The 56,078-nt window shown below is 66.3% G+C and carries 58 protein-coding genes and 1 pseudogene (2 of these 59 running past the window's edge); 38 read left to right on the top strand and 21 right to left on the bottom strand.

Annotation, left to right across the window (positions count from 1 at the left end; translation table 11 throughout):
• On the bottom strand, window positions 1-141 hold the start of the coding sequence (locus ACZ60G_RS13950) for a hypothetical protein (RefSeq protein WP_465810345.1). It extends 216 nt beyond the left edge of the window; the window shows 141 of its 357 coding nt (coding positions 1-141); its start codon is at window positions 139-141; its stop codon lies off the left edge, out of view.
• Window positions 142-299: 158 nt separating this feature from the next.
• Here ACZ60G_RS13950 and ACZ60G_RS13955 point away from each other — a divergent pair, with 158 nt between their 5' ends.
• The 3 genes from ACZ60G_RS13955 to ACZ60G_RS13965 all read left to right on the top strand — a co-directional run bounded on the left by ACZ60G_RS13955 (window position 300) and on the right by ACZ60G_RS13965 (window position 4,405).
• Window positions 300-1,673, top strand: coding sequence for a sensor histidine kinase (locus tag ACZ60G_RS13955; protein WP_465810347.1), 1,374 nt, complete (start codon window positions 300-302; stop codon window positions 1,671-1,673).
• 38 nt (window positions 1,674-1,711) lie between these two features.
• A complete protein-coding gene (locus ACZ60G_RS13960) occupies window positions 1,712-2,365 on the top strand; it encodes a response regulator (RefSeq protein WP_465810561.1) in 654 nt (217 codons plus the stop codon).
• Window positions 2,366-2,437: 72 nt separating this feature from the next.
• Complete coding sequence (locus ACZ60G_RS13965; RefSeq protein ID WP_465810349.1) at window positions 2,438-4,405, top strand: serine/threonine-protein kinase; 1,968 nt, start codon at window positions 2,438-2,440, stop codon at window positions 4,403-4,405.
• A gap of 166 nt (window positions 4,406-4,571) precedes the next feature.
• On the opposite strand, the gene ACZ60G_RS13970 is transcribed toward ACZ60G_RS13965, so the two are convergent.
• Both ACZ60G_RS13970 and ACZ60G_RS13975 read right to left on the bottom strand, forming a co-directional pair.
• Window positions 4,572-5,774 (bottom strand): lipid-transfer protein, encoded by a 1,203-nt coding sequence (locus ACZ60G_RS13970; protein WP_465810351.1) that lies wholly within the window; start codon window positions 5,772-5,774, stop codon window positions 4,572-4,574.
• Entirely contained in the window at window positions 5,767-6,189 is a 423-nt protein-coding gene (locus ACZ60G_RS13975) for a Zn-ribbon domain-containing OB-fold protein (protein ID WP_465810562.1), read from the bottom strand. Before ACZ60G_RS13975 ends, ACZ60G_RS13970 begins: the two co-directional genes overlap by 8 nt.
• A gap of 97 nt (window positions 6,190-6,286) precedes the next feature.
• Between ACZ60G_RS13975 and ACZ60G_RS13980 the strand changes: the two genes are divergently transcribed.
• The 3 genes from ACZ60G_RS13980 (at window position 6,287) to ACZ60G_RS13990 (ending at window position 7,913) form a co-directional block, all read left to right on the top strand.
• Window positions 6,287-7,138, top strand: a complete 852-nt coding sequence (locus ACZ60G_RS13980) for a GTP-binding protein (RefSeq protein WP_465810353.1) — start codon at window positions 6,287-6,289, stop codon at window positions 7,136-7,138.
• A 199-nt stretch (window positions 7,139-7,337) separates the two neighbouring features.
• A complete protein-coding gene (locus tag ACZ60G_RS13985; RefSeq protein WP_465810355.1) occupies window positions 7,338-7,463 on the top strand; it encodes a hypothetical protein in 126 nt (41 codons plus the stop codon).
• A 93-nt stretch (window positions 7,464-7,556) separates the two neighbouring features.
• Window positions 7,557-7,913, top strand: a complete 357-nt coding sequence (locus tag ACZ60G_RS13990; protein WP_465810357.1) for a nitroreductase/quinone reductase family protein — start codon at window positions 7,557-7,559, stop codon at window positions 7,911-7,913.
• 47 nt (window positions 7,914-7,960) lie between these two features.
• Here ACZ60G_RS13990 and ACZ60G_RS13995 read toward each other — a convergent pair whose 3' ends face one another.
• Window positions 7,961-8,407: a nitroreductase family deazaflavin-dependent oxidoreductase gene (locus tag ACZ60G_RS13995; protein WP_465810359.1), complete on the bottom strand. Its 447-nt coding sequence runs from the start codon at window positions 8,405-8,407 to the stop codon at window positions 7,961-7,963.
• 52 nt (window positions 8,408-8,459) lie between these two features.
• A complete protein-coding gene (locus tag ACZ60G_RS14000) occupies window positions 8,460-8,894 on the bottom strand; it encodes a VOC family protein (RefSeq protein WP_465810361.1) in 435 nt (144 codons plus the stop codon).
• Window positions 8,895-9,121: 227 nt separating this feature from the next.
• Here ACZ60G_RS14000 and ACZ60G_RS14005 point away from each other — a divergent pair, with 227 nt between their 5' ends.
• A complete protein-coding gene (locus ACZ60G_RS14005; protein ID WP_465810362.1) occupies window positions 9,122-9,568 on the top strand; it encodes a hypothetical protein in 447 nt (148 codons plus the stop codon).
• Here ACZ60G_RS14005 and ACZ60G_RS14010 read toward each other — a convergent pair.
• Window positions 9,456-10,343: an ADP-ribosylglycohydrolase family protein gene (locus tag ACZ60G_RS14010; protein ID WP_465810564.1), complete on the bottom strand. Its 888-nt coding sequence runs from the start codon at window positions 10,341-10,343 to the stop codon at window positions 9,456-9,458. The two genes, ACZ60G_RS14005 and ACZ60G_RS14010, sit on opposite strands and share 113 nt — an antisense overlap.
• Window positions 10,339-11,253 carry an aminoglycoside phosphotransferase family protein gene (locus ACZ60G_RS14015; RefSeq protein ID WP_465810364.1) on the bottom strand — a complete coding sequence of 305 codons (915 nt, stop codon included), beginning with the start codon at window positions 11,251-11,253 and terminating at the stop codon, window positions 10,339-10,341. The genes ACZ60G_RS14010 and ACZ60G_RS14015 overlap by 5 nt, the downstream gene beginning before the upstream one ends.
• Before the next feature lie 640 nt (window positions 11,254-11,893).
• Between ACZ60G_RS14015 and ACZ60G_RS14020 the strand changes: the two genes are divergently transcribed.
• The 9 genes from ACZ60G_RS14020 (at window position 11,894) to ACZ60G_RS14060 (ending at window position 20,085) form a co-directional block, all read left to right on the top strand.
• The gene (locus ACZ60G_RS14020) at window positions 11,894-12,244 is read left to right on the top strand and encodes a hypothetical protein (RefSeq protein WP_465810366.1); all 351 of its coding nucleotides are present in this window, start codon (window positions 11,894-11,896) and stop codon (window positions 12,242-12,244) included.
• Window positions 12,241-13,509 carry a WXG100 family type VII secretion target gene (locus tag ACZ60G_RS14025; RefSeq protein WP_465810368.1) on the top strand — a complete coding sequence of 423 codons (1,269 nt, stop codon included), beginning with the start codon at window positions 12,241-12,243 and terminating at the stop codon, window positions 13,507-13,509. Before ACZ60G_RS14020 ends, ACZ60G_RS14025 begins: the two co-directional genes overlap by 4 nt.
• The gene (locus ACZ60G_RS14030; protein ID WP_465810370.1) at window positions 13,502-14,143 is read left to right on the top strand and encodes a hypothetical protein; all 642 of its coding nucleotides are present in this window, start codon (window positions 13,502-13,504) and stop codon (window positions 14,141-14,143) included. The genes ACZ60G_RS14025 and ACZ60G_RS14030 overlap by 8 nt, the downstream gene beginning before the upstream one ends.
• An 11-nt stretch (window positions 14,144-14,154) precedes the next feature.
• Window positions 14,155-15,153 carry a hypothetical protein gene (locus ACZ60G_RS14035; protein ID WP_465810372.1) on the top strand — a complete coding sequence of 333 codons (999 nt, stop codon included), beginning with the start codon at window positions 14,155-14,157 and terminating at the stop codon, window positions 15,151-15,153.
• 54 nt (window positions 15,154-15,207) lie between these two features.
• Entirely contained in the window at window positions 15,208-15,525 is a 318-nt protein-coding gene (locus ACZ60G_RS14040) for a hypothetical protein (protein ID WP_465810373.1), read from the top strand.
• Between the two features lie 150 nt (window positions 15,526-15,675).
• Window positions 15,676-16,086, top strand: a complete 411-nt coding sequence (locus ACZ60G_RS14045) for a hypothetical protein (protein WP_465810375.1) — start codon at window positions 15,676-15,678, stop codon at window positions 16,084-16,086.
• On the top strand, window positions 16,086-17,450 hold the full coding sequence (locus ACZ60G_RS14050) for a hypothetical protein (protein ID WP_465810376.1): 1,365 nt from the start codon (window positions 16,086-16,088) through the stop codon (window positions 17,448-17,450). Before ACZ60G_RS14045 ends, ACZ60G_RS14050 begins: the two co-directional genes overlap by 1 nt.
• 158 nt (window positions 17,451-17,608) lie before the next feature.
• Window positions 17,609-18,853, top strand: a complete 1,245-nt coding sequence (locus tag ACZ60G_RS14055; RefSeq protein ID WP_465810378.1) for an AAA family ATPase — start codon at window positions 17,609-17,611, stop codon at window positions 18,851-18,853.
• The gene (locus ACZ60G_RS14060; protein ID WP_465810380.1) at window positions 18,850-20,085 is read left to right on the top strand and encodes a vWA domain-containing protein; all 1,236 of its coding nucleotides are present in this window, start codon (window positions 18,850-18,852) and stop codon (window positions 20,083-20,085) included. Before ACZ60G_RS14055 ends, ACZ60G_RS14060 begins: the two co-directional genes overlap by 4 nt.
• A 60-nt stretch (window positions 20,086-20,145) precedes the next feature.
• Here the strand turns inward: ACZ60G_RS14060 and ACZ60G_RS14065 are convergent, their stop codons facing one another.
• Window positions 20,146-21,063 carry a LysR family transcriptional regulator gene (locus tag ACZ60G_RS14065; protein ID WP_465810382.1) on the bottom strand — a complete coding sequence of 306 codons (918 nt, stop codon included), beginning with the start codon at window positions 21,061-21,063 and terminating at the stop codon, window positions 20,146-20,148.
• 104 nt (window positions 21,064-21,167) lie between these two features.
• Between ACZ60G_RS14065 and ACZ60G_RS14070 the strand changes: the two genes are divergently transcribed.
• The 4 genes from ACZ60G_RS14070 to ACZ60G_RS14085 all read left to right on the top strand — a co-directional run bounded on the left by ACZ60G_RS14070 (window position 21,168) and on the right by ACZ60G_RS14085 (window position 25,178).
• On the top strand, window positions 21,168-21,992 hold the full coding sequence (locus tag ACZ60G_RS14070) for an inositol monophosphatase family protein (protein ID WP_465810384.1): 825 nt from the start codon (window positions 21,168-21,170) through the stop codon (window positions 21,990-21,992).
• Between the two features lie 31 nt (window positions 21,993-22,023).
• Complete coding sequence (locus ACZ60G_RS14075) at window positions 22,024-22,644, top strand: NAD(P)-dependent oxidoreductase (protein ID WP_465810386.1); 621 nt, start codon at window positions 22,024-22,026, stop codon at window positions 22,642-22,644.
• A gap of 333 nt (window positions 22,645-22,977) precedes the next feature.
• A complete protein-coding gene (locus tag ACZ60G_RS14080; RefSeq protein WP_465810388.1) occupies window positions 22,978-23,703 on the top strand; it encodes a DUF2334 domain-containing protein in 726 nt (241 codons plus the stop codon).
• Complete coding sequence (locus ACZ60G_RS14085; RefSeq protein WP_465810390.1) at window positions 23,703-25,178, top strand: glycosyltransferase; 1,476 nt, start codon at window positions 23,703-23,705, stop codon at window positions 25,176-25,178. The genes ACZ60G_RS14080 and ACZ60G_RS14085 overlap by 1 nt, the downstream gene beginning before the upstream one ends.
• A 39-nt stretch (window positions 25,179-25,217) precedes the next feature.
• Here ACZ60G_RS14085 and ACZ60G_RS14090 read toward each other — a convergent pair whose 3' ends face one another.
• Both ACZ60G_RS14090 and ACZ60G_RS14095 read right to left on the bottom strand, forming a co-directional pair.
• Window positions 25,218-26,276: a DMT family transporter gene (locus ACZ60G_RS14090; RefSeq protein ID WP_465810392.1), complete on the bottom strand. Its 1,059-nt coding sequence runs from the start codon at window positions 26,274-26,276 to the stop codon at window positions 25,218-25,220.
• A 243-nt stretch (window positions 26,277-26,519) separates the two neighbouring features.
• Complete coding sequence (locus ACZ60G_RS14095; protein ID WP_465810394.1) at window positions 26,520-27,269, bottom strand: nuclear transport factor 2 family protein; 750 nt, start codon at window positions 27,267-27,269, stop codon at window positions 26,520-26,522.
• Window positions 27,270-27,332: 63 nt separating this feature from the next.
• Between ACZ60G_RS14095 and ACZ60G_RS14100 the strand changes: the two genes are divergently transcribed.
• From ACZ60G_RS14100 to ACZ60G_RS14110, 3 genes are all read left to right on the top strand, one after another.
• Window positions 27,333-27,929, top strand: coding sequence for a TetR/AcrR family transcriptional regulator (locus ACZ60G_RS14100; protein ID WP_387289368.1), 597 nt, complete (start codon window positions 27,333-27,335; stop codon window positions 27,927-27,929).
• Window positions 27,930-27,965: 36 nt separating this feature from the next.
• Window positions 27,966-28,259 (top strand): hypothetical protein, encoded by a 294-nt coding sequence (locus ACZ60G_RS14105; RefSeq protein ID WP_465810396.1) that lies wholly within the window; start codon window positions 27,966-27,968, stop codon window positions 28,257-28,259.
• A gap of 119 nt (window positions 28,260-28,378) precedes the next feature.
• A complete protein-coding gene (locus ACZ60G_RS14110; protein ID WP_465810398.1) occupies window positions 28,379-30,106 on the top strand; it encodes an ABC transporter ATP-binding protein in 1,728 nt (575 codons plus the stop codon).
• Between the two features lie 57 nt (window positions 30,107-30,163).
• Here the strand turns inward: ACZ60G_RS14110 and ACZ60G_RS14115 are convergent, their stop codons facing one another.
• Window positions 30,164-30,385 carry a hypothetical protein gene (locus ACZ60G_RS14115; RefSeq protein WP_465810400.1) on the bottom strand — a complete coding sequence of 74 codons (222 nt, stop codon included), beginning with the start codon at window positions 30,383-30,385 and terminating at the stop codon, window positions 30,164-30,166.
• A 511-nt stretch (window positions 30,386-30,896) separates the two neighbouring features.
• Here ACZ60G_RS14115 and ACZ60G_RS14120 point away from each other — a divergent pair.
• A pseudogene (locus ACZ60G_RS14120) lies at window positions 30,897-31,235 on the top strand (transglycosylase family protein); the annotation flags it as partial.
• 57 nt (window positions 31,236-31,292) lie between these two features.
• Here the strand turns inward: ACZ60G_RS14120 and ACZ60G_RS14125 are convergent.
• A complete protein-coding gene (locus tag ACZ60G_RS14125) occupies window positions 31,293-31,598 on the bottom strand; it encodes a hypothetical protein (RefSeq protein ID WP_465810402.1) in 306 nt (101 codons plus the stop codon).
• A gap of 117 nt (window positions 31,599-31,715) precedes the next feature.
• Between ACZ60G_RS14125 and ACZ60G_RS14130 the strand changes: the two genes are divergently transcribed.
• Together ACZ60G_RS14130 and ACZ60G_RS14135 are read left to right on the top strand one after the other, a co-directional pair.
• Window positions 31,716-32,363, top strand: coding sequence for a HEAT repeat domain-containing protein (locus tag ACZ60G_RS14130; RefSeq protein ID WP_465810404.1), 648 nt, complete (start codon window positions 31,716-31,718; stop codon window positions 32,361-32,363).
• On the top strand, window positions 32,357-33,379 hold the full coding sequence (locus ACZ60G_RS14135) for a MerR family transcriptional regulator (protein WP_465810406.1): 1,023 nt from the start codon (window positions 32,357-32,359) through the stop codon (window positions 33,377-33,379). The genes ACZ60G_RS14130 and ACZ60G_RS14135 overlap by 7 nt, the downstream gene beginning before the upstream one ends.
• Window positions 33,380-33,447: 68 nt before the next feature.
• On the opposite strand, the gene ACZ60G_RS14140 is transcribed toward ACZ60G_RS14135, so the two are convergent.
• Complete coding sequence (locus ACZ60G_RS14140; RefSeq protein ID WP_465810408.1) at window positions 33,448-33,810, bottom strand: DoxX family protein; 363 nt, start codon at window positions 33,808-33,810, stop codon at window positions 33,448-33,450.
• Between the two features lie 121 nt (window positions 33,811-33,931).
• On the opposite strand from ACZ60G_RS14140, the gene ACZ60G_RS14145 reads away from it, so the two are divergent.
• Window positions 33,932-34,522: a LysR family transcriptional regulator gene (locus tag ACZ60G_RS14145; RefSeq protein ID WP_465810410.1), complete on the top strand. Its 591-nt coding sequence runs from the start codon at window positions 33,932-33,934 to the stop codon at window positions 34,520-34,522.
• Between the two features lie 100 nt (window positions 34,523-34,622).
• On the opposite strand, the gene ACZ60G_RS14150 is transcribed toward ACZ60G_RS14145, so the two are convergent.
• Entirely contained in the window at window positions 34,623-35,384 is a 762-nt protein-coding gene (locus tag ACZ60G_RS14150) for a Mut7-C RNAse domain-containing protein (protein ID WP_465810412.1), read from the bottom strand.
• Entirely contained in the window at window positions 35,381-36,535 is a 1,155-nt protein-coding gene (locus ACZ60G_RS14155; protein WP_465810414.1) for an FIST signal transduction protein, read from the bottom strand. Before ACZ60G_RS14155 ends, ACZ60G_RS14150 begins: the two co-directional genes overlap by 4 nt.
• Before the next feature lie 324 nt (window positions 36,536-36,859).
• Between ACZ60G_RS14155 and hrpB the strand changes: the two genes are divergently transcribed.
• On the top strand, window positions 36,860-39,277 hold the full coding sequence (hrpB, locus tag ACZ60G_RS14160; RefSeq protein WP_465810416.1) for an ATP-dependent helicase HrpB: 2,418 nt from the start codon (window positions 36,860-36,862) through the stop codon (window positions 39,275-39,277).
• Between the two features lie 11 nt (window positions 39,278-39,288).
• Here the strand turns inward: hrpB and ACZ60G_RS14165 are convergent, their stop codons facing one another.
• Window positions 39,289-39,666, bottom strand: coding sequence for a DUF488 domain-containing protein (locus ACZ60G_RS14165; protein ID WP_465810418.1), 378 nt, complete (start codon window positions 39,664-39,666; stop codon window positions 39,289-39,291).
• A gap of 134 nt (window positions 39,667-39,800) precedes the next feature.
• On the opposite strand from ACZ60G_RS14165, the gene ACZ60G_RS14170 reads away from it, so the two are divergent.
• Both ACZ60G_RS14170 and ACZ60G_RS14175 read left to right on the top strand, forming a co-directional pair.
• Window positions 39,801-40,376, top strand: a complete 576-nt coding sequence (locus ACZ60G_RS14170; RefSeq protein ID WP_465810420.1) for a TetR family transcriptional regulator — start codon at window positions 39,801-39,803, stop codon at window positions 40,374-40,376.
• Complete coding sequence (locus ACZ60G_RS14175) at window positions 40,376-41,539, top strand: NADH:flavin oxidoreductase (RefSeq protein WP_465810566.1); 1,164 nt, start codon at window positions 40,376-40,378, stop codon at window positions 41,537-41,539. Before ACZ60G_RS14170 ends, ACZ60G_RS14175 begins: the two co-directional genes overlap by 1 nt.
• A 131-nt stretch (window positions 41,540-41,670) precedes the next feature.
• On the opposite strand, the gene ACZ60G_RS14180 is transcribed toward ACZ60G_RS14175, so the two are convergent.
• Window positions 41,671-42,153, bottom strand: coding sequence for an adenosine-specific kinase (locus tag ACZ60G_RS14180; RefSeq protein WP_465810422.1), 483 nt, complete (start codon window positions 42,151-42,153; stop codon window positions 41,671-41,673).
• Window positions 42,154-42,519: 366 nt separating this feature from the next.
• On the opposite strand from ACZ60G_RS14180, the gene ACZ60G_RS14185 reads away from it, so the two are divergent.
• From ACZ60G_RS14185 to gatB, 6 genes are all read left to right on the top strand, one after another.
• A complete protein-coding gene (locus ACZ60G_RS14185; RefSeq protein WP_465810424.1) occupies window positions 42,520-43,401 on the top strand; it encodes a serine hydrolase in 882 nt (293 codons plus the stop codon).
• A gap of 150 nt (window positions 43,402-43,551) precedes the next feature.
• Window positions 43,552-45,438: a serine/threonine-protein kinase gene (locus ACZ60G_RS14190; protein ID WP_465810426.1), complete on the top strand. Its 1,887-nt coding sequence runs from the start codon at window positions 43,552-43,554 to the stop codon at window positions 45,436-45,438.
• 71 nt (window positions 45,439-45,509) lie between these two features.
• Window positions 45,510-46,544, top strand: coding sequence for an ATP-dependent 6-phosphofructokinase (locus ACZ60G_RS14195; protein WP_465810428.1), 1,035 nt, complete (start codon window positions 45,510-45,512; stop codon window positions 46,542-46,544).
• Window positions 46,545-46,608: 64 nt separating this feature from the next.
• Window positions 46,609-47,052 (top strand): hypothetical protein, encoded by a 444-nt coding sequence (locus tag ACZ60G_RS14200; protein ID WP_465810430.1) that lies wholly within the window; start codon window positions 46,609-46,611, stop codon window positions 47,050-47,052.
• Between the two features lie 223 nt (window positions 47,053-47,275).
• On the top strand, window positions 47,276-48,658 hold the full coding sequence (locus ACZ60G_RS14205; protein ID WP_465810432.1) for an alpha/beta hydrolase family protein: 1,383 nt from the start codon (window positions 47,276-47,278) through the stop codon (window positions 48,656-48,658).
• Window positions 48,659-48,799: 141 nt separating this feature from the next.
• The gene (gatB, locus tag ACZ60G_RS14210) at window positions 48,800-50,305 is read left to right on the top strand and encodes an Asp-tRNA(Asn)/Glu-tRNA(Gln) amidotransferase subunit GatB (RefSeq protein ID WP_465810434.1); all 1,506 of its coding nucleotides are present in this window, start codon (window positions 48,800-48,802) and stop codon (window positions 50,303-50,305) included.
• 82 nt (window positions 50,306-50,387) lie between these two features.
• On the opposite strand, the gene ACZ60G_RS14215 is transcribed toward gatB, so the two are convergent.
• A complete protein-coding gene (locus ACZ60G_RS14215) occupies window positions 50,388-51,494 on the bottom strand; it encodes a PQQ-dependent sugar dehydrogenase (RefSeq protein ID WP_465810436.1) in 1,107 nt (368 codons plus the stop codon).
• Between the two features lie 111 nt (window positions 51,495-51,605).
• On the opposite strand from ACZ60G_RS14215, the gene ACZ60G_RS14220 reads away from it, so the two are divergent.
• A complete protein-coding gene (locus tag ACZ60G_RS14220) occupies window positions 51,606-52,496 on the top strand; it encodes a DoxX family protein (RefSeq protein WP_465810438.1) in 891 nt (296 codons plus the stop codon).
• A 95-nt stretch (window positions 52,497-52,591) separates the two neighbouring features.
• On the opposite strand, the gene ilvD is transcribed toward ACZ60G_RS14220, so the two are convergent.
• From ilvD to ACZ60G_RS14235, 3 genes are all read right to left on the bottom strand, one after another.
• Window positions 52,592-54,433: a dihydroxy-acid dehydratase gene (ilvD, locus tag ACZ60G_RS14225; protein WP_465810440.1), complete on the bottom strand. Its 1,842-nt coding sequence runs from the start codon at window positions 54,431-54,433 to the stop codon at window positions 52,592-52,594.
• Between the two features lie 64 nt (window positions 54,434-54,497).
• The gene (locus ACZ60G_RS14230; RefSeq protein WP_465810442.1) at window positions 54,498-54,716 is read right to left on the bottom strand and encodes a hypothetical protein; all 219 of its coding nucleotides are present in this window, start codon (window positions 54,714-54,716) and stop codon (window positions 54,498-54,500) included.
• 80 nt (window positions 54,717-54,796) lie between these two features.
• Window positions 54,797-55,504 carry a PH domain-containing protein gene (locus ACZ60G_RS14235; RefSeq protein WP_465810444.1) on the bottom strand — a complete coding sequence of 236 codons (708 nt, stop codon included), beginning with the start codon at window positions 55,502-55,504 and terminating at the stop codon, window positions 54,797-54,799.
• 332 nt (window positions 55,505-55,836) lie between these two features.
• Between ACZ60G_RS14235 and ACZ60G_RS14240 the strand changes: the two genes are divergently transcribed.
• Window positions 55,837-56,078, top strand: partial view of an acetolactate synthase large subunit gene (locus tag ACZ60G_RS14240; protein ID WP_465810446.1) — the start only. The gene runs 1,687 nt beyond the window's last position; the window shows 242 of its 1,929 coding nt (coding positions 1-242); the start codon lies at window positions 55,837-55,839; the stop codon falls past the right edge of the window.

The raw sequence follows: 56,078 nt of genomic DNA on the forward strand, positions 1-56,078 counted from the left end.
TTCCGGGATCTCCGCGAACAAGTCGGGGCTGGCCGGATCGATGGCCGTGCGGGTGAGCACGGTGTGCACGATCTCGGTTCGGCGGTGGTGATCTTCCCATCCGTTGCGATTGCTTGCAGGTCGCTCGAAATGATCGGACATCGCATATGCCCTTCCGTGATTTGGTAGATCTCACGCTACGGACGACGAAATACGGTGTCTTCGTGCCAGGGACGCGAATCGATCTCCTACCGCGGTAGGAGCAGCGGCCCGCTCCGAGCACGATGCACCGGCCCCGACCAGGCGGTTAGCCTTACAGGATGGATGTGACCCACGCCATCGCATCGTCGGCGGGCGCCCAACCGGCGATACCGTTCCGGGAGAGTGGGCGCGTCCGGGATCGGTTCGTTGCCTTCGTACGCAACCCGGTCGCGGTCCTGCGCCGCAATCTCGAAGAGCTGCCGTTCGACTACCCGCCCTCGGTGATGATCAGCGCCGACGCGGCTCTGCTGGTGGTCGGTGTCGGGGCCGTCATTCAGCGCCACGAATATTTCCCGACCGCGCTGCCGATTCTGGCGCTCGTCCTGGTCTTCGTCTCGGTGCCGCTGTTCTGCTTCTTCGGTGTGACGCCGAGCCCGATCCTGCTCGCGGTCTCCGGCCTGGTCGCGACAGCGATCATGCTCACCCAGCCGGTGTCGTCCGACCTTTCCCCGTTCATCCTGGTGGTGATGGTCGGCGAGGTCGCGGCCATCGTGCGAAAACGCTTCAGCGCATTGTTCGCGGCGGTCGCGGTACTCGAGTTGATGGCCTTCGACGCGGCCGGTCATCTGATGTGGAGCGTGTCGGGTCAGCGGTTGGCCGGCCTGCAGATGTACATCGTCGGGATCGCACTCGGCTGGCTGGTCGGCGTGATGCTGCAGTACCAACGCAAATTCCTCTATCAGGAACGCCAGAGTCAGCAGATCCGAGCCGAACGCGCCGCCGACGCGGAGCGCAGCCGGATCGCGCGCGAGGTGCACGATGTCATCGCGCATTCGCTGAGCATCACCCTGCTGCATCTGACCGCCGCCCGGCACGCCTTGCAGACCGACCGTGACGTGGACGAAGCGGTGGACGCACTGGTCGACGCCGAGCGACTCGGCAGGCAGGCCATGGCCGATATCCGCCGCACTATCGGCCTGCTCGACGCCCGGCCGTCCAAACTCGTTCCGGAGCCCGGCATCCGCGATATCGATGATCTGGTCGGTGATTTCGCGGGGGCCGGATTGGATATTCGCTACACCCGTACCGAGGATCTGTCCGCGGTGTCCGCGGCGGTCGGGCTCGCGCTCTATCGGATCGGCCAGGAGTCCCTGGCCAACGTGATCAAACATGCGCCCGGCGCGACCGCGACCGTGCTGTTGGAGGTGGACTCGTCGGTGGCCCGGCTCATCGTGAACAATTCGCTGCCCAAGGGATTGCCGCCGGATCTCGGCGGCGGGATGGGACTGTCCGGTATGCGCCAGCGCGCCGAACTGCTCGGTGGCCGCATCAAGACCGGTCCATACGACGACGGCTGGACGGTGCGAGCCGAATTCCCGCTGAGCGGCGCGCGGGCCTGGTCGATGTCGTGCGGACTGCCCGACGTGATCCATGGGGCCGCGAGTGCGGTGCGTGACATGCGGCGCGACGGCGCGGTAGGGGAGGGCGCGTGACGACAGGGGCTGCGGCCGGCGGCGAGGAGACCGTCACCGTGCTGGTCGTCGACGATCAGGAACTCGTCCGCGGTGGGCTGCGGCGCATCCTGCGTCGGCGCTACGGTTTCGTGGTCATCGAATGCGCCGACGGCGACGAGGTACCCGCCGCGATAGCGGCCAATCGGCCCGATGTCGTGCTGATGGATCTGCGTATGAAGCGTGTCGGCGGCATCGACGCGACCCGCATGCTGCGTGCGCGCGACGGTGCGCCGCCGGTGCTGGTGCTCACCACCTTCGACGACGACCAGCTGCTTTCCGGCGCATTGCGGGCCGGAGCGGCCGGATTCATCCTGAAGGATTCGCCCGCCGAAGATCTCATCCGGGCCGTCCGCACAGTCGCCGCCGGCGGGGCCTGGTTGGACCCGTCGGTCACCGGTCGGGTGCTCTCGGCATATCGGACGGTTCGCCCTGCCGTCACCCGCGACGACAGCCGACTCTCCGAACTCACGGCACGCGAGTACGAAGTGCTCCAATTGATCGGGCGCGGGCGCGTCAATGCCGAGATCGCACGCGACCTCGGCATCTCCGAAGTCACCGTCAAGAGCCATGTCGGACATATATTCGGCAAACTGGAGCTGCGGGATCGGGCTGCCGCGATCGTGTTTGCGTTTGACCACGGGGTGGTCGCACCAGGACAATCCACGGGTTGACGGGCAGCCGGATCGCGCATACCCGGAGCTGGTGATGGGCGATCTTTGCCCGGGATGTGGAGGAATGACGGGGTGGACGGACCTGGATGGAGAGTCGGCAGTCGGTTCGGGCCGTATGAGCTCAGAGCGCTGCTCGGCAAAGGGGGTATGGGCGAGGTCTACGAGGCGTACGACACGGTGAAGGACCGCGTGGTCGCGGTCAAGCTGCTGTCCGACGAACTCGCCAGGGACCCGGTCTACCAGGTGCGCTTCCGTCGCGAATCGCAGGCGGCGGCCCGGCTGGCCGAACCGCACATCATCCCGATCCACGACTGGGGCGTGATCGACGGTGTGCTGTTCATCGATATGCGGCTGGTGCCCGGCACCGATCTGCGCGAGATCCTGCGCAAACAGGGGCCGATGAGCGCCGAGCGCGCGATCGGCATCATCGAGCAGATCGCGGCCGGTTTGGACGCCGCGCATGCCGACGGTCTCGTGCACCGCGATGTGAAACCGGCCAACATCCTGATCACCGAGGCGGATTTCGCCTACCTGGTCGACTTCGGCATCGCCCATATCGAGGGCGACAGCGCGGTCACCCAGGCGGGCACGGCCATCGGCTCCTACACCTACATGGCCCCGGAGCGATTCGATTCCGGACCGGTGACCGGCCGCGCGGATATCTACTCACTCGCCTGTGTACTGCACGAATGCCTCACCGGAGCAACACCGTTCTCGGCCGGGAGCATGAGTGGGCTGATCCGGTCGCACCTCACCGAGGCGCCGCCGCGACCGAGCGTGCAGCGACCGGGCGTGCCCGCGGCGATGGACGAGGTGATCGCCCGCGGCATGGCCAAGGAGGCCGCCGATCGCTTCCCGACCGCGACCGATCTGGCGCGCGCGGCCAGGGCCGCACTCGGCACCGCGCCGGCCGCGAATACGCCGACCCTGATCGTGCGGCCGCCCGATCCGTCGCGCGGACCGTCGGATCAGGCTGTGGTGCACCGCAGTACGGCCTCGCCCGCGGAGTCGACGGGAACGATTCCGGCGGTGATCCATCCGACCGCGCCGACGGTGATCTCGCCCGCCGATCTGCAGTTCACGCCGTTGCCGCCGCAGCAGCCCGCCGGTCCGCCGTTGGGGCCGCCCGTGGGCGGTAGGCAGGTGCGGCCGTTTCCGGATGCGCATTTGTACGAGGAGGCGCCGCCGGAGTTTCCGCAGCACTTGCCGTCACCGCGGTACCCGGCGGCTCCGCCGACTCAGCGGTATCCGGAGTCGCATTACCCCGAAGCGGGGTACCCGGAGGCTCGATACCCGGCGCGGCGGTATCCGGAACAGTATGGTGCGCAACAGGATTCGTCTGCTCCGGAGACGCGCCGGGTCCCGTTGCCGGAACCCTTCTCCGGCACACCGCCATTCGAGCCGCCGCGCGGTCCCGCCCATGCGGCGCCCAACCCGTACCGGCCGTCGCCGCAACCGGCCGAATACCCGCCGCAGGGCTATGCCGAACCCGACTACGCAGACGATTACTACGCGCAGGATCCCGCCGCGGATCCGTATCGGCGCGAACGATCGGTCATGCTGCCGATCATGGTCACCGTCTTCGTCATCGTGGTGCTTGCGGTCGGCGGCGCCATCGGCTGGCAGGTGCTGGGCTCCAGCAAATCCGAGGATTCGAATGTGCAGGCAGGTTCGCAGGTGACCACGACGGCCGCCATCGGCACCACGGGCGGTTCGACCACATCGCCGTCGACCTCGACCACCAAGGCCGCACCCACCTCGGTCACCCTGCCCGCGGGCGCGACGAACTGCACGAACGGCCAACCCGTCGCAGGCAGCTTCACCCAGTCGGCCACCGGATCCGCGGTCACCAGCTGTGGTTTCGCGGAAGCAGTCCGCAAGGCCTATGCCGAATCCGCCGCCACGAACGTCTCGCGCTCATCGCGCTCGGTAGTGGCAGCCAGTCCGGTTACCGGCCGGACCTACACCATGAACTGCGTCGCGGAGGGGCAACTGGTGACCTGCACCGGCGGTGAAAACGCGGTGGTCTACGTCTACTGAGTAGCGGCGCCGGCTCGGCGACAGGCGGTTTCGATGTGCAGTCGGATGACGGGTGCGTCCAGATTGGCGGGCGGCCGATCCAGCAACCAGCGACCACGGCTTCATCGCGATCGATATACGAAAACCCGGGCATGGCCCGGGTTTCGCAGCGTGGATCGGCCTCGCTTCAGCGGGTGGCGATGATTGCCGAGCCGTGGCCGAAGAGGCCCTGATTCACCGCGATGCCTGCACGGGCGTTCTCCACTTGGCGGCTGTCGGCCTGGCCGCGCAATTGCCACGTGAGCTCGCAGATCTGAGCGATCGCCTGCGCGGGGATCGCCTCACCGAAGCAGCCCAGCCCACCACTGGGGTTCACCGGTATACGTCCACCCAAAGTCGTTGCGCCGCTGCGCAGTAGTTCCTCGGCGCCGCCCGTGTCGCAGAGCCCGATGTCCTCGTACCAGTCCAACTCCAGAGCGGTCGAGAGGTCGTAGACCTCCGCGAAGGACAGGTCGGACGGCCCGAGCCCGGCCTCCTCGTACGCGGCGTGTGCGATGGCGGAACGGAACGCGTGCGGCGGTGGCTCGGCGGCCACGGCGGAGTCCGTCGCGAAATCCGGCAGGTCGAGTACGGTTTTCGGGAACGTCGGCGTGACCGTCGACAGCGCCCGGATCCGGACCGGGTCGGTGACGCCGTGGCGGCGGGCATACTCCATCGAGGTCAGCACCAGTGCCGCACCGCCGTCACTGGTCGCGCAGATGTCGAGCAGCCGCAGCGGGTCCGAGACGATCGCCGAGGCCGCGACCTCCTCGGCCGAAACCTCCTTGCGGTAGCGGGCGTACGGGTTGTTCAGGCCGTGCTTGGCGTTCTTCACCTTGACCGCGGCGAAATCGTCGAGCGTGGCGCCGTGCAGCGCCATCCGGCGGCGGGCATAGAGCGCGAAATAGATGGGGTTGGTGGCACCGAGCAGGTGGAAGCGCAACCAGTCCGGATCGTCGCGGCGTTCACCGCCGACCGGCTGGAAGAAGCCCTTCGGGGCGGCATCCGCGCCGACCACCAGCGCTACATCGGTCAACCCGGCCAGGATCTGAGCACGCGCATTGGCGATGGCTTGCGCACCGGAGGCGCAGGCCGCGTAGCTGCTCGAGATCCGCGCACCCGACCAGCCCAACGCCTGGGCGAATGTCGCACCGGAGACGAAACCGGGGTATCCGTTGCGGATCGTGTCGGCACCGGCGATGTAGCCGACGTCGAGGTGGTCCACCCCGGCATCGGCCAGCGCCGCGCGCGCCGCGACCAGCCCGTATTCGACGAAATTGCGCCCCCACTTGCCCCACTGGTGCATGCCCGCACCGAGGACGGCAATGTCGCGATCATTCGTGTCAGGCATCGACCGGCCTCCACATCCACACCGTGTGCTCCGCTTCCTCGTCCTCGTACAGCACGCCGAGGGTCAGTTCGACCGGCATGCCGACGGCCAGGTCGTCCACCGTGAGGCCGCGCACGACCTGCCCGAGAATCACCATCTGCTCGACCTCGAGCTCCACCGCCGCGACGACATACGGCTCGAACGGATCGGGCGAGACATAGGGCGGGGGCGGCTTGTACCGGGCATCCGCGTATGACCAGATCCGGCCACGCGTGGAGAACAGGTACTCGACCAGCTCGGAGCCGTCCTTCGGACTCGCACACTGCGGGTTGCGACAGGCCAGTGTGTTCCGTGGGAAATACGGTGTGCCGCACACATTGCAGCGAGTTCCCACGAGACGTACCGCGCCGTCGTCCGCAGTGAACCAATCTGCCACCGCGGGCCGTTGTTCTTTCTGCACAAACCCGACGTTATAGGAACACGTTCTATTTTGGGGCGGAAATCCGCTCCGGCGATGTACGCGCGGAGGTACGGTGAGTGCGGATGGAGGACGCGACGAGACCCTCGAGTCGACCTGGAGTACCACAACGCCGATGGGCACCAAAGCCATTGACCCGCAGTCGATCCGCAACGTCACGATCATCGGGGACCCCGACGAGACGACACGGGTCGTCCACCGCCTGTTCCGTCATTTCGCCAGGACCGGGTCCGGCGCGACGGCCACGGTCCATTGGGTGACGGGCCGCGTCGATCACACTATCCATATCGCCGAGCTGTCGAGCCACGCGCCCATCGCGGACCTGGAGCGGTCCATCCGGGTAGCCGACGGGGTGATCGCGGTCGTGAACGCTGCCGTGAAGAGCACCCCGCGACTCGGGACGATACTGCGGCTTGCCGACGACCATCAGGTCGCACGGCTGTGTCTGGTGACCGGACTCGATCATCTCGCCGCCGACTTCGACGGGTGCGTCCGCACGATCACGGAGACGCGCGGGGCGGTGCCGTTGACGCTGCAGATTCCTATCGGCATCGGCACCGAGTTCGAAGGCGTCATCGATCTGGTCCCGATGCGGGCGCTCGAACCGATGGCCGTCGAATTCTACGGCAGCCATTGGAAAGTCGCCGAGCAGTGGTACCGCAACCTCGTGGCCGCGGTGATGGAACAGGACGCGTCAGATTCGGACACCGTCCTCGGGCTGCGAGAGATCCCATCCGAACAGTTGCACGAGCGCATCCGCTGCCTCACGCGCCTCGGCGATGCCGTGCCCATCCTGTGTGATGCGGCGCCATGGAGTGACGACATCGCCCCGCTCCTGGACGCCGTCGTCCGGTATCTGCCGTCTCCCCTGCACGTCTGTCAACCGGAACATGCCCTCGACTATTGACCGACGTTGCCTCAGGGCGACGACTTCCGGAGATCAGCAACCACACGGCAATATTCGGGCCGCTGCGTACGTGCCCTCCACCTCGAGCGAATCGTCGTCGATGACTATCAGTGGCTCGCCGACCAGATCGCGACCGGAACACCCGAACGCATGGCCCCACATACTGCTGCGGTTCCTCCAAGCCGCGCGAAGTCACCCAGTGGTTCCGGCCAACATGCTCTACGCCACCGCGTACAACTTCGGCGGCGGAATCGAGGACGACGCGCGTTCCCACTACGCTGATTTCATCAGTGCCGCAGTGGGATTCAGCGTTGCGCATTTCTAGTCTCGGGTGTTCGTGCCGCCATCGCTGCCCTGCCGAACGCGCGGCGGTCCGCTAGTTTGGTGGTCGATACCCGTTCGGCGATCAGGAGATGCGATGGAGCTAAAAGCGGTGCTGGGGCCTGTTGCGCGCGGATTCAACGCGGGCGTCATGGCGTTGACGAAGGCACCATGGATCGGGCCTCGGGTGAGCCGGGCGATCACCGAGATCACTTATGTCGGCCGACGTTCCGGACGCACCGTCAGTACGCCGGTGGGCTTTCGACGTTCTGGCGACGAGGTCACTATCGCGGTCGGTATGCCGGACCAGAAGAGGTGGTGGCGCAACTTTCTCGGCGCGGGTGGCCCCATCTCGCTGAAGCTGGACGGCGTCGAAAGGTCCGGGCATGCTGTTGCCCGACGCGATGACAAGGGCGGCGTCAGCGTCATTGTGCACTTGAACGAGGTCGATTAGCCCATAGTGCTGTTGCTTTCGGTCGTGACCGCAGACACCCTGCCAGGTCAGTCCTGCGGAGTGAGCAGGACGATCGGGATTTCGCGGTCGGTCTTCTGTGCGTACTCGTCGTACAGCGGGAAGATGCGCGCCATCTGGAGCCAGAGGTGCTCACGTTCGGCCGGGGACGCGACCCGGGCGCGAGCGGTGAACCGACGGCCGCCGACCTGCACCCCGACGCGCGGGTCCGCTTGGAGGTTCTTCAACCACGCCGGATCCTCGTCGGCACCAGCTTTGGAGGCGACGACGACGAAGTCCTCGCCTGCGGTGCCGTAGATCAGGCACGTGCGGCGCGGAACGCCGGTCCTGCGTCCGGTCGTGGCGAGCACGAGTGTGTAGACGCCGTTCGACTCGTGTCCCTCGGTGCCACCCGAGGCCAGATACGTACGAGTCTGCTCAGCGACCCAGTCCCATTGCGAGTCGGTGGCGTGGTCAAGGTCGTCGGCGACAGCCATGACGGATGGTCCCTTCTGAAACGGAAGTCTGGTACGGAACGTGCTGTCTACTTCAGTTGAGCTCCTCGACCAGCCCGATGATGATGCCCTCGGGGCCGCGAACGTAGCAGTACCGGTAGATGTCCCCGTACCGCGCCACCTCGCCCACGAGTTCGGCGCCGTGGGCGCGCAGGCGGTCGAGGGTGTCGTCGACGGCGTCGACGACGAAAGTGAGGCGAGGGATGCCTGGGGTGTTCACTGGTGCCTTCGGCGCGCTGCTGGTGGCCACCGGCGTATGGAACGTCGACAGTTCGACCCGGCCGTGGCCGTCCGGGGTCCGCACGACGGCGATATCCGCTCTGACGCCGTCCAGCCCGACAAGCTGATCCACCCACTCACCCTCGACTGCTGCCTCGCCCTCCAGTTCCAGGCCCAATTCGACGAAGAACGCGATAGCGGCCGCGAGATCTTCGACCACAACGCCGACGTGATCCATCCGGTAGATCATCGTTCCTCCTGTGTTACGCGGCCCGTCGTGGCCGCTCGTGCCCCTGAGACGGAGCTGGCGCAATGTTCTCGACACCATGACATCTGTGATGGCCGTCACAATCCCTGGCCCGCACGCCCGAGCGTTCGCGCTCGTCCCTCGACTCCTGTCATCTACCGCCTGGGTCACCGATGAGATCGAGCATCGCGCGGCGTCGATATCAGTGATCCACCCGAGAGGAGAGCGTTATGAACCAGTCCACCAACGAATCGGCGCGCAGGCGCCTGGAGGTCTTCGCCGGGGAATGGACGATGCAGGCAGGACCTCCTGGCGGGCCACCATGGCCGGGTGCGGGCCGGGTCACCTTCGAATGGCTCACGGGCACACCGCTGTTGGTTCAGCGCTGGCATATCGACCTGCCCGAGGCTCCCGACGGTGTCGCAGTCATCGGTTGCGATGGAATGAGCGACACCTACTACCAGCTCTACACTGACGACCGGGACGTTCAGCGAATCTACGAGATGACCCTGACCGACGGCATCTGGACGTTGCAGCGCGACGGCGCGCCCTTCGCACAGCGATTCACCGGCAGGTTTTCCGACGACGGGACGACGATCCTGGGTCGCTGGGAGCTGGCCGAGGACCGAAAGACCTGGAAGACGGACTTCGACCTGACCTACACGAAGGTCGCGTAGCGTCGCAGCTGCGGCAGGGAGGGGAGGCGATGTCGAAAGAGGTTGGCGGGAAGCGGTTTCGGCCGCCGGAGGATCCGCAGAAGCCGAGCAGGGAGTCTGTCGCCCATGCAGGCAGTGGTTCACGTGCCGACAACCATTGTTCCGGTATTCCGCGTATCGTTCCTCGGTTTCCGATCCCTGTGTGCTGCCACGATTCCGCCGACGATCGCGGCTGTGGTGTCCACGTCCTCGCTTCGGCTACCGATCGGCCGAGCAGCTTACGGGCTCGCCGGACACCGTCCGCGGTCCTACCGTCAACCAGATATGGCTCTGTCACGTGCAGCAATTCACTTGGTGTACAGCCTTTTCCGCGATTCGCGGCAGCGTGGCTCGCCGCGGCGGCCACCGCCATGGCACCTACGATCGCTTCCGGGTGCCGGTGGGTGACCTCGGCGGACAGCGCGGCCTGCGCTGCCGCTCGGCGCAGGTCTCCAGCGAAGTACGCCCCGAGCGGCGCGACTCGGATCGCGGCGCCGTTCCCCCATGATCCGCGTCCGCCGAAAGCAGCTGCGGCCGCTTCCTTCCAGGGGCGTCCGTCGCGAATCTCGTGCAGCACAACGACTGTGCCGCCGCCATAACCACGATAGGGTTCGCAGCGATCGGCGAAGGCGCCGGCGAGCGCGTCCCGGTCGATACAGCCGCGTCCGCGGACTTGCGTGTATACCGAACAGGCCATCTCGGTGTCGTCGGTCCACTGCGACGGCGCCGCTGGCGTTCGTCCGGCGAGCAGATCAATGAGTCGTTGCGATGAGGCGTCGGAGTGCGGCGCGGGCGGGTGGGCCCCATGTGGGCTTGCCGCCGGGGCGGCCGTTGACGCCGGCGTCTGCGATGAAGATGCCGCTCAGGGCGCGCAACACCGCGCATCCGCGGGCGCGGCGCAGGGTCGCTGCGTCCGGGGTCGGCTGGTAGGAGGTATGGAAGCGGTCGGCGGCGCCGTCCGGCAAAAGAAGCCAAGCGGCTGCGAGGTCGCAAGCCGGATCGCCCGCGAAGAGGTCGCCGAAGTCGATTACGCCGCAGATCGTGCCGTCTGCGGTGAAGATGTTTGCTGGATGCAGGTCGCCGTGGAGCCATAGTGGCGGACCGGGCCAGCCGGGCGCGGCGGCGGCGTCTTCGAAGACCGCGCGGATGGCGTCTGGGTCGGGGATCAGTCCCAGCTCGGTGGCCGAGGCGAGCTGCTCGGCGAACCCTTCGCGATAGTCGGCCAGCGGCGCTCGGCGGTTCCGGCCGGTGGGCGCCCCATCGGGGGCGGGTTGGTGAAGTGCGGTCAGGAAGGAGGCCAGGGTGGTGGCCGCCTCCGTAGCGCGCGTGACGGGGGCGCGGTCGGCAGGCGTGCCCGGCACCCAGGTGGTGACGATCCAGGGCCGCGGAAACCGCTCGGAGGGCTCACCGAGCCGCTGTGGAACGGGAACCGGCAGTGGAAGGCGCGGGGCGAGGGCGGGCAGCCAGGTGTGCTCGTTGTGTAGCAGCGCGTCGGCGGACTCCGTCGCCCAGGGCAATCGGACGGCGAGGTCGTCGCCGAGCCGCCATAGCTGGTTGTCCCAGCCACGCGCGCCGAGCCGCACAGGGTAATCGGCCAGGTCGGGGTGCTGCTCACGCAGCAGATCCCGCACCAACTCCGCCGTGATATCGATCCCGGTGTGCGACATGCGGATCAACAGTAGCGAGGTGGCATCCGACCCGATCCAACTGCTGCAGGGGACCGGGTCATGAAGGCGCAGGAGTCTGCCCTCCTGCACCTTCCAGCGGACGGTACACAGTCGGCTATGACAGGACGGCTCGAGCTGCAATCGATCTCGCGGACGGACAGCGCGACCAGCGGCATGTCAGTGCACTCCGGACGGTCGGACGGTGGCTGCGAATCCGACACACGCTACGGGCGGCCCGCGGGTGTACCGAGTCGTCGGTGCACGTGCCGATCATCATGCGATGTCGTTGGCGCAGGCCACTTTCGATGACGTTCCCGCTGCCGTCTGTTCCCAGACGACCATCTCCCCGCACAGTTGGAGTTCGCTGCCGCGATGCGAGCACGCACCCAACTGCCGGCCACCTTCCACCAAGATGACCCGTCCGGCCGCCCCAACGGCTACCTCGAAAGCGTCACCCGCAACAGCCCCCGCGAGCGTCACGAACGCCTTGGAAAATGTTCATTCGATGGAACCGTTTCGAAAGACGGTGCGTCCATTACTGATACAAGTGCCATAGCGTGACGGGACTCAGTTCCCAACCTGCGAACCGCCCGCACGGACCGGAGACCGAGATCTCGGGCCGGCATGTACATGACTTTGTGTGAAGGAGAGTGTTGACTTGGCCGGGTTTCTGCAGGTGGACATCGATGTGTTGAGCAAGACGGTTCAGTCGCTACGCGGCGCCGAGCAGGTTCTCAACGATGCGATGAACGTGATGAAGGACGGCGGCCACGGCGATATCGGGACCAAGACTCTCAACGACGCCGCCGACAGCTTCCAACGACGATGGAAATTCGGCATCGAGCGGATCGGGGAGTCCGCCAAGACAACCGCGGACGGTGTCGCGCAGTGTCTTGATGCGTATCAGCAGACCGACCAGGCATTCGCCAAGGTGGTCGAGCAAGCCAGGAGCGTCGTTGACGGACAGCCGAGCACCTCGGTCACAGCATGAGCCAGAACCCGTACCCCTACCTCGGTTTCAACCCGGTTCCGGGCGCGCCTGACGACGTCGCAGGGCTGCGCGGGCAGATCAGCACAGCCGCGGACGCAGTCAAAGAAACCAACCAGCTGTTGAATAGTCTGCGCAACAGCAATGAGAACGTCTGGCAGGGTGCGGGCGGCGATGCATTCCGCGCCAACTTCGATGCCACGCTCGCCCAAGACCTCGGCTACGCACAGAACTCGCTCGAAAAGGCCGTCGGCCTGCTCGCCGAATGGCACACGGACCTGGTGGGCTTTCAGGACACCGCCAAGGGCTTGGAAGCCGAAACAGCCGAGGCAAAAGGGCAGTACAACAGTGCGCTTCAAACATTGCAACAAGCTCGGTCGAACACAGACCTGGGTCTGGGCAGTATGACCTTCACCGATCCGGTCGAGCTGCAGGCCGCGCAGACCCGCCTCAACGCCGCCACCGCGCAGGTCAATGCTGCCGTCGCAGCAGTCAACACCTGGGAAGGAAACGTCGATTCGATCATCCGTCGCGCGCGCGAGCTCGAAAGCACACATGACAGCACCGCCCGGCGGATCGCCAGTGAACTGGATGCAGCCGCAAAGGATTTCGCGCCCAGCCCGCCGGACAGGAGCATCTGGGATCGCATCTCCGATGCGATAAAAGGTGTTGGCCAGTGGATCAGCGATCACCGAGAGCAGATCCATGATGTCTTGGCAGGAATAACCGCGGTTACGGGCCTTCTCGCGCTGGTGACACCACCGCCCGCAGACGCGATCTTCGCAGGTATCGCGCTCGTCGCCGGTGTAGGTGTCCTCGCAATGGATGCTCTTGATCCCGAAGTCCGTGACGCGTTCAAGGATGTCTTTTCTGGGGATTTCAATGGTGATGCACTGAAGAAGATAGGGATGACAGTGGGTCTTGACAGCCTGGGTGTCATACCTGGCGTTGGAGGCGCGGTAAAGGGTCTGAAAGCATTTACGGAACTCGGAGAATTTGCACCGGCCATAAGGTCGTTCACTGAGGGAGCGCAAGCGCCGGGGATAGCAACGAAACTTATTGATGGTGTTCCTGATGTTGTCAATAGGATTCCGCTGACGCCGTCGGCTGTGACCCGATCTATGGGCGACTTCACCAGCTTCTTCGAAGACTTCGGTCAGGTGAGCAAGTTCGAGGCGGGAACCTCGGCGGCTGGTATTGAACTGTTCTCACGCGCCGGGAAGGCTGGCCTCGGCCTCTTCAATATTGGGAACAGCGGAAATGGCTGAGACAACGGTAGATATCTGGATCCCGCACGGCTTCATGGAAATGCCTCTGACCGATATTGAGCGTCGGATGGATGTTGCCCAAGAGATCGTTGGAGAAATGCAACCGTCGACCATGAAATCCATGGCTCAGGCCATCTTACCCACTGCGGCAACGCTCTTTGCCGAACTGGCACACCGGGATGCTAGGTACTGTGGCGTAGGTCGGCACCTGACATCAGACGGAAACCTGATCACGTCGTGCGTCACGGTTTGCGTTTACGAAACCGGCGGGGAGAAGATCAACCCACGATTGGCTTTGATGCATCTGGTCGAGTCCAGGGCCGAATCCGGCGAAACATATGATATCGAAATGGTAGATGTGGGCGGTCGGCCAATGATGTTCGCTGAACGAGTGATAGAGCTCCCAACGCCCGAACTTCCCGGGAGACCGTACACGAGTAACGCAACAGGCACGTACCAACTCGAAGCGGTAGTGCCATCAAATGACGGGTCAGCCCTTGCAGCTATCGAGTTATCGACCGCAGCAGTCGACTATGGTCGGGAGTTTCGAAAGATGATGGTAGATATGGCGCAGTCGATCGAATTCCGGGCACACAGTCCGTTGACGCCTCGCCCCTCGTCGCTGGACTTGTGAGGGCTTTCGTCGTGGAGACATCATCAACGGCCGCATCCTGGCCAGCGACACGCGCCGCGTTGCGAAAGGGCGCGCTGTTGCCGTGGATTGCACTGGCCGCCGGGATTGCCGGCATTCCAGCATCGGTAATCTTCATAAATATGGGCGATCCTGGCCACAGCCATTTGGCCCACCGCATGTCCGCTCCCGGGTGTATATTTTCGGTAATCCTGTTCTGCACAGGGATTATCGGCGCATGCATGGTATGGATCCGGAGACGGACAAGGCAGATATTACTGCGGAATCCCTGGCGGGAGTATCGCGTCGGCCATGTCACCAACGGCCGGTACGAGTGGGTTGAGCTGAAAGATGCAAACAACGCTCGGATCTCCCAATTGATTGTCGGCAGTTGGGTCCATCAAATAGGAGAAGTAGTCGATAACAGCTCTTCGATAGTGTGGTTCGCAGGCGACCCGCGCAAACGCGGGGTCATCTCGACGCCGGGTGGAGCAAATCTGCGATACGCTTATTATAGAGGAGATGCACCAGTAGAACCCACGCGTGCGGATATTAGAGAAACCGGCCTGTCACGACACGGCGGTAAAGCTGATCCTCATTACCCATCGCCTCGTATGTTGCGTCGAGTCTGCGCATTTGTGTTCGACTGGTCATTGCATTTCGGAGCAGCCGCCGCAGTCGTCACATTTGGTAAAGATGCGATCCCGCTCCCCGGAGTCGTTGCGCTCGGCGTCTGGTTGACAACTTCCTTTGCTGATCGAGTCATACTGCAGGGCGCGTTTCATACGACCGTCGGGAAGGCGCTGTTCGGGCTGTGCGTGATACAGCCCGGCGACGGCTCGTTTCCATCATATGGGAGACTGACAAAGGTTTGGCTTATGAATTTGTATTTTTCAGTCGTGCTGCCCCTGGCATTATTCGGAGGGGACGGCCCGGCCCCCGACAAGCTCAGCGACTACTTCCTGCCCGCAGTGCGTCGTCGTGACCTCAGCGCGCAGACAGAATTCCAGTAAGTTCGCTGGATTACACCGATTCAGCCGCGGGCGCTCACCGAGCTCGAGTCCGGCGTGGTCACCAAGCTGCTGTCGTCTGGTGCCGCCGGCGCGGGCGAGTTCCTGTCGCAGATCCCGTTCGCGCAGGTCGTCGCGACCTGGGGTGTCGGTTCGCCCAGCGTTGACCTGGCGGTGCTGCCCAGTGCAGTGCCGGCGTCCGGATCGACGGACGGGATCTTTGCCAGCGGAGCGGTCACGGACCAGAACGGGGCACCTGTCGGTGAGGTCATCCTGTGGGTCGAGAACGGCAGGCTCAGCGGAATCGAGTACGCCTGGTATGCGGATGAGCGCCCACGGGCGCTGCCCGAGCCTGCGCATATCGAAGTTCTGTAGAGCTGCCCTCGACTCGGGCTCCTGGATGAGGCACTAGCTGGTCCAGCCTGCCGATTCATGTGCTCGAAGTAGGCGTCGTCGGCGGCTTGTATCTCGGTTTCGGATCTCGGCCCAAACTGTTCGTGGAGGCTTCTGTTCACCATCCAGACGTTGGAGCTGGTCGCGGATCCGGGGGGCGGATTTATTGATCAGATGTTTGACTTTGGCTTTTGCATCAGCTCGCACTTTGCGGTGGCAATATCGCAGCACTGCGGCGAGTTGGCTGCTGGGCGAGCGCATAGCGCCTGGCGCGATCTGGAGATCGGTGATCTCGCCGTGGGCGTCGACCTCGACGAGTACTCCTCGTACTTCGCTGTGCACGCGCACCCCAGCGATCGCCGCGGCGAGCTGCTGGCTGTTGCTGTGGATCTCGGCGAGTTCTCGCTGAAGTTGCCGCTCCCATTCCTGGATGTTTCCCCGGCCCGTGTTTGGCGAGGTTCGGCGACACGCTTTATGATCGACGCGATGATGATTCCTTCTGATCGCAGATTGGGGGTCCCGTTCGTCCAAGGTGAGTGCTGATGCTCACTGCGAAGACGAATGCGGACGATTCCCGCCTTTCCTTCTGGCCGCGTGTGCGTGAGTTCGCCGTGCCGCCCTCCATGATCGAGACCGCTACTGCTCGGCGTCGCGCCGGGGATTGGGCCGGGGCCTGTGCGGCCGCAGGTTTCGATGTCGATGTCGATTTACGTTCTGTGGCAAGGGCTTACGGCCGGGAGTTGGTGGCCGAGGTTCGGTCCGATCTCCGGCATTTGGCCCCGGATCTGCTGCGCTGGCACCTGCCGAGGGTTGCTCCGGATGGTTTGCTCCGGCCGGGATTGACGATCACCCTTGCTCGTTACCCTCGTGGCAGAGCCGGTTTCGTGCATCTAGTGGTTCGTACCGCGCCGGCTTGGGCGGATGCCGGGCAGCGGGTCGGCCTGGCGCTGTGGGATGGGCCCGGCACCGCAACCGGCTTGCATCCGCATCCCCGGCCGGACCGGCGTTTCCGGATGGACCTGCACCGTCACCTCTGGGATGCACGCAGGGCCGATCAGCTGGGGGTACGGTGTGGAGCCGAATCGGGCGCCGACCGGTCGGCGCTGGACCCGGCTCTGCTGGAGATTGTGCCGCGGGATCGCGGCTACGCCGTTGATCGCTGGGGCGCCGAGGCGCGAATCCTGCTCGATTCCGAAGGGCGGCAGGAGAATACGTTCCTGGTGCGATTGGGTGCCCGGCAACGGGTGATTGCCGAACTGGGGCCTGCCGACTTGCGGATCGCGGCGGCATATCCGGCCGGAGCTGTCTCCGCGCTTGCGGTGCTGCCCGACGCCGCGACCTGGCAACCACCCGACCTGGAACTGCTTCGCACCGGTGTGATCTCGCTCGATCGACTGCATCCGCTGGTCGCCGCGGCGCTGGTGCCGGACTATTCGCCGAGCGAATCCGTCTGGGGGCCAATCCAAGTGGAGCGAACACACCTGGTGGCATGCGGCGGCGAGCAACATCGAATCGGCTTGGTCGACGGTGCGCTGTCCGCGTTGGACCACGACCCGGCCGAGATCCGGCGCGAGGAACTCCTGGCCGCCTTGACCGGCACCCCGCTGCCCTGCCTGCAGGCCATCGATCAGGCACATCGCCAACCGGACTGCCTCACAGGCGTTCGCGAACGTCTCGCACATGGCGACGTCGCCGGCGCACTCTGCGTCGTCGAAGGCCTGCTCGGTCCCGAAGCGATCCTGCGCGACGGAGCTCTCCGGGACGAACTGACAGCCACCGCGCAACAGCGAATCACATACGGGCTCTACCGATCCGGGCTATCCGAATCGCAACTCGCCCCCAACTACCCTGGCGCTCGCCGTCCACGAGATCGCCGTGCGCGCCCGCGCAACGCGACGAGCTACTAACCCCTGCCAGAGCAGTGCGCTCCGGCGCGAGGCGACTGCTTCCCGATCTTGCGACTACCGCGCACAGCCGCGCGGCACGACCGCCTAACGGTCCGCGGCGGCGCGACTGCTTCCCACCGTCGTGTCCGTTTATCCTCCTACAACACAAGGTGATTCATATGTCTGCTGCTATCACGGCCTCCGCTGCTCACACCTGCGCGGATCACGCTTCCCAGCTCGATATCGCCGCTGATCTGCTCACACTGCTCGGCGAGGCCACCACCGAACCGCGCCCCAACACCCAACTCGAGGCCCTCACCCTGGCGGTGGCCGCTGACCTGCCGGTGCTGCTGTGGGGCGAGCCGGGAATCGGCAAGACCGCGGCACTGACGCAGCTCGCCGAAACCCTGGATCTACCGCTGACCACCGTGATCGCGAGCGTGCATGAGCCATCGGACTTTTCGGGTCTGCCGATCGTCGGCGACGACCCGTCCGAGCACGGTGTTCCGATGGCGCCACCGGACTGGGCGGTGCGATTGGTCCGGGCAGGTCGAGGGCTGCTGTTCCTCGACGAGCTGTCCACCGCGCCGCCCGCCGTGCAGGCAGCCCTGCTGCGGCTCGTGCTGGAGCGGCGGATCGGTTCACTGAAGCTGCCGCCCGGCGTCCGGATCGTGGCGGCAGCCAATCCGCGCTCGTCGGCGGCCGATGGCTGGGAGCTGAGCCCGCCGCTGGCCAACCGGTTCGTGCACCTGCAATGGGTGCACGATCACGATGTGGTCGTGCGGGGTCTCGGCGGCACCTGGCCGCGCGCGACACTGCCGCAGCTCGACCCGGAAAAGCTCACGGAGGCAGTGGCGTTCGCGCGTCGCGCGGTGTGCGTGCTGCTCGCGGCGCGCCCGAAGCTCGTGCACCAGATGCCGAGCAGTGAAGCGCGCCGGGGTGGCGCCTGGGCTTCGCCTCGCAGTTGGGAGATGACGCTGCGGCTGATCGCGTTCGCCACCGCCGCGGGGTCTTCCAGGGATGTGCTGTCGCTGTTGGTCCGGGGCGCGGTCGGGGATGGCCCGGGTTTCGAGCTGCTGACCAGCCTGGACCGGATGGACCTCCCGGACCCCGAGACGCTGCTGGCCGATCCGGCCGGCGCTGAGCTGCCCGAGCGCGGGGATCTGCGCCAAGCCGCGCTCGACGGTGTGGTCGCGGCGGTGCGTAAGCGCCCGGAGCGATCCCGCTGGGATGCGGCGTGGGTGCTACTGGTCAGGGCGATCGAAACCGGGGCGCCGGATCTGGTGGTCGTCCCCGCGACCACGCTCGCCACACTGCGCCAGGGAAATTGGGAGGTGCCGGCGGCGATCGAGAAGCTGGCGGGCGTGGTGTCGGTGTCGCAGCGCGCGGATCGCGCCGCCGATCTCGTGCGGGCGGGCCGATGACAGTGCCGGCAGCGGATCAGAAACTGGATCTGGAAAAGCTCTTCGCCGCCCGGCTATACGCCCTCCGAGTCCGGCCTTACCTGGCGACCGCTCTTTTCGCTCTGCACATCATCGAATCGCGCCGCGTCCCGACGATGGGTGTGGACCGCTACTGGCGCTGCTACGTTTCGCCCGCGTTCGTGGACAGCATGCCCGTCGAGGAATTGGCCGGGGTCTTGGTGCACGAGGTCTCGCACTTGCTGCGCGACCATCACGGCCGGGGTGACCGCTTCGCCCGCGAGCACGAGCTGAGCGGGCCCGGGGAGCGGCTGCGCATGAATATCGCCGCAGATTTCGAGATCAACGACGACACCTTCGGCGACGGATTGGTCCGCCCGGAGGGTGCGGTCCTGCCCGCCGACATCGACTTGCCCGCAGGCAAACTCATGGAGGAGTACCTGCGGGAGTTCCGGTTCGGAACGTACACGCCGGGCATGGCGTGGCTCGATTGCGGCAGCGGCGCCGACGGCCTGCAACGCGAATGGGAGCTCGGGCCGCTCGGCGCGGACGGCCTCAGCGAACAGGAACGCGACGGCGTGCGCTTCCGGGTGGCGCAGGGCATCATCGGCCGCCCGGGCAACGTGCCTGAAGGATGGCGGCGCTGGGCGCAGGAAGCATTCCATCCACCGCAGCCGTGGCGCGACCTGCTCGGCGCGGCACTTCGCGCGGCCGTCTCCGCGCCCGGGGTCGGCGAGGACTACACCTATGGCCGGCCCGCGCGACGCTCGGCCGGTGTGCCCGGTGTCATCCTGCCGAGTCTGCGGCGCACGCCACCTCGCGTCAGCGTGATCATCGATACCTCCGGTTCGGTCAGCGACGCCGAACTCGGCAGCGCCCTACTCGAAGTGACCGCCATCTGCCGCGCGGCAGGCGGTCGCCGCGACCTGGTCACCGTGTTGTCCTGCGACGCGGCCGCCCGGATCGCGCACCCGCTGTGCGCGGCCGAGGGCATACCGCTGGTGGGCGGTGGCGGAACCGACCTACGCACAGGCTTCGCCAAAGCCCTTCGCGCCCAACCCCGCCCGGACGTCGTCGTGGTCCTCACCGACGGTCAGACGCCCTGGCCCGAGACCAAGCCGTGTTGCCGCACCGTCGTGGGCCTATTCAGCCGGGCCGCTTCGTGGAGCGAAAGCGAACCCGATTACGTTCCGGACAGACCACCGGCGTGGGCGCGAGTCGTCGAAATCGGCTAGCTGATCACACGGTCAAGAAGTGCATATCCCTGCCCGCTGGTGGCATCCATGTGGATTTGATCATTCGGCAGGCAGTGGTGCGCCCGCGGTCAGCGCGCGGTGCAAGGCGTCCTCGACCAAGGTGCGCAGCCAGGTGTGGGCGGGGTCGGAGGCGAAGCGTTGATGCCAGGTCATGATCACCGGCACCGGGGGGAGTGCGAAGGGGATGTCGCGGCTGCGCAGATGTCGGTGGGCACTTCGAGCGTGGCATAGCCGTTCGGGCACGACGGTCACGAGGTCGGTGGTCGCGACGAGGTCGAGTGCGCTGGAACTGGTGGACAGCGTGGCGATGATCTCGCGCCGTAAACCGAACGTTGCCAGCACATCGTCGATCGGGCCGTGGGATCTTCCTCTGCGGGAGATGGCAATGTGGATGGCTGCGGCGAAGCGCTCGATCGTGAGTTCTTCGGTGTCGAGCGGATGACCGATGCGGTGGACCACCACTATCCGGTCGGCACCGACCCGCTGATGGCTGATGGCCGGGCTCGACGGGATCGTCGCACCGATTTCCAGATCGATGTGCCCGCGGGCGAGGTCGGGGTTGTCCTGGGAGGGTTCGGCCAGGAATCGGACCTTCGCGTGGGGTGCTTGTTTCGCGATGGCGAGCACGACAGCCGGGGCGATCGTATCGAGTAACGCGTCGTGCCCGCGGATGCTGAATACGCGGTCGAGGCGGTCCAGTGCCAGTTCGGTGGGCGGGGTCAGGACCGCGCGAGCCCGGGTGACGAGTTCGCGGGTTTCCGCGCGCAATGCCAGTGCGTGCGGGGTGGGGATCATGGCACGACCATCGCGGACCAGGATGTCGTCGCCGGTCGCACGCCGAATACGGGCCAGTGTCCGGCTCATCGCCGGTGCGGACAGGTGTAGGCGGTCGGCGGCAGCTTGGACGCTGTTCTCTTCCAGCAGGGCGTCCAGGGCGATCAACAGGTTCAAATCCACCTGCATCAGAGTAATTCAATACCTAACAAGGATGCATTGGACATCATGTGTATGGGTTCCTAGCGTTGTGGTCACCCCTGACACGATCAGAAAGCAGGCCCGCCGTGGACACCGTTACCAGCACCACCCCCTCGACGACCGATGACGATCTCGCACTTCTCGCGGTGGTGCGCGACATCACGCACGCGGCCGGTCAGCGGGTCCTGCTCCGGTACTCGCCGCATACACGCCCCGCCGGTCGTCAGGACATGTTCGCTGCCGGATCCCGTAACGAAGAGGCCGCCCTCGACGGACTGCGCTCAGCGCTCGAGGCGGCCCGGCCCGAGGCGCGCTGGGTCGAGGAGGAACTCGAGACCGCGGCCTTGCCCGATGGTGAGTGGTGGACCGTGGATGCGGTGGAGGGCAACGTCAATCACGTGCACGGCCTGCCCGAATGGTGTGTCACCGTGACCCTGATCCGGGATCGGATCCCGGTGCTCGCGGTCGTATATCAGCCCGTCCCCGAGTTGGTTTACACCGCCGCCCGCGGGCAGGGAGCCTGGGTCAACGACGTTGCGTTGCGGGTCTCGGCGAAGACGCGTTTGGACGCGGCAATCGTCGCGACCGGGCAGGCGGAGGCCGGTCAGTCCGACACCTTCCGCCGCATCGGTGAGTCGATCACCGCCATGTTGCACCGTGCGCTGCTGGTTCGTGCCACGGTGCCGTCCACGTTCCCCATGCTGCTGGTCGCCTCCGGGCAGAACGACGTCTTCTGGCAGTACGAACCCGTCCTGCCCGGCATCGCCGCAGGCGTCCTGCTGATCACCGAGGCAGGCGGAAGTGTCTCGCGCACAGACGGATCCGCGTGGTTGCCCGGCAGCCCGGACATCCTCGTCGCGGCTCCAGCGCTGCATCGCGCGGCGATCGAAGTGCTCGCGACCATCCGCTGAACGCTTTCCCTTCCCCAAGTGAGGACCTTCGATGCATCTGACCATTCTCGGCGCTACCGGCGCCACCGGACGTGAACTGACTCGCCGAGCACTGGACCGCGGCCATACAGTGGTCGCGCTCGCCCGAGAACCCGAGCGGATCACCGGACCGGATTCCGAAGGTCTCATCCGCGCGGCGGTGGATGTCCAGGATCGCGATTCGGTCATCCGAGCCGTCCGCTCCGATACGACGGTTCTATCCGGGCTCGGCGTCTCCGCGGGCGGCGCACCGGGAGTTCTCACTCTCGGTGCCCGTGCGGTGATCGCCGCTGCGCCGCAACGGATTCTGTGGCTCGGCGCCTTCGGTACCGGCGCGTCCGGCGGCGCGGCGGGCTGGGCGACGCGCTCCCTGCTGAGGGCCTTCATGCGCGCCGAACTCACGGACAAGGTCACCGCCGACACTGCGGTCCTGGAGGCCGGTGGCACCGTTTTCCACGCGGGTCCGATGTCGGACGGACCGCTTCGACCCACCCGCCGGACCGTGGGCCTCGAGGACGCGCCGAAACGATTCTTTCCCGCCCGCATCAGCCGCGCTACGGTCGCGGCGGCCATGCTCGACGAAGCCGAACACCCCCGGTTCCCCGGCGCGACCGCGGTTCCACTCGACACATGATCCTGGCGCACTACTGGAGATCCCGTCAGGACAACCAGTGGTGACCGTTTCGTCCGGCACGCGGGCCTCTCGGTGAATACCCTGCGAAGCGGTCATCAACTGACTCCTGAAACCGATAATCGGACGCCGATCGGCTGGCGGGCGCGTGCACGTACCAGGGGCGCGGATTTCGGCCACTCTCCGGCCGTTGCGGTCGACGTTGCAGATATTGAATTCGTATCCGGTACAGGTGCAGAGCAGCCCGCACCCGATGATCATCACAGGTCCCGATTCGCCTGGCAACGCATCCCTGCTGTTCAGTTGGCCGCAACTGTTCGTTGCTAACCTGCGCCCGTGCCTGCACGACTGGTGGTGAGTGTCCATGATGTTGCTCCGGCATCCGAGCGGGAAACCGCGCGCTGGTGCGCCGACGCCGACGCCTTCGGCATCCCGGTGTCGATCCTGGTTATCCCGGGTCCATGGCGGGGTGCGAGCCTGGCCGACGCGCCCGACTACGGGAAGTTCCTGCGCGAGCGCCGCGCTCACGGCGACGAGATCATGCTGCACGGCTGGGAACACCGGGCCCCGAAGGAGGGTTCGTTCGCCCGCCGCGCGGTCGCCCGGATGGTGGCACGCGGCGCCGCCGAATTCGCCGCGCTCGATGTCGCCGCGGCCGACGCCCGGCTCCGGCAGGCCATCACGGTCATGAACGAGATGGGCCTGACCACAACGGGTTTCACCCCGCCGGGCTGGCTGTCCTCGCCGGCCTCGGACCGGGCGCTGCGCCGGGCGGGCTTCTCGCACACCACCGATCACTTCGGCGTGCGGGATCTGCGGACCGGCCTTCGGGTGCGCGGGTTCGCGCTGTCGCAGCGCCCCGGCGGATGGGGTGAACGCACCGCGGCCGGGCTATTACCCCGGCTGGCCGATCGTGCCGCGAAGCGCGACGGCCTGGTCCGAATCGCCCTGCACCCCGACGATCTGCACTACCCCGGGCTGCGCGACGCCGCGCTGCGGGGAATCGATGCCGCGCTCTCCGCGGGTGCGCGCCCGGCCACCTATGCCGAGGTGATCGGCTGATGCGGATCGTGCAGGTCGCCAACTTCTACACCCCGGCGTCCGGAGGTTTGCGGACCTGCGTCGACGAGATCGGCCGCGGTTATCTCGCTGCGGGACACGATCGGGTTCTGGTGGTACCGGGCCTGTCCGACGCCGACGTGCTCACCTCATCCGGGCGCCGGATCACGGTGCGCGGCCGCCGATTCGGTGCGGCGGGCTACCATGTCCTCACCTCCGCGCGCACCCTCCCGATACTGGAGAGAGTGCGCCCCGAGGTGCTCGAATGCAGCGACAAACTGAGCATGCGCTGGCTCGCACCGTGGGCTCGCCGTAACGGGATACCAGTGGTGCTGTTCTCACACGAACGCATCGACGCCATCCTGCGCACCCGGGTACCACCCGGGTTTCCGCTCGTCACGGCCGCGGATCTGGCCAACCGTCAGCTGGCCGCACGCGCCGAACATATCGTCGTCACCTCGGGTTTCGCGGCTGCGGAGTTCACCCGCATCGGCGCCGCGAATGTGCGCCGGATCCCGCTCGGGGTGGATCTGCACACCTTCCGCCCGATCGATCCCGGCGTGGTCGGTGCGGTGGGCGGGCGAGGGCACACGACGATCGCCACGGTCTCTCGTTCCACGCCGGTGGTCCAGCCGTCGGCGCTGCCGCGAAAGGGCAGCAGCACAACGCATTCCGCCTGCCGCCGCTCGGAGCGCATACGATGGTTGCCGCGCATATTAGGTCCGTCACGAACGTCGAACACGGCATCGCGCCCGGCATCGGGCCCCGGCGAGAACCATCTTCCGAATCGCTCCAGGCGAACCCCGGTGGACCCCGCCGGTCACTCTCCGGCAGACCCCGCCGCGAGCGCACTACACCTCGGCCGGTCCGCACCGTGGAATTCCGGCCCGAATGCTCTGCCGCACTGGCAGTTCCACTCGGCGCAGCACTATCCGAACAGCACGGTCCAGCTCGTGATGGTGAGCAGGCTGTCCCGCGAGAAGTGTCCCGACCGGGCGATCGATGCGGTCCGGCTGTTGTGTGACAGCGGTATTCGGGTCAGCTTGACCGTGATCGGCGACGGACCGCTACGGGAATGCCTGCAGCGCCAGTCGGCCGACCTGCCGGTGACCTTCCTCGGCTATGTCGCGGATCGCAACCTGGTGGCGGCGACACTCGCCCACGCCGACATCGCCCTGTGCCCTTCCCCTGCCGAGACTTTCGGCCTGGCCGTCCTCGAGGCGCTCGCATGCGGCACGCCCGTGGTGGTCCCGCGCGACGGTGCCGCCCGCGAACTGCTCGGTCCCGCGGGTTCCGGCGTCGACTGCGACGGCACCCCCGCCGGTCTCGCCGACGGTGTGCGCATCCTGCTCACCCATCCCGCCGATCGGCGCCGCCAGGCCGCCCGCCGCAGCGCCGAACGTTTTCCCTGGTCGATCACCGTCACCGGAATGCTCGCGCTCTACGCCGACCTCAAACCCGGCGCGATCTCCGCCTGATCCGCGAGAAACGAATCCAAGCACCTAGAACGGATTTCACTACACCTGGTCGATAGCCAAGGTATCGCCATCGCGTCGGTCCCGGATGCCGCCGTCACGTTGTCCGCGAACGTCGCCGCCATGCCCGTCTTCGGCATCGCCAGCGCGTCCACCGCGAAGGTCACCATCGGGTGCGTGGTGGATGTCGCCGTCGTGTCGGCCGGGAATGGCGCTGTCACGGTGGTCGTGAATGTTGCTGTCACGCTCGTCGTGGAGGGTGGGTGAATTCGCGAGCAGTGCAACGCCTCCGAGGATCAGGGTGGCGGCACCTGCCAGGGGGACCGGGTGTGGTTCGGTGGCCGCGGCGAAGAGGGTGAGGCCGGCGACGTAGCTGAGCACCGGATCGGTGATGGTCACAGTGGTCAGCGCGGTCGGCAGGGAGCCGTGCGCGAACGCCTCCTGGATGAGGATGCCGCCGATGATGGTGGTCACTGGAACGCCGAGCAGTATCCAACCGTACCGATGCGGCTCCGACGTGCCGACGGACACCAGCACCGCGGTGCTGGTGACGCAGAAGCCTGCCGCCATGGCGGTCAGCGAGGCGCGCAGCTGGGTCGGCCGGGTCGCCCGGGAAAGCAGGAACAACACGACCACCGCTATCACCACCACCGTGCCCGCCCGCGGCAGCGTCTCCGGTCGCGGCACCCCGTGCGGGACACCCTGAGCGATCAGCAGGACCAGCCCGGTACACACGATGGCGGCGCCCACCCAATCCCGGCGCAGCAGTGGGCGGTTCCGCTGTCGCGCGGCCAGCGGCAACGCGAACAACAGTTGCACCACCAGCAATGCCTGCACCATCGGCAACGGACCCAGCCGCAGCGCCACCGCATGGCATCCGAACCCTGCGACGCTCGCGCCCTGGCCGACCAGCCAGCGCCGGCTGGTCAGCATCCGGCGCGCAAGCGGACCCACCGCCAGTACACGCACGCCGCTCGGCTCCGCGGTCGCCGCCTGCCGTACGGTGTCCTGCTGCAATGCCGCAGCGACGGCGAACAGCACCGCAGACACCACCGCACAGGCGATACTGCCCGCCAGGCCGCGTCCGTTCGTTCCCGCCACACCGCACATCCTGGACACCCCGTATGAACCACGGTTGTCCCCGGGGTGACGGCTACGCCCTCATCACTTCGACACAGAACCCGCCAATGCAGACAGCTTCGGGCCCGCGCCCGCGCGGAAAACATCCGTACGAGTCCATTCCGACTTTTCGGGCGTGCCACAACCCTTGAGCGGCAGGCAATCTCGCCGGAACGCTCGCTCATGGCCGATTATGGGATGGTCTCGGTCGGCGTGGTGCGCAAGTCAGTCCGCTCGACGGCCGGCGAGAAGGCGGAACGCCGCCGACGCACGTGTCGCCAAGGCTGCGCCTCGCATCAGTCGGCGGAAGGACTTGCTCGACGGCCCGGGTAGCAGTCCGGCGAGCTGGACCGCGTCGATGAGGTCGTAGAGGGTCTCTCCCTCGGCCATCACATTGTCGGTGTTGAAGGTGTAGCGATCGACGGCGGTGCACTGCACGAACGCGCCGTTGCCGGGGATCGAGATCGCATTGTCGTCGTAGGGATGCAGCTTCAGTGGGCCGACGAGGTGACCGGAACCGAAGTATCTGACCACCATTCGCACGGTGCCGTCGGGTGCGACATCGACGTAGGACTGGCCGGGGATCGGGTCGTATCGCCAGTCGGGGATGGCGTCGAAGAAGGCGAAGTTGTACTTCACGAATTCGTCGAGACCTAGCATCGTGGCGCCCAGGGTGGTGACGTCCTTGTAGCGGAGATCCTCGGCGTAGAGCTCATGGTTGTAACTCATGTCCCGGGCCTGCCAGCTCCACCAGTACTTCTTGGCCCAGTCGAGTGTCCAGGCGATGTCGAGGCCGTGTTCGCGGTAGAAGGCGATCTTCTCCTCGTATTCGTCGAACCACGCCGAGGTCATGGCGGACAATTCGGACTCGTCGAGGACCCGCACCGGCTCGGCGCGATTGGTCAGGATCCGCGGGATGGGTTGGGCCAACCGCGGCTGGGCCAGCGCTTCCTGAAACTTGGCCTCGTTGAACATCGACTCTCCTGAAATCAGGAACCAACTGCTTCCGGATGTAATCTTCACTGTTATCGTGGTTTCGTGTCAAGGAGCTATGGCGGCAGATCTGCGGAGGATCGCACCGCCGGCCGCCGTTCTCGCCTGATCGACGCCGGAATGACGGTGGTCGGAACCCAGGGAGTGGCCGCCCTGGGCATGCGGGCGGTGTGCCGCGAGGCCGAATTGAGCCAGAAGTTCTTCTACGAGAGCTTCGTCGACACGGACGCCCTGCTCTACGCCGTATATGGCGCCGCGCTGTCCCGATTGGAAGAGGCAGTGCAACCCGCACTCCGCACTGGCAACCTGGCCGGGATCATCGATGCCGCGGCCCAGTTGATGGAACGCGATCCGCGAATCTGCCGGATCCTGCTGATCGAGCCGATTGCCGATCAGCGCCTGCGGGTGCACGTGCGGGCCCTCGCCCCGGCATTCGGCCCGCTTCTCCTGGGCGGGATCGTCTCGGGCGACCCTGGTGATCCGCGGGTCCGGATGCGCTACTCCGGCCTGTCGGGTGCGATCATTTCGCTCTTCATCGAGTGGACCGAGGGCAATCTCGGCGACGATCGTGATGCCTTCGTGGCACACGTCGCCTCGGTTGCCGAACGATTGACGGGCGTCACCCTGCCCGATGCGACCTGACACGGGCGCCCCGAACATCGGGGACTTTCTGCTTCCATGATCGAAACCGCTACCGCTCGGCGTCGCGCCGGGGATTGGGCCGTGGCCTGTGCGGCCGCCGGTTTCGATGTCGAAGTGCTCGGCGAAGCCACCACCGAACCGTTGAAGCTGCCGCCCGGCGCTGTCGACGAGTTCGATCGGTCGGTCGATTCGGTGTGGATCGGCCGGACTCGGCGGGTGCGGTGCGGATTCGCTGTGACAGCGTGTCGTAGCGGCGGCGGTTGCGGTAGCGCAGCACACGTGTCGGAGAGCGGAACCGGCTCGCGGTCGGCGAATATTCGCTGGCCGTAATCCGCCTGGACGCGGGATCATTGTTCACCTGTGTCGCTCGTTCGATTCGAGACGCGAGGGGGAGCATGAGTTCACGCGCGACGGCGGTAAAGCTGGTGCTGCGTTTTTATGGTCGGGAAATGGCCTCTCGCAAGGCCATAACGATTCCGGCGCTGCTCGGGCCGGCGCTCGGCAATATCTGCAACCTGTACATCGCTCCGCTGATCGTCGCCATGATGGTCGGCCGGGTCGCGGTGACCAGGGATACGAGTTTCGGGGCCCTGGCTTCGTATACCCTCGCCTTCGGTGGCACCCTGCTGCTCGCGGAACTGCTGTGGCGCATCGGGATTCACTGCTTGAACCGAGTCGACGCCTACGGAATCGAGCACCTGTATGTGTTTGCCATGGACGAGCTGCTCGCCAAGGACGCGGCTTTCTTCCACAACAACTTCGCCGGTTCGCTGACGAAGCGCTCGCTCAGCTTCGCGGCTCGGTTCGAACAGTTCGTGGACACCCTCGCTTTCGAGATTCTGGCGGCACTGGTGCCGCTGCTGTTCGCCTCGGTTGTGTTGTGGCGCTACAACCCCGTGCTGGTGGCGGCGCTGATGGGGATGATCGTGGTGACCGCGCTGGTCATCATGCCCTTGATCCAGCGCCGCCAGAAGCTGGTGGACGACCGCGAGGCCGCCATTGCGCTGGTTTCCGGGCATCTGGCCGACAGCGTGGCCAATATGCAGGTGGTGCGCGCCTTCGCTGCCGAACCACAGGAGGCGGCCGAGCATCAGCGGCGGGTGGCCTCGGCGCGGCGAAAGTCGTTGCGCTCCTGGGATTACGCCAACCTGCGGATAGATACGCTGGTGGCGCCTCTGGTAGCGCTCACCAATGTGATCGGCCTCCTGATCGCGGTGGGTCTCAGCGGCGGGAATGCGGGAGTGGAGGCCATCGTGGTGGCATTCACCTACTACTTCAACGCCACCGGCATCATGTTCCGATTCAACCAGATCTACCGGCGGTTGGAGACCGTGCTCACCGAGGCGGCGCAGTTTACCGAACTGCTGCTGGACGAACCGAAGGTGCTCGATACCGAGCACCCGGAACCACTGCGGCCCAAGGGCTTCGACGTGCGGTTCGAGAGCGTGAACTTCACGTATGGGGGTGCGCGGCAGCTGTTCCACGAATTGGATCTGCACGTGTCGAGCGGCACCAAAGTAGGCCTGGTCGGACGATCCGGTGGTGGCAAGACGACCATCACCCAACTACTGCTGCGGTTGATGGATATCCAGTCCGGCACCATACGCATCGGCGGGCAGGACATAGCCCGGCTGCGGCAGGCGGATCTGCGCAGTCTGATCGCCTACGTGCCACAGGATCCGGCCATGTTTCACCGGACCCTGAGCGAGAACATCCGGTTCGCACGCCCGAGCGCCACGGACGAGGAGATCCTGCGGGCCGCCAAGGCCGCGCACGTCACCGAGTTCGCGGACGCGCTGCCGCAGGGTATGGAAACGCTCATCGGCGAGCGCGGCGTGAAACTGTCCGGCGGCCAGCGTCAGCGGGTCGCGCTGGCTCGGGCCATCATCCGGGACGCGCCAATCCTGCTCCTGGACGAGGCCACCAGTGCCCTCGACTCGGAAAGCGAATTGCTTGTGCAGCAAGCACTTTGGGAGTTGATGCAGGGGCGTACGGCGCTGGTCGTCGCGCATCGGCTGAGCACTGTGGCCGGAATGGACCGGCTGGTGGTGCTCGACCACGGGCGCATCGTCGAGGAGGGGACACACGAGGAGTTGCTCGCTGCGCAAGGAACATACGCGCAGCTGTGGCGGTACCAGTCGGGCGGATTCCTCGGCGAGGACGTCGTCGCCCATTGATTGTGCGCGGCCTCGGCGGTATTGCTGTGAGCCGTCGAGGGACGTGTCAGTGGCTGACTACGTCAGCGCCCTCATCAGCGGGTTCGCTATCGCCCCCGGAATGAGGAGTGGCCGCAGGCACGGAGCGGCTGCCTCCTCGACCGTAGTCCCGAAAGCGGTGAGCAGGACCAGTCCGGCGGCGATCGGTGCCCAGAGATCCGTACGACTGCAGACAGCCACCTGCCCCGCACGGATCAGCCCGTAGGCCAACGCTGCGAGCCCGCTGATCGACAGCAGCATCCCGGCCGGGTCCGGCGGCCGCAGGGTGGGGCTGCGAAAATTCGGGACCGGTGTGGCGATTCCGAATTTGGGAGGTGGTCATGAACACCTTCGAATGCGGTCGGTGAGAATTGACGATTGGCCGTAAGCAATCGTCAGACCCCTGTCAATTTTCGATCTCTGGTTCAACGTGTTGCGGCTGAATGGATTTCGTTGCCTATAGCGGGTTTCCGGTAATCTCGTGAACTTGTTGTTCAACCTGTCGCCACCGGAGGGCTTTTATGGCGCATGGCCTGTACTCGGCATTACCGCGCGTGCACACCATCATTCATCCGGTCGGTCGCCGCAGATTTCGACCGACAGCTGCCAATATTTCGCGCACGGTTCTGTATTTCGATGTGGACACGATATCGAGGACTTTCACTTCAACTCACCGTGCCATGCACACACTCGAACGGCCCCAAAAGATCCAGTGATCACCTTTCATGCTTGGACACCTGTATAGGTTTGCTGACTCGAAAGGAACTGCGATATGAGCTCTCTGGGCACCCCGCTCAAGAAGATCGTCGCCACCAGCGCGATCATCGGCGGAGCCGGTATGGCATATGTCGGCCACGCTTCCGCCGCTACCGATCAGGAATGGGACAGCCTCGCCGCGTGTGAATCGGGCGGTAATTGGAGTATCAACACGGGCAACGGGTTTCAGGGCGGCTTGCAATTCTCGCCGGGCACATGGGCTGCATACGGCGGAGCCGCGTATGCGCAGACTGCCGACAAAGCCACCCGTGAGCAGCAGATCGCCGTCGCCGAGCAGGTACTCCTCGCTCAGGGCTGGGGGCCTTGGGCAGGATGCTCGGCAGCGCTCGGCCTCCGGTGAGACACAGAGGTGTCCAGCGGGTACGACCGAGCCCACGGCCGGTGTTCCGGGTCAGTTCCGCTTCAGGGTGCCGACACTCAGTGATCCGCTCGCAGCGGTCCGCAGCTTCTTCTCTGCTTCGCGGACGTAGCTGACGGGATCCTTGTCCACGGGCTGGACGCCTGCGTAGTTGCGCGCCTCGTAAGCGGCGAACGCGACGGCCAGCTGATGGCGGCGCGGCAGCCCGGCCAGGCGGCGAAAGTCGATGAGGCCCTCGCGTTCTTCCTCGGCCATGTGATCGCTGTTGGCCGTGTTCGCTGCCGCGACGGCCGCGTACCAGCGATAACGCACCTCCGAGCCGCCCCGCTGCTGACGCACCGACGTGCCGCCCCGCTGCCGGTCTCGCCCGTGAACTTGACATTGTCACTGTGTGAAGGCCTTCACTGGCTGTCGGAGGTGGTCCCCATCAACTCGACACACAGGAATCCACAGGACATGCGACTGCTCGACGCGTTGGCGGCTGGGAACTCGTCGACGCGGCTCGAGGCGGCTCTGGCAGTCGGCACGCATCCCGAGCCCGGCTTCGTCGACGCGCTCGTAGAACGGTGCGCGATCGAGCCGGACTTCTTTGTGCGCGACATGCTCACGTGGGCGCTGACCCGTCTCCCGCCGGAGATCACGGTTCCGAAACTCCGCGCGGAACTCCGTTCCGAACGTGCACAGGCCCGGAGCCAAGCGCTGCACACGCTGTCCAAGATCGGGGACAGGGACGCATGGCCCGCAATCACGCGGTCATTGCTGCACGACGCGGACGACGAGGTCGCGCGGAGTGCGTGGCGCGCTGCTGCCGTTCTCGTGTCCGACGGCGACAAGCAAGGGCTGGCCGTGGAGCTGGCCACGCAATTCGGCCGCGGTGACCGGGAGGTACGACTGAGTCTGAGCCGTGCTCTCGTCGCGCTCGGCGATGTGGTCGAGCCGGTTCTCCGAAAGGCGCTGGCAAGTCACGACGCGACGGTGCGTGCGCACGCGAGCGCCACGGAGCGGCTGCTGCATGACCCGGATGCCGGATTCGACCTGGCCGTCGGTGCGGCGAGACGGGTCGCCGCGCTCGGTCCGGACCGGGCGGAGACAACTGCGTGCTGATCGGCGAGGTCGCGCGTCGCTCGGGGGTGAGTGCCCGGATGCTCAGGCACTACGACTCCCTCGGTCTGGTACGACCGACGGGTCGCACCGTGGGTGGCTACCGGGAATACTCTCCCGAAGACATCCGGCGGATCTTCCATGTGGAGGGGCTGCGGTCCCTGGGGCTGTCACTGAGCCAGATCGGACGCGCTCTCGACGGTCCCGGATTCACCCCGTCCGGACTGGTCGGTGACCTCATCCGAAAGACCGAAGAACGACTGAACCGGGAGCGAGAACTCCTCGACCGGCTCCGTACGGTCGATGCGGCCGAGCCCTCCGACTGGCAAGACGTCTTGCGCATCGTCGAGCTCCTGCACGGACTCGGTTCGCAGAGTGCCGCCCGGCGGCAGCAGGCCGTCCTGGCTTCGGTCGAGGACGTGCCCGCCGAGCTGTTGGCCGAGGCGGTACTCACCGAATCCGATCCGAACGTTGCCGGGGCCCTGCGGTGGGCCCTCACACGGGCCGGCGGCGATGGTGTGGCGAGTGTGGCATCCGGCATGGGCTCGGAGGATGTAGAGGTCCGGCGGCGCGCGGTTCTGGCGCTCGCCGAGCTGCCGGGCGACGAGGCGACCGCGGTGCTCACGGACGCGCTCGGGGACGTGGACGCGACGGTCCGTAGACATGCTGCGCTCGCACTGGGTGCGCGGGGTGTGACCCGGGCTGTGCCGGAACTTGTCGGCACTGTGGTCGAGGGTCCGAACGATGTCGAGGCGGCCGAGCTCTTGGGAACGTTGGCGCGGGACGCGAAGTGGGCGGACCGGATCCTGAGAGCGCTGGTCGACGAGTTCACCGCACATACAGCGGACTCGGCGGTGCGGATCCGACTGACCCAGGCACTCGCCGAGATGCCGGGAACCATCGCGCTGGATACCCTGCGGCAACTGGCCCACGACGATGATCGGGCCGTGGCCCTCTTCGCGTCGGCCCTCGTGGAAACGCTCGAAGAACGGCTGGACGACGAGCTCGGGCAGCCTTAGAGGCGTTCGCTCATCGCTCATGCGGTGGTGACTGGTCACGTAGCGATCTGTCGCCATGTCGCTGGAAATCAGACCCAGGTGGTCGCCAGCCAACCGGTCACGGCGGCTACGAGAAGATGTGTGATGTTGAGGGTGACCCTTTGATCTTCGCCGGTCAGGTGGACCGGGATCGCGCCGAGTTGCAGGAGTACGAAACCGATGGCCGCGGCCATGGCGAGCCAGGGCGCGAGGCCGGTCAGTGGGGGAAGGATCAGTCCGAGCGCGCCGAGTATCTCGAGCACGCCGACGGCCCGGACCGCCGGTAGGGGCAGGCGGTCCACCCAGGCCATCATGGGCCGGAGTTGATCCGGGCTTCGAATGACCTTCGCCCCGCCCGCATAGAGATAGAAGAGGGCGAGCAGGCTGGCAATGATCCAGAATGCGATGTTCACGATTCCCATCCTGCGGTGACGTTCCTTGCTTCGTAGGTCATGTTTCGATTGCACCGCCGAGACGTCGAGGGCGTCCAAGACTTGTTCTGCGATTCCGATACCGAACGGGTATCGTCGCAGCGTGGAGCTACGTACGTTGCGCTACTTCGTAGCTGTCGCCGAAGAGCGCCACTTCGGTCGTGCCGCCGCCCGGCTGCATATGAGCCAACCGCCGCTGAGCCGCGCCATCCAGCAGCTGGAGACAGAAGTCGGCGCCTCCCTGTTCGACCGATCACCCACCGGCGTCGGTCTCACCCGGGTCGGCGCGGTACTGCGCGCCGACGATCCGCTGGCGCGCCGCGAGCACCTGAAGCTGGCCGATCTGGCCGACCGCCGCTGGTTCCAGTTCCCCGACGGCACCGACCCCATCTGGCAGACCTATTGGAACGGAGGCGAGTCGCGGGAAGGCCCGGTGGTGCGGGTCGTCCAGGAATGCGTACAGGCCGTGCTCTGGAACGGCACTGTCGGCATAGCTCCTCTCGGGCACACCCTGCCCGAGGGACTGGCCGTCGTCCCGCTGATCGATATGGCGCCGAGCCGTGTGGTGGTCGTCTGGAACGAAGGTGACACCAACCCCTTGATCCGGTCGTTCGTGCAGACAGCAACGGCCGCATATCACGTGAATGGGCTGCGGGCCCAGTCAGTCCCAATGAGCACCAGCGGCCGAGCGTGATCGGTTATCCCGAAGCATTTCTCCAGTGCGATGTGCCTTGGACGAGCAGATCGGCCATTCCGAACTGAAACAGGCTGCCGCGGAGCTGATTTCGGTGCGGCTAATCGCACGGAAAGGATTGGTTCAGGCGGGTGCGGATCGCCTCCACCGTGGCGCTGAGCCGGATCTGGTGCGAGCCCTGCCAGTAGATCCGCCCGCAGTCGCCGCACTGTCGGAACGTGTCGTAATGGCGTCGGGTGAGTGGTTGCAGGCGATCTTCGACCTCGGCTTTGGCGACCGCGACAACAGCGCCACCGCAGCGCAGGCAGCGGGTGAACGGCGCCAAGTGCTCGACGAGATCCAGCCGTCGGATCACCTCGACGATCTGATCGACCGGCTGATCCGATCTGATGTACACGCCGTGAGTTACGTTGCGCCGCTTCAGCAGTCCGCGGTCGCGGGTGAGCAGGATCCGGTGCTCGGCCGCCGACAGTTCGGCGAGGGCCGCGTCGTCGGCGTCCCACCGACAGTGCACGTCCAGGCCCATCAGCCGCATCAGCTTGGCGAGGCCGCCGAGATTGACGTCGGCGACGAAGCGCGGCTCGCGCAGTGGGTGTGGGCGCACCCTGGTAACCGGGCCGATGTCCAGGGTCTCGAAAACGGGATAGGCGGTGATCCGATCACCTTCGCGGGGGCGCTGGCCGAAGGTCACCGGTTGCCCGTTGACCAGAACCAGGTCGACCTCGGTATGCGGGATGCCGGCCGCCTCGATGACGTCCTTCACGCTCTGATGCGGACGGAACGGTCGACGCAGTACCGCGTACCGCTCGCCGGGCCGTAGGAAATCGTTCAGCTCGGCGTAGACCCGCAGGTCGACGCTCATTCGACGAATACCGCCATCGATGCCGTGAATCCGTGCAACGCATTGCGGCCGGCGATGGGACCGATCTCGCCCGCGGCGAAGATGCCCGCGAGCGGTATGCCGTCGAGCAGGTCCTCGATCAGTGCGGCGTCGTGGTTCGCGACCCCGAACATCCGGCGCCCCCGTCCGTTGCAGGTGAACAGCAACGCACCCGCCGGGTGTCCTGGCAGGTCCGAACCCACCCGGACGAGGGCCGCACGCAGATCTTCGTCCGCCCCGACCGCGTCGCGGACCTGGAACTGCACGGTTGTGCCGACCTCGACGAGCTCACCGATCTCGAGCGCGCCGCTCGACGGGTCGGCGCCGAGGAGGCCACGGATCAGGAAATCGCCCTGCCCGGGTACTGCCAGATGCTCGTCGACCACGATGCCGATCTGCAATCCGTGTGTCACCAGTTCCTGCTGGTCGGGTGGCATTACCTCGACGATCTCGCGTAACCGCACGATCGGCGGTCGGCCGCCCAATTCGGTGATCAGCGCGCCACGCGCGCCGGTGACGATATACGGATAGCCGATCGGTCGGCAGCCCTGCGACACGATGGGGACACCGTGCAGTCCGGGAAGTCGCACGCCGACCGCGCCGGAGGTCACCACATCGCGGTCGCGGAACAGCCGGCAGCCGCCCGGCCCCCGCGCGCCGCTCACCAGCCCGCCCATCACGGTGGTACCGGGCAGCTCGGTGTTCAGGTGGTCGAGCAGAATGTCGGCGGGGAACGAGAACGGGTCCGGCAGCAGCAGGTGGAAGTCGCGTGCGGCCTTGTCGAAGCGGTAGCCCGCGAGTACCCCTCCGGTCGCCGTGCGGACGAAGTCGAGTTGGAATGTCTCGGCGGCGGGCAATCCGGATGCCAGCCATACCGCCACCGCGGGCTCGTCCTCGATTTCACGGCGGCCGGCGACGATCGCCTGCGCCACACATCCGACGAGTGCGGGCACCTGGACCGTCTGGTGGACTCCGGCGAGTACGGCCGCGGCATCGTCGGTATGTGCTCGTGATGCCAGCAGCACAGCAAGCGACGGCGTCTCGCCCGCGATCTGATCGCGGGCGTGCGCTGCGGCTTCGGCTCCTGCCTGCCACGCTCCAGGCGCGGTGGAGAGCCCTACTCCGATCCGCACATCTCTATGGTAGCGAACCCCAATGTGAGCGTGGATAGTGTTGCCGCACAAGGCATTTCATCGGAATCGGACCAAATTACGCCGTCGGGGCGGTGAGTGTGGGCATCGGTAAGGGGTGCAGCTGGTCGTCTGGATGCTGAGGGCGCCGTAATCCCAGCACAACACGTTGTAGGCGCGTACTTGGTCAGCGGGTGCTCGTCAGCGCAGGCGCTCGCGTCGAGAACTCCCGGTTCCCGATCGGGGTCGTGCTGCACCGATGTCAGCGCGGCACCGCCCACGGGGCGAGGTTCAGGTCCTTCGTGCCGGGCTGCAGACTGGTTGGCAATGAAACTGCCCGAGCTTCCTGATCTGCCCGTGCGTGGCGCACTCGACGGCATTGTCGCGACATTGACCGAGCGTGGCACCGCCGTATTGGTCGCGCCGCCGGGAACCGGGAAGACGACATTGGTGCCGCTGGCGTTGGAGAATCTCGGGCGAGTGGTGGTGGCCGAGCCTCGCCGTTTGGCGGCGCGAGCGGCGGCGGGGCGGATGGCCGCGCTGTTGGGTGAGTCGGTGGGGGAGACGGTCGGGTATTCGGTCCGGGGAGATCGGCGGGTCAGCGCCCGGACTCGGATCGAGGTTGTCACGTCCGGGTTGCTGGTGCGGCGGTTGCAGGGCGATCCCGAGCTGGCGGGCGCGGATGTCGTCGTCCTCGACGAATGTCATGAGCGGCATCTCGACGCGGATCTGCTGTTGGCGTTGCTGCTGGATGCGCGGGCCGGGTTGCGGCCGGATCTGCGGGTGCTCGCTACATCGGCAACGGTTGCGGCCGAACGTCTTTCGGTGCTGTTGGGTAGTGCGCCAGTGGTGGAAGTGCAGGGGCGGGCCTATCCAGTGGTGACGACGTATGTTCCGTCGTTGCCGAGGGAACGGAGTGAAGCGCAGGTGGCCCGCGCCACGCGGGCGGCGCTGGTCGGGGTCGACGGGGATGTGCTGGTCTTCCTGCCCGGAGCAGCCGAAATCCGCCGGACCATGGATCTTTTGGCCGATGTAGACGTGGATCTGGTTCCGTTGCACGGCAGGCTTTCCGCTGCCGGGCAGGATATTGCGTTGCGGCCGGGCTCACGGCGGCGCGTCGTGTTGTCCACCGCTGTGGCCGAATCGAGTTTGACGGTGCCGGGGGTCCGCGCTGTGGTGGATTCGGGGCTGGCTCGAGTGCCGCGCATCGATCGGGGACGCGGGTTGTCCGGCCTTGCGACAGTTCGCGTTTCGGCTGCCGTCGCCGAGCAACGGGCTGGGCGCGCGGGACGCGAGGCTCCGGGAAAGGTATGGCGCTGCTGGCCGGAGTACGAGAACGGCACCCTGCCTGCCTATCCGGAGCCAGAGATTCGCACGGCGGATCTGACGCGTCTGGCATTGGAGCTCGCGTGTTGGGGTACACCCGATGGCCATGGCCTCGCGTGGTGGGACGCACCGCCGCAGGGCGGATTGGCCGCTGGCCGAGATGTGTTGCGCGCGTTGGGGGCCGTGACCGGAACGGGGGAGGTCACCGAGCGCGGGCGGCACATGGCACGAGTCGGATTGCATCCCCGATTGGCACGAGCGCTGCTCGACGGTGCCGCCGAGGTCGGCACCCGGGCGGCGGCGGAAGTTGTCGCGGTCCTCGACGATGACACCCTCGTGCCCGGCGTCGATCTCGTGGCCGGTCTGCGCGCGTTGCGGCGTGAGCGGCCGCCGCGCTCGCGGCGCGAGGTCGAGCGTCTGTCGCGGTTGGTCGACGCGACGGACGGCGACGACGATCCGGCTTTCGTTGTCGCACTGGCACATCCGGAACGGCTGGCACGACGACGTGGTCCTGGCTCGGCGAGCTATCTGATGGCGGGTGGCACGGCGGCGACCCTGCCGCCGGGTTCCGGATTGGGTGATGCGGAATGGCTGGCGGTCGCGGTGGCGACACGCGATCCGGGGCGTTCCGACGGGCGGATCCGCTCGGCCGCGGTCGCCGACGAAAAGCTCGCTCGCCGTGCGGCATCGAGTCTGCTGCGGATTGCGGACGAGGTGGATTGGGTCGACGGTGAGGTGGTCGCCCGGCGGGTCGAACGATTGGGCGCGATCATGTTGTCGGAGCGGCAGCTTCGTGATCCCGATCGCCAATTGCTCAGCGCGGCAGTGCGACGCGGCCTGAATTCGGCCGGACTCACTCTGCTGCACTGGGATTCCGATGCAGTCGCCCTCCGGCAGCGCCTCGACTTCCTGCACCGCACACTCGGCGCCCCCTGGCCGCCGGTCGACGACGAATCGCTGCTGGCCGATGTCGACGCCTGGCTCGGCCCTGAACTCGCGACGGCGCGCCGCCGCGCGGACCTCGAGCGCATCGACGCGGGACAGGCACTGCGTCGCCTGCTGCCGTGGCCCGATGCCGCGCGCTTGGACGAACTCGCGCCGGAGCGCCTGCCAGTGCCCTCCGGCAGTCGCGTCCGTCTCGATTACTCGACCGACCCGCCGGTGCTCGCGGTCAAGGTGCAGGAGGTCTTCGGCTGGACGCGGACACCGTCGCTGGCCGATGGGCGAATCCCGATCGTGCTGCACCTGCTCTCGCCCGCCCAACGCCCGGTCGCGATCACCGCGGATCTGGCATCGTTCTGGCGCACCGGCTGGCCGCAGGTTCGCAGTGACCTGCGCGGTCGCTACCCCAAGCACGCATGGCCGGAGGATCCCACCAGCGTGCCCGCTCACCGCGGCACGGCCCGTAACGCCGGTTAGGTACCGACGCGTCAGTCCGGCGAATTTGCCTCTGCTGCAATCCAATTCGCCAGGACAGCGGCCTGGCTGTGGTCTACGTCGCGGGTGGCGGTCAACAACGTCACCGGATGTTCGCGGGCGATGTCGCGTAGCTGCGCGACGGCGTCGCGGTGCTGAGTATCGCGCAGCTCGGCCAGATATCGGCGACGGAATTCGGCGAAGCGCTCGGGCTCGTGCCCATACCACTTGCGCAACTCGGTCGACGGCGCGATGTCACGCATCCACTCGTCCAGGTGCGCGTCTTCCTTGCGTATCCCGCGCGGCCAGACCCGATCGACGAGCACGCGGGTGCCGTCCGACGGAATCGGCGCTTCATAGATTCTCCGGTAGGTGACGTGCTGGCTCATCATGCTCCCGTCCTGAGCTGGTCACTTCCCTTCGCGTGGAGCTCTAGAGGTAGCTCCCATGCTAGGCCTCTCGCAGTTATCAATCATCGATTCAATCAGTGATTGAATCGATGATTGGAACGTGGTTGACTGCAGTCATGGTGGAACAGGCAGCCGCGGCGGGCACGCGCGAGCGGCTATTGCTGGCGGCCGAGCGACTCTTGCTGACCGAGCGGTACGACGATGTCTCGGTGCGGGCGATCTGCGCGGCGGCCGGGGCCAATCCCGCTGCGGTGCACTATCACTTCGGCTCGAAGGAAGCGCTGGTCGCGGCATTGCTGGAGGATCGGCTCGGGTCATTGTGGGCCGAACGGCTGACCGAGGTGACGACCGCGCACGGTTCGGTGTCGGCGCTGGTGGATGCGGTGATCGAGCCGTTCATCGGATTGGCGGCCGATCCGGTCGGGCGGCTGCATCTGCGGCTGCTGGCCCAATTCGTTCTCGGTCGGCACCCGACGATGTGGCGTCGGCACTGGTTCCGCATGGACGCCTGGGTCGGCTTGCTGCCGGAGCTGAGCGAACCCGAGAGCCGGCGGCGCTGGGGATTGGCGTTCGACCTGATCATCGTGCAGTTCGGTGGTGCCGGCACCGGGGAGCGTGAGCTGTCGGACGAGGCGGTCCGCACGCTACGAGACTTCGTGGTCGCCGGACTGACCACGCCAGGAGAGAAATGATGAACGAAGTATTCGCACCGACCACACTCGGCCCGATCACATTGCGCAACAGGGTGATCAAGGCCGCGACCTTCGAGGGACGAACACCGGACGCGCTGGTCACCGACGAACTGATCGACTTCCATCGCGAAATCGCAGCAGGCGGAGTGGGTATGACGACGGTCGCCTACTGCGCGATCTCGCCGGGTGGCCGCACCGACCGGCACCAGATCTGGATGCGGCCGGAAGCCGTCGCCGGACTGCGCGAACTCACCGACGCCGTGCACGCCGAAGGCGCCGCCGTCAGCGCCCAGATCGGTCATGCGGGACCGGTCGCCAATGCCGCATCCAATCGCGCGCCCGCACTGGCGCCGAGCCGAATGTTCAGCCCACTCGGTATGCGGCCCATGCACGTTCCGGACTTGTCCGAAATCGCCGCGGTCACAGCCGATTACGCGAATGCCGCCCGGCTCGCCGAGCAGTCGGGCTTCGATGCGGTCGAAATCCACTTCGGCCACAACTATTTGGTGAGTTCGTTCCTGAGCCCGCTACTGAACCGGCGCAAGGATCGTTACGGCGGATCCCCGGCCAACCGCGCCCGGCTCGCCCGCGAGGTCGCGGTAGCGGTGCGGGAAGCCGTCGGCGACCGCTTGGCTGTCACCGCGAAGTTGAATATGGAAGACGGTGTGCGCGGCGGCCTTTCGCTCCCGGAGTCATTGCAGGTGGCCGCCTGGCTGGAATCGGACGGCGCACTGGATGCGTTGGAACTCACCGCAGGCAGCTCCCTGCTCAATCCGATGCTCTTGTTCCACGGCGACGCTCCACGCAAGGAATTCGCGAAAGTCCTTCCTGCCCCGGCACGCTGGGGCTTCCGCCTGATGGGCCGCGGCTTCCTCCGTGAGTACCCATACCGCGATGCCTACCTGCTCGAACGCGCCCGTCAATTCCGCAGAGAACTGTCGATGCCATTGATCCTATTGGGTGGCATCACCGACCTCGACACAATGCACACGGCAATGGCCGAGGGTTTCGAATTCGTCGCCATGGGCCGCGCCCTACTGCGCGAACCAGACCTCCTCCTCCGAATCCAAGCCGACCAGAACACCCGATCGGCCTGCACCCACTGCAACGAATGCATGCCCACCATCTACACCCGCACCCGCTGCGTCCTCCGTGACAATTAGCCGAGAATGTATTGGTGGCGGGGACACTCTCGAGATTTGCCGCCACCGATACATGGTGATCGGGTGTCCAGATCCCAGCACTGAGCTTGCGGCAGTCGAGGGCGGGGAGCCTTGATCGAGGTGGCCGGGTATTACAGCTTGTATCCGATTTGGCGCAATAGTTGTTTGCGGGCTTCTTTGTCGGTGGGGCCTTCGACGCCGAGTGGTGCGCCTCCGTCGACGACTCCGATAATTCCGCGTCCCGATTCGGTCTCGGCAATTAATATCTCGACCGGATTCGCGGTGGCGCAGAATATTCCACAGACCTCGGGGACCTGCCGTACCGCATTGAGCACATTGACCGGATAGCCCTCGCGCAGGAACACGATGAACGAATGTCCTGCGCCGACCGCGACAGCATTCTTGGTGGCGAGCTCGGTCAGATCGTCGTCGTTGCCGGAGGTCCGGATCAGCCGCGGCCCGGATGCCTCACAGAATGCCAACCCGAAACGCAGATGCGGACTGATCCCGACCAGTGCCTCGTGCAGGTCCTCGACCGCCTTGATGAAGTGGGCCTGCCCGACGATGACGTTGAGATCGTCCGGTTTATCGATGTGTACCGAAGTCAGCTCCATCGAACTATCCTGCGCCGCATTCGAGCCCCTGCGCCAGGGCGACACGCCCGTCCCTTCAAGGCGCGCAGTACCCCTGGTACCAGCAAAAGTGGGCTGTGTCGGATTTGTCGAGTACGTTGCGAGGCGATGAACACGAGGAGTTCGCGGATGAGGGCGGCAGCGCACGGTCATGGACTACCGGTGGCGCAAAGCGGACGCATTACGGTGTACATGCCGGTTGACCACGCTGTAAGCCGTTGTCGCTGTTCGGGGTTCGGCGGCGGGGCGCGGTTGCGGTGGGCGGTCGGTGTCGATGCCAAGTACGGTGTCGGGACGCCGTGTTGACATCGAAACGCGGGGGAGTTCGAAACGAGAATGTGTCGAAGTATGTATTTTGAGCTATCCCGGCGCCTGCGAAAAGCGGTCGGCGTTACCGCGCTGGCCGGACTCCTCACGGTGGCCGGATGCGGCACGGACGCCGACAAGTACTCTGCGGAGCCCAGCATCACCGCTGCTGCCGCGCACACCGATCAGCAGCACCTATCCGTCACTGTGCCGGGCACACTGGCCGCCGGTTTCCAGGAACTGCAGTTGAGTGTGCACGGCAAGCTGGGCATGGCGATCATGCCGGTCGGCGGCGAGAAGATGGTGACCTTCGGCGACTGGACCACCGGCCCCGCCTGGTCGACGATGAAGGTGCCGCTGGTCATCGCTTCGCAGCGCAAGAGTTCGACCAGCTCGAGCTACGCGGCGACGGCGGCGATCACCCAGTCCGACAACGCCGCGGCCGATACTCTCTGGCAGTCGCTCGGCACCGGCCAGGAGGCGGCCAAGGCGGTCGAGGCGGTGCTACGCGAGGGCGGCGATACCAAGACCGCGGTGCCCGCCACCAAGACGCGCTCCGATGCCTCCGCATTCGGACAGGCGGATTGGGCGCTCACCGAACAGGTTCGGTTCGCCTCCCGGCTGCCATGCCTATCGCAGAGCTCGGACGTGATCGATCTGATGGAACAGATCACGTCGAGTCAGCGCTGGGGCCTCGGCGAACTCAAGGGCGCGGAATTCAAAGGTGGTTGGGGGCCCGACACCTCCGGCTCCTATCTGGTCCGCCAATTCGGTCTGATCCAGGGACCGGCCGGTCAGATCGCGGTCGCCATTGCCATCCAGCCCGATTCGGGCAGCTTCTCCGAGGGAACGAACATCCTGGACCGGCTCGCCACCGTGATCTCCCAGCACCTCGACGAATTCTCCGGCGGCAGCTGTTCCTGATCCCGGTCGAGTCGGCGCCTGCGGGTTCGCGCGGTGGCCCCGTGGGCGCGCACACTTGACCGGGTAACGGTGGCACCCGAGATTCCCGACTAACGGGTGAGATCGCAGGACCACGACCGTGGGGCGGTTCGGCGAGGTGGAGGTAACGGGGTGGACGAAACGCAGTCGCGGGCCGGTACGCGATTCGGCCCCTACGAATTGCGTGCATTGCTGGGCCGCGGCGGGATGGGGGAGGTCTACGAGGCGTACGACACGGGCAAGGACCGTGTGGTCGCGGTCAAACTGCTGCCCATGGCGCTGGCCGACGATCCGCGGTTCCAGCAGCGATTCCGGCATGAATCCCGGGTCGCCGCGCGGCTGGCCGAACCGCACGTCATCCCGATTCACGACTGGGGCGAGATCGACGGTGTGCTCTATATCGATATGCGGCTGGTCCGCGGCAGCGATCTGCGCTCGGTGCTGCGCGACAAGGGGCCGCTGAGCCCCACCCGTGCGGTCGGCATCATCGAACAGGTCGCGGCAGCCCTCGATGCCGCGCATGCCGAGGGTTTGGTGCATCGCGACGTCAAACCTGCCAATATCCTGGTCACCCCTTCGGATTTCGCGTACCTCGCCGACTTCGGCATCGCCCGCTCCGAGCGCGACCCCAGCGTCACCGCGACCGGCCAAGCCATCGGCTCCTACAGCTACATCGCGCCGGAACGATTCGACACCGCCCCGATCGGCGGCACCGCCGACGTCTACTCCCTCGCCTGCGTGCTGTTCGAATGCCTCACCGGTACCCAACCTTTTCCTGCCGACGGAATGAGTTCGCTCATCCGAGCCCACCTTTCGACACCACCACCCCGCCCGACCACCAAACGAGCCGGACTGCCCGGCGCACTGGACGAGGTCGTCTCCCGCGGCATGGCCAAGGAACCCGCCGACCGCTACCCAACGGCCCGCGCGCTCGCCTCGGCAGCCAGAGCCGCGGTATCGGGCACATCGTCCGTGCCGAACTCGGACGTGCCCACCGCCCAGATCTCCAACCCACAACCCGCCCCAGCGACCATCATCTTCCCGACCTTCGGACCGGAATCGACGATCGATCGGCAGTCGCCGAACTGGCCACAGCAGTCAGCCGGGTCGCAATCAGCAGGCGGTCCGCAGCAGTCGGGTGGATCGCTGCCGGGAGGTGGTCCGCGGCAGTCGGGCGGGTCGCAGTCAGTCAGTGGTGTGCAGCAGGCAGGCGGTTCGCCGCAGCTGGGTCCGCAGCAGTCGGGTGGATCGCAGCAGTCTGGTGGACCGCGGCAGGCAGGCGGCCCGCCCGGGTCGGGTGGTCCGCCGCAGGCAGGCGGGGCGCAACAGCCAGTTGGTCCGCGGTCGGCGGGCGGTCCGCAACGGACGGGAGGCCAGCCGCAAGGGAGCGGTTCACAACTTTCGAACAGACCTCAATCGCATATCGGGCCACACTCGACCAGCGGACCGCAGCAGATCACCGGACTCGAGCCGACGCTCGTCCCCCGGCACTCATCGGATCCGATGCGCCGCGATGTTCCGCCGCATGACGCGACCACCGAGGCACTGTCGAGAACCGTCGGCATGCCGATGCCCCAATCCGACGCACCGTACCCACCGGATCCGACACCCATTCGTGCGCGTCGATCGATGCGCATCGTCTGGATCGGCGCGGTGCTTGTAGTCCTGGCGATCGGGGGGATTATCGGCTGGCAGGTGCACAACGCAAGTGAACATTCCGGTCGGCCGACGACCACGACCATGCCCGCACACCTGCCCGCCGGTGCGAAACCGTGCGCCAAGCTGTATCCGGCACTCGGCCGATTCACCTCGTCCGCGATCGGCACCACCGTCACCAGTTGCGCCTTCGCCGAGGAGGTGCGCAAGGCGTACGCGAATGGTGGTGACAGCACTATTACCGATCGGTCGGTCATGGCGCACAGTCCGATCAACAATCGGGATTACAAGCTGAATTGCACGGCAGGTGATCAATTCGCAACCTGCAGCGGCGGCGAGAACGCCATCGTCTATGTGTATTGAGTCGTAGCCGTTACCCGGTGTTCACGGGGGTGCGACCGCGCGATCGCGCGAAGCGGTGCAAGATATGCGCCATGCGCATCGGAGTGTTGACCGGAGGCGGCGACTGTCCAGGACTGAACGCGGTCATCCGTGCCGTCGTTCGCACCGCGAACGGACGCTACGGGGACGCGATCATCGGCTTCCAGGACGGCTGGCGCGGGTTACTCGAAGACCGAAAGATCACCATTCAGAACGACGATCGCACCGACCGCCTGCTCACCAAGGGCGGCACGATGCTCGGCACCGCTCGCACCAATCCCGACAAACTGCGTGCCGGACTGGACCAGATCAAACGCACCCTCGACGACAACGGGATCGAGGCACTGATCCCGATCGGCGGCGAGGGCACGCTCACAGCCGCGAGTTGGCTGTCCGACGAGGGCGTCCCGGTGGTCGGGGTCCCGAAAACCATCGATAACGACATCGACTGCACCGACGTCACTTTCGGCCACGACACCGCGCTGTCCATCGCCTCCGAGGCCATCGACCGGCTGCACACCACCGCCGAATCGCATCAGCGCGTCATGCTGGTCGAGGTGATGGGCCGCCACGCGGGCTGGATCGCGATCAACTCGGGCGTGGCGGCGGGCGCTCACCTCACGCTGGTTCCCGAGGTGCCCTTCGACGTGGGCGAGGTGTGCTCGATGATCAAGCGCCGCTTCCAGCGCGGCGATAAGCACTTCATCTGCGTGGTCGCCGAGGGTGCGCATCCGGCCCCGGATTCCGGATTCGCTCTGCTCGAGGGTGGCATCGACGAATTCGGCCACGAACGGTTCACCGGTGTCGCGCAGCAGCTGGGCACCGAGATCGAACGCCGCATCGGCAAAGAGGTCCGCACCACCGTGCTCGGTCACGTCCAGCGCGGCGGCAGCCCGACCCCGTACGACCGGGTGCTGGCGACTCGGTTCGGTCTGCATGCCGCCGAAGCCGTGCATGCCGGACAATTCGGCCAAATGGTTGCTCTGCACGGCACTTCCATCGATCTGGTCCCGTTGTCCGAGGCCACCAAGCAGCTCAAGCGGGTGCCGACCGAGCGCTACCGCGAAGCCGAGGCATTTTTTGGCTGATCCCGGCGGTTGTTGCACAATCGAGACCTGCCGAATTCCTTGTCGCACAGCTACTCTGGTCGTCGTGGCTCAACTCCAGGTATTCGACCTGCCCACCGATGCTGTCGCCGTATTCCGCCGCCGTGCTCGCATCGCGGGCATATCGATCGAAGCTCAGGTCCGTCAGGAACTGATCGCAATGGCGCATCGGCGAACTTCCGTGGACACGATCGTGGAATTCCTGGAAGCCCAGGGCCGCGATCTGACCCCGCAATTCGACTCCGATGCGGTGACCCTCATCCAGGTCTACGATCTGCCCGCCGACGCCCTCGGCATGTTCGGTCGCCGCGCCCGCGCCGCCGAACTCCCGCTCGGCGCCTACGTCCGCCGTGAACTCCTCGCCATCGCGCGCCGCGGCGGCATGTCGGACGCCATGCTGGAATTCCAAGAGGCACAAGAAGACGACCCCACCCTCGAACTCGACATGGACGCGATCGCCGCCGCGGTCCGATACGCCCGCGCGGACTGAACCTCCGCCCCGGCGTTCCGCCGGCGCGGGGGGCGATCGGGGCGGCGGTTGCAGGGGGGAATGGGAGCGATTGTCACGCCGGTTCGAGGCGCGGGCGGAGGTGATTGCCGCGCAACGATATCGGTTCGCTGAGCGGTCCTGCGCCGGTGTGGTGGGCGTGACCGTGAGGCCGCGCGCCCCGGAGTTCGTCCGAATTGTCCGCGCGGATCGGTAATGTTGTGGAATGCGCACTGGGCGATGGCTCGTCTCGGTTCTGATCCTGATCGTTGCGTTGGTGGCGGGCTGTTCGTCATCGGATAAGGGCCAGACCCGGTCGTTGACCGGGGATTGGCACGGGTCCATCGAGGTGCCCGGCGCGCCGTTGGCGGTGGGGGTGAGTTTCGCCGACAACGGCAGTGCCACCATCGACATCCCGTCGCAGGGTGTGAATGGCGCGGAGCTGAAAGATGTTTCCGCCGAACCGGATCGGGTGGCGTTCGCGATTCCGAACACTCCGGGCGATGCGGTGTTCGACGGCAAATTCGACAAGGATGCCAACCGGATCAGCGGTCAGTTCCGGCAAGCGGGCCAGAGCGTGCCATTGACGTTCGAGCCCGGCAAGATCGGGACGTCCGCGCATCCGCAGGAGCCGAAACCGCCGTACCCCTACCGCTCCGAGGACGTCACCTACCGCAACGGCGATATCGCCATCGCGGGCACACTGACTCTGCCCGAGGGCAACGGCCCCTTCCCGGCAATCCTGATGATCTCCGGCAGCGGCCCTCAGGACCGCAACGAAGAACTCATGGGCCACAAGCCTTTCCTGCTGCTGGCCGACACCTACACCCGTGCGGGTTATGCCGTACTGCGTACCGATGACCGCGGCGTCGGCGGTACCAGCGGCAAACTCGACGACGCCACATACAGCGATCTCGCCGCGGATGCGGCCGTCGGCGTGCGCTTCCTGCGCGCCCGCCCGGATATCGACCCGGCCCGCGTCGGACTGTTCGGCCATAGTGAGGGCGGCTATCTCGCACCCCTGGTGGCATCCCGCCCGGACAGCGGCGTCGCCTTCGCGATCCTGATGGCGGGCCCCTCGGTACCCGGCTGGGAGGTGCTGATCGAGCAGAACCGCGCACTGCTCAGCGCGGCGGGCGCAACGCAGTCCCAAATCGATGATCAGGTCACCTACATCACCGACTGGACCAATCTGATCCGCGCCGGTGACCTGGCCGCCGCCAAGGACCTCGCCTACCGCCACAACGAATCCCTCCCGCCGAACCAGCGCGCCTCCGCGGAAACCCTCGACGCCTACAACACCACGTACATGGCGTCCTTCATCACCTACGATCCGGCCACCGCGCTCTCCGCCCTGCGCATCCCGGTCCTCGCCTTCTTCGGCACCAAGGACATGCAGGTCCTCGCCACCCAGAACGAACAACCGATGCGCGACCGCCTGACCGCCGACCCGGACGCCACCGTGCACGTCTTCCCCGACCTGAACCACCTCATGCAACCCGCCAACTCCGGCCTGCCCAGCGAATACACCGGCATCGAAACCACCATCGCCCCCGACGTGCTCACCTACACCACCACCTGGCTCACCCAACACACCCAACCCCGCTAGCGAACCGCCCCGCTGGTCCGGTGCCGCACAGCAGGTCGGCACTGGCGACGCGACAGTCCAGCCCATGCTTCGGCGAGACACGGCAGTCGACGGGTGCGGTCGCTTGGCGAGGGCGGCGGGCGGGTCAATAGACTGATCGCTATGAGTGCACCCACCGTCGACTTGATGGACTATGCCGATGTCATCGACCGGTTCGAGCCGGTGCTCGGCATGGAGGTTCACGTCGAGCTGAACACCGCCACGAAGATGTTCTGCGGTTGTCCGACCGAGTTCGGCGCGGAGCCGAACACCCAGGTGTGCCCGGTGTGCCTCGGTCTGCCTGGCTCGCTGCCGGTGGTGAACGAGCAGGCCGTGGCGTCGGCGATCCGGATCGGGCTGGCCCTGAATTGCGCGATCACCCCGTGGGGCCGGTTCGCGCGCAAGAACTACTTCTACCCGGACCAGCCGAAGAACTACCAGATCAGCCAGTACGACGAGCCGATCGCCACCAACGGTCACCTCGACGTGGTTCTCGACGACGGCAGTATCTTCCGTGTCGAGATCGAGCGCGCGCATATGGAAGAGGACACCGGCAAGTCCACCCATATCGGTGGCTCGACCGGCCGCATCCACGGCGCGAGTCACTCGCTGCTGGACTACAACCGGGCCGGCGTGCCGCTCATCGAGATCGTCACCAAGCCGATCACCGGCGCGGGGGTGCGGGCGCCGGAGGTGGCGCGGGCCTACGTGACCGCGTTGCGTGAGGTTCTGAAGTCGCTGCAGGTCTCCGACGTCAAAATGGAGCAGGGTTCGCTGCGTTGCGATGCCAACGTTTCGCTGATGCTCATCGGCGCGACGGAATTCGGCACCCGCACCGAGACCAAGAACGTCAACTCGCTCAAGAGCGTCGAGGTCGCGGTCCGCTTCGAAATGCGCCGCCAGGCCGCCATTCTCGCCGACGGCGGTTCGATAGTGCAGGAGACCAGGCACTTCCACGAGAGCGACGGCACCACCTCGCCCGGTCGACGCAAGGAGACCGCCGAGGACTACCGCTACTTCCCCGAGCCGGACCTGGAACCCGTTGCGCCCGCCGAGGATTGGGTAGAGCAGTTGCGCGGCACGATTCCGGAGTACCCGTGGCTGCGCCGCGCGCGCATCCAGTCCGACTGGGGACTGTCCGCCGAGGTTATGCGCGACCTGGTGAACGCGGGCGCGCTGGATCTCATCATCGCGACCGTCGATGCGGGTGCTCCGGTCAACGAGGCCCGCTCGTGGTGGGTCGCCTACCTCACCGAAAAGGCCAAGGAGCGCGAGGTTTCCCTGGAGGAACTGCCGATCACGCCCGCCCAGGTGGCCGAGGTGATCAAGCTCGTCGAATCGAAGACGGTGAACAACAAGGTCGCCAAGCAGGTCGTCGACTTCGTGCTCGCGGGCGAGGGTGATCCGGCGAAGATCGTCGAGACCAAGGGCCTCGGCATGGTCAGCGACGAGACCGCGTTGCAGGCGGAGGTGCAGAAGGCGCTCGAGGCCAATCCCGATATCGCCGAGAAGATCCGCTCGGGCAAGGTGCAGGCCGCGGGCAAGATCGTCGGTGACGTCATGAAGGCGACGCGCGGCCAAGCCGATGCGGCCCGCGTGCGTGAGCTCGTGCTCGAGGCCTGCGCCTGAGTTCGGTCCGCACCGGCGGTTTCCCGACGAATGTGAAGTGGGCGGGTCCCCAAGGGACCCGCCCACTTTGCTATCGGCGCGGTTAGTCCGGTCCGGTGCCCTGCGACGGCGGCGGGATCTTGATCACCCGATCGTCGAACGGCCCGTGATTATCGTCATTGTTGACGGTGGTCGCCCAGATGGTGCCGTCCGCACCGGCGGCCGCACCGCCGAGCCTGCCGTATTTGTCCTGCACGGTGAATGTCGGCGCCGCAGTGATCGCGTGGGTGTTCGCATCCGGATTCGCGATCGCCAGCGCCTTCGCCCCCGACATCGCGATCGCCACCACATCGGGTCCGGCCGCGCAGCCACCCACGCCGGGCCGATCCGGCCAAGTCCACGCGGTGGTGATCGATCCGTCCCGGCCCAGGCGCTGCAGACGATCCTCGGTCGGGGTGCGATCGGTGATCCAGACGCTGTCCTTCCCGTCGTCGCACAGATCGCCCGCCGTGCCGAGGCCCGACGCCACGACCTCCGCATTGGCTCCCGGTGACGGCGAATTGATCCGCAACACCTTGCCCGCCAGCGACGACGGCGCACTTGCCAGACCGGGATTGCCCGCATCGCCGGTCAGCACCAACAGTTCGGTCGGCGAAATGAATTCCAGCGCACCGTGATTGCCGACCGATCCCTTCGGGATTCCGGTGAGGATGGTCTTCGGCGGCCCGTTCTCCGCGATGCGCACCACCCGGTTATCGGATCCGGTGGTGATGTAGGCGTAGATGAGTCCGTCCTCGCGATAAGTCGGCGAGAGGGCGATATCGGAGATGCCGCCGTCACCGGCGCCGTCAACATCGACCTGGCCGACCAGAATCGGCGGCGACTGCGGATCGCTCGGATCCACCGCGACCGTCTTGTAGATGCGTCCGGTGCGTCGCTCGGTGACGAGCGCATCTTCGCCGAGCGAGATGATGCCCGCGGTGGAATCCAGGCAGGTTGTGATCACATTCGGATCCGGATCGATGCACGGGCCGGTCGGGCGCGGGCGCTGCGAGGGGCTCTGCTGCGGCGATTTTGGTTCGGCGGGGTTGAAGGTCGGTTCGGGTGTGAACGGGCTGGAGGCGGAATCGTCGAATCGGGCGCAGCCGACCAGCAGGACGGAGCCGAGCGCCAGGCTCAGGGCGATACGCCCCGCGACAACCAAACTCATGGTTCAGACGTTACGGAAACCGCGGCCGATGTGCCGCTCCGGGTCGATAAACGGACACGCCGTCGCATCGAGACCGCCCACGCGGGCGCAAGGCCGCATAGGGTATCGACCGTGACCGAAGAGCCCAAAGACACATCCGCGCGCAAAACCGAGGGTGCGGCAACGCCTACGGATGAGCAGTCGGCGATGTCGTCCACCGGTCGTGGCGTGACCAGTCCCTACGATTCACCCACCGGCGTGCTGCCCAGATTGCCCTCCGATATCCCATCGCTCAGCCCCGATTCGGCCAAGGATGTGCCGCGCACCGAGGAGGAACTAGGCCTCGATCCGGAGATCCCCTCGGTCGGTGAACAGACCAGGGCGAACGAAGCCGCGTCCTATTCCTACGCCAGCATTCCGCCCGCCTCGAGCCCATCCGGTGGTGAGCCGAGCCGCCCGCTACGCCGCCGCAATGGCGACGCCCGCCGCGGCACTCTCGATCTCGGCCTGTTCGTGCTGCGCCTCGTCGTCGGCGGCACCTTCATCTACCACGGCCTGCAGAAGCTCACCACCTGGTTCAACGGCCAGGGGCTGGACAACACCCGCGACATGATGGCGTCGGGCGGCTGGGACCACGCGACCCTGTCGACCATCCTGGTCATCGCCGGTGAAGTCGGTGGCGGCGGACTGCTGGTGCTCGGTCTGGCCACTCCGCTCGCCGCGGGTGCCGTGCTCGCGGTGATCATCGACGCGTGGCTGTGGAAGCAGGGCATGATCCCCGGCTTCCAGTACAAGTCCTCGGTCAAGAGCGGTGTGGAACTGGAGTCCATCCTCGCGGGCACCGCCGTCGTCCTGCTGCTGACCGGACCCGGCCGCCTGTCCTTCGACCGCAACCGCGGCTGGGCCACCCGCCCCGCCTACGGTTCCCTCGTAGTCCTCATCCTGGCCGTGGCCGCCGCCATCGGCACCTGGTACTGGCTCCACGGCGGCAACCCGCTGACCGGGATCGGCCCGTTCAAGTAAACCTGCCCAATTCCACTGGCGCCCTTCGTCTTCGAGGGGCGCCTTTCGCTTCTGGGCGATGTCTGGTGGGGCACAAGGGGTCGGGTGTCGGGTAATTACGGCACGCGCCGCACGGCACCCTTGTCGGCGGACGTCGCGAGTGCGGCGTAGGCGCGCAGCGCGGTGGTCACCGGACGCACCCGATCGACCGGCTGCCAAGGCCGTTCGGACGCTTCCATTTTCGCGCGGCGTTCGGCGAGCACGGCATCGTCGACGAGCACCTCGAGGGTGCGGGTGGTGACGTCGATGCGGATCCGGTCGCCGTTCTCGATCAGGCCGATGGCGCCGCCGCTGGCCGCCTCGGGCGACATGTGGCCGATCGACAGACCGGAGGTGCCGCCGGAGAAGCGGCCGTCGGTGATCAGCGCGCACTCCTTGCCGAGACCGGCGCCCTTCAGGAATGCGGTGGGGTGCAGCATTTCCTGCATACCGGGGCCGCCGGCGGGACCCTCGTAGCGGACCACGATGACATCGCCCGGCTTGATCTTCTTGCCGAGGATCGCCGAAACGGCCTCCTCCTGCGACTCCACCACCACGGCCGGACCCTGGAAGGTGAACAGCTCCTCATCGATACCGGCGGTCTTGAGCACCGCGCCGTCGGGCGCGATATTGCCGCGCAGCACGACCAGCCCGCCCTCCTTGGTGTAGGCGTGCTCGAGATCGCGGATGCAGCCGCCCGCGGCATCGGTGTCCAGCGACGACCACCGGTTGCTCGTGGAGAACGGCTCGACCGTGCGCACCCCGCCCGGTGCGGCGTGGAACAGTTCGATGGCTTCCTCGGATGCCTTGCCGGAGCGGATATCCCAGGTGTCGAGCCATTCGTCGAAGCTCTTGGTGTGCACCGTCGTGACGTCGGTCTCCAGCAGTCCGGCCCGGCGCAGCTCGCCGAGGATGGCCGGAATGCCACCGGCCCGGTGCACATCCTCCATGTGGTAGTCGGAGTTGGGGGAGACCTTGGACAGCGTCGGCACCCGGCGGCTGGTCTCCTCGATGGTCGACAGATCGAAGTCGATCTCACCCTCCTGCGCGGCGGCCAGGGTGTGCAGCACCGTATTCGTGGAACCGCCCATCGCCACGTCCAGCGCCATCGCATTGCGGAAGGCCTTGGCATCGGCCACATTCCGCGGCAGCACCGACGCATCGTCCTCGCGATACCAGCGATTCGCGATATCGACGATCACGGTGCCCGCCCGCTCGAACAGCGCGTGCCGGGCGGCATGGGTGGCCAGCGTGGATCCGTTGCCGGGCAGTGCGAGTCCGAGCGCCTCGGTGAGGCAGTTCATCGAATTGGCGGTGAACATGCCGGAGCAGGAGCCGCAGGTCGGACAGGCACTGCGCTCGACCTCGGACAGACCGTCCTCGCTGACATTCATATTGGCGCTGGCCGCGATCGCGGTGATCAGATCGGTCGGCGCCTGTGCGACACCGCCGACGACCACGGCCTTACCGGCCTCCATCGGCCCGCCGGAAACGAAGACGGCCGGGATGTTCAGGCGCATAGCGGCATTGAGCATGCCGGGTGTGATCTTGTCGCAATTGGAGATGCACACCAGCGCGTCGGCGGTGTGCGCGTTGGCCATGTATTCGACCGAATCGGCGATGATTTCACGCGAGGGCAGCGAGTAGAGCATGCCGCCGTGGCCCATCGCGATGCCGTCGTCGACCGCGATGGTGTGGAACTCTCTCGGTACACCGCCCGCGGCGCGCACCGCGTCCGCGACGATCTCACCGACATTCTTCAGATGCACGTGGCCCGGTACGAACTGCGTGTAGGAGTTCGCGATGGCGACGATCGGCTTACCGAAGTCGGAGTCGGTCATACCGGTGGCGCGCCAGAGTGCGCGCGCGCCTGCGGCATTGCGGCCGATGGTGGTTGTCCGTGAACGAAGCGGTGGCATGTAAATCCTCGGGAGGTCGCGGGGGCTGATGTGCGACTGCGCGGAGTTCGCTCGATGAGCGAATTCAGCGACCGACCACGTTACTCCTGCGCGTGGCGGGGATTTCGGGGCGGTCGACGGCACTGATCGCGATCGGTGTGTGGTTCGGGATGGTGTCGCCGCGAGGGTGGTCGTCGGCGCGGACGGTGTCATCGGCCGCGTCGGTTCCGGCACCGTCGGTATCCACTGGTCCGGTGCGGGCGGGCGGGGATTGTTCGCCCGACGCGGTCACCGGATCGCGCATCCGGCAGCGAGCCTACCTGGCCGCGGTCCTATCCCCGCCGCTGGCGAACCGCTAGTCGTCGGAGTCGCGCGCGTCGATCGTTACGCGTCGGAGTCGCGCGCGTCGGTGTCGGAGTCGCGCGCCGCGATTGCGGTGGCAGGTGCTTCGACGTCGGTGCTGGCCCCTTCCGCCGTGGCTTTGGCCGCTTCCGCGTTGGCCTCGGTCTCGGTCGCTTCCGCGTTGGCTTGGGCTTCGGGGGCTTCAATCCCAGCCGTGGTCGACTTCGCCTCGTCCTCGCTCTCGCGCGCCTCGTACTCCGCCTCCCGCGCCGCCGCCTCCGCCGCGAACAGATCCGGAATCCGACCGTTCGACGCGCGGATCAGATCACGCAACCGGTCATAGCTGACGGCGGGCAGCTTCACCTCGGTGTCATCGGTGAGATGCGCACGCACGAACCCGCGCTTCGGAATGCCGACCCCCGCGACCTGTGTCCAGTCGAGGTGCCGCGAACTGAAAACCGTGCGCAGATCCAGCCCGTCCTCGGACACCGTGGTGCGCGTGCGTTCGATCCACACCGCCGCCGCGACCGGGAGCAGCAGCAGCCACCACAGTCCGATCGGCCAGCCGACGAAGGCGAAGAAGACACAGAACAGCAGCACCAGCACACCGAGGTGGGCCATCTGCGTAATGCGGATGACCTGCGCCGTCTGCGTCGGCTCGGTCGGTTCCGGCGAACTACCCGTCTCCGATCCCGCCGCGGGCGTGTGGGACGATTTAGCCGGTGGCACGGACTGATGCGGTGATGACACACCACCATCCTCGCATCATGGTGAACGGACTCGAGCACCCGCTCGGTCTCACATAATGAGACCTGTTTGACTGATCGACTCGCGCACACATACCGTCATGCGCGTGAATCGAAACGAGTTGCTCGTAATCGGCCGGCGCGTCCAGCGTTGAGCCTGACTACCTGAGTCGAATACGTCAGCTCGCGTTGCGACGCGCCACCCTCGAACAGCCATGCGCTGTCGGGGGCTTTTTTGTGTTCGGGACAAAAGTCCTGGCATGTGGCCGCTTCGCAAGGCACCACGTGCAAGCACAGTTGTCCGGGGTCTAGTACGAACAGTTAGGAACGAAGACGGTGAGTGCACCAACCGCACGGCCCGGGCCCGCGGCCCGCAGGCCGGCGCCTTCGGCGAATCAGCAGGCCGCGCCCGCTGGCGGTCCGGCGAACGCGGCGAACCGCCGCCAGGTCCCGCCCGAGCGGGTCACCGGCGCGCAGTCCGTCGTCCGCTCCCTCGAGGAGCTCGGCGTCGACACGGTATTCGGCATTCCCGGCGGCGCGATTCTCCCGGTCTACGACCCGCTCTTCGATTCCACCAA

The sequence above is a fragment of the Nocardia sp. NPDC102475 genome (assembly GCF_055584605.1).

What these genes read in the sequence shown, in the direction of transcription:
- ACZ60G_RS13955 (WP_465810347.1), top strand. Translation starts at nt 300, where the DNA reads ATGGATGTGACCCACGCCATCGCATCGTCGGCGGGCGCCCAACCGGCG.
- ACZ60G_RS13970 (WP_465810351.1), bottom strand. Translation starts at nt 5,774, where the DNA reads ATGCCTGACACGAATGATCGCGACATTGCCGTCCTCGGTGCGGGCATG.
- ACZ60G_RS13990 (WP_465810357.1), top strand. Translation starts at nt 7,557, where the DNA reads ATGGAGCTAAAAGCGGTGCTGGGGCCTGTTGCGCGCGGATTCAACGCG.
- ACZ60G_RS13995 (WP_465810359.1), bottom strand. Translation starts at nt 8,407, where the DNA reads ATGGCTGTCGCCGACGACCTTGACCACGCCACCGACTCGCAATGGGAC.
- ACZ60G_RS14000 (WP_465810361.1), bottom strand. Translation starts at nt 8,894, where the DNA reads ATGATCTACCGGATGGATCACGTCGGCGTTGTGGTCGAAGATCTCGCG.
- ACZ60G_RS14005 (WP_465810362.1), top strand. Translation starts at nt 9,122, where the DNA reads ATGAACCAGTCCACCAACGAATCGGCGCGCAGGCGCCTGGAGGTCTTC.
- ACZ60G_RS14015 (WP_465810364.1), bottom strand. Translation starts at nt 11,253, where the DNA reads ATGTCGCACACCGGGATCGATATCACGGCGGAGTTGGTGCGGGATCTG.
- ACZ60G_RS14025 (WP_465810368.1), top strand. Translation starts at nt 12,241, where the DNA reads ATGAGCCAGAACCCGTACCCCTACCTCGGTTTCAACCCGGTTCCGGGC.
- ACZ60G_RS14030 (WP_465810370.1), top strand. Translation starts at nt 13,502, where the DNA reads ATGGCTGAGACAACGGTAGATATCTGGATCCCGCACGGCTTCATGGAA.
- ACZ60G_RS14050 (WP_465810376.1), top strand. Translation starts at nt 16,086, where the DNA reads ATGCTCACTGCGAAGACGAATGCGGACGATTCCCGCCTTTCCTTCTGG.
- ACZ60G_RS14055 (WP_465810378.1), top strand. Translation starts at nt 17,609, where the DNA reads ATGTCTGCTGCTATCACGGCCTCCGCTGCTCACACCTGCGCGGATCAC.
- ACZ60G_RS14060 (WP_465810380.1), top strand. Translation starts at nt 18,850, where the DNA reads ATGACAGTGCCGGCAGCGGATCAGAAACTGGATCTGGAAAAGCTCTTC.
- ACZ60G_RS14075 (WP_465810386.1), top strand. Translation starts at nt 22,024, where the DNA reads ATGCATCTGACCATTCTCGGCGCTACCGGCGCCACCGGACGTGAACTG.
- ACZ60G_RS14085 (WP_465810390.1), top strand. Translation starts at nt 23,703, where the DNA reads ATGCGGATCGTGCAGGTCGCCAACTTCTACACCCCGGCGTCCGGAGGT.
- ACZ60G_RS14095 (WP_465810394.1), bottom strand. Translation starts at nt 27,269, where the DNA reads ATGTTCAACGAGGCCAAGTTTCAGGAAGCGCTGGCCCAGCCGCGGTTG.
- ACZ60G_RS14105 (WP_465810396.1), top strand. Translation starts at nt 27,966, where the DNA reads ATGATCGAAACCGCTACCGCTCGGCGTCGCGCCGGGGATTGGGCCGTG.
- ACZ60G_RS14110 (WP_465810398.1), top strand. Translation starts at nt 28,379, where the DNA reads ATGGCCTCTCGCAAGGCCATAACGATTCCGGCGCTGCTCGGGCCGGCG.
- ACZ60G_RS14115 (WP_465810400.1), bottom strand. Translation starts at nt 30,385, where the DNA reads ATGCTGCTGTCGATCAGCGGGCTCGCAGCGTTGGCCTACGGGCTGATC.
- ACZ60G_RS14130 (WP_465810404.1), top strand. Translation starts at nt 31,716, where the DNA reads ATGCGACTGCTCGACGCGTTGGCGGCTGGGAACTCGTCGACGCGGCTC.
- ACZ60G_RS14150 (WP_465810412.1), bottom strand. Translation starts at nt 35,384, where the DNA reads ATGAGCGTCGACCTGCGGGTCTACGCCGAGCTGAACGATTTCCTACGG.
- hrpB (WP_465810416.1), top strand. Translation starts at nt 36,860, where the DNA reads ATGAAACTGCCCGAGCTTCCTGATCTGCCCGTGCGTGGCGCACTCGAC.
- ACZ60G_RS14165 (WP_465810418.1), bottom strand. Translation starts at nt 39,666, where the DNA reads ATGATGAGCCAGCACGTCACCTACCGGAGAATCTATGAAGCGCCGATT.
- ACZ60G_RS14170 (WP_465810420.1), top strand. Translation starts at nt 39,801, where the DNA reads ATGGTGGAACAGGCAGCCGCGGCGGGCACGCGCGAGCGGCTATTGCTG.
- ACZ60G_RS14175 (WP_465810566.1), top strand. Translation starts at nt 40,376, where the DNA reads ATGAACGAAGTATTCGCACCGACCACACTCGGCCCGATCACATTGCGC.
- ACZ60G_RS14180 (WP_465810422.1), bottom strand. Translation starts at nt 42,153, where the DNA reads ATGGAGCTGACTTCGGTACACATCGATAAACCGGACGATCTCAACGTC.
- ACZ60G_RS14185 (WP_465810424.1), top strand. Translation starts at nt 42,520, where the DNA reads ATGTATTTTGAGCTATCCCGGCGCCTGCGAAAAGCGGTCGGCGTTACC.
- ACZ60G_RS14195 (WP_465810428.1), top strand. Translation starts at nt 45,510, where the DNA reads ATGCGCATCGGAGTGTTGACCGGAGGCGGCGACTGTCCAGGACTGAAC.
- ACZ60G_RS14205 (WP_465810432.1), top strand. Translation starts at nt 47,276, where the DNA reads ATGCGCACTGGGCGATGGCTCGTCTCGGTTCTGATCCTGATCGTTGCG.
- gatB (WP_465810434.1), top strand. Translation starts at nt 48,800, where the DNA reads ATGAGTGCACCCACCGTCGACTTGATGGACTATGCCGATGTCATCGAC.
- ACZ60G_RS14215 (WP_465810436.1), bottom strand. Translation starts at nt 51,494, where the DNA reads ATGAGTTTGGTTGTCGCGGGGCGTATCGCCCTGAGCCTGGCGCTCGGC.
- ilvD (WP_465810440.1), bottom strand. Translation starts at nt 54,433, where the DNA reads ATGCCACCGCTTCGTTCACGGACAACCACCATCGGCCGCAATGCCGCA.
- ACZ60G_RS14230 (WP_465810442.1), bottom strand. Translation starts at nt 54,716, where the DNA reads ATGCGCGATCCGGTGACCGCGTCGGGCGAACAATCCCCGCCCGCCCGC.